Here is a 43,178-nt window from a genome sequence, read left to right on the forward strand (position 1 = left end):
CGCTGACCCACTTCGCTATCACGTATCACGGCGCTCTACCACCTTACTCTGAGCGGCGTCGTTCGTGGATCGCTTACGTTGAAAGAGCTTCAAGGCCACCGTCGCTTCTGACACAACCTCACCACCGAAGAGGAGGTCGAGGTCTGAGTAAGGTGAAAATTCAACCTGCTTGGGATCAACGAGCGCCAGTTGCAGGTCATTCTTGTGACGAAGCAAAAGTGACAGGATGACGGAATGTAGGCAAACGCTCTTTCCCATGCCGGTCGCTCCGCCAAGTAGCATATGTGGCGCTGCGCCTAGGTCAATTGAAACGCATTCGCCGTTCACATCAAGTCCCATAAAGACAGATAAGTCCCCAGGACTGGCGTTGTTATCACACCAACGCTTGAGATCGGACAAGTCAATGGGCGTCCATTGAGCCCGCGGTCTCGCGATATCAATCAGAACGCTCTTCGCCTCGCTCCCAAGCGACACCGCTGGGACGGAGTCCTTCATTCCAAGACTAAGCGCGAGTTGGTGAAGGCCTTTCCGCAACCGATCGAATTGGCTTACATCCAATAGACCGATGTCGTGACGCGTGAGTCGAGGACCAATGCAAACACCTCGGGCTTCGGCAAGAATGCCGAGTTCGGACAATGCGCCAACAACATCGGCATTCTGCGATTCGTCATTGCCTTTGGATGGTGGCGGTATTCGAACATCGGTACGGCTGGAAGCAATCCTCTCGGCCAGCGCGGCTCGGCGTGTAATTAGCACCTTGATAAAGCGGTCATAGTCTTGATTGCAGTCGGTCCAGTCAGCCATGAGAAGCTGCGCTCCTCGATGCCAATGAAAGCGAACGGCGCTCTTGAAATCGTCTAGGCTTTCAATTGAGTTGCCATAAAGCCGTCCATGCGTGACGATAAGTCCGATCCAGGCCGCGATGTCAGTCACGCTGAACAAAGTCTGGCCCTGCACCTCGATCCCTTTTGCATCGATAGAGGAATTCTCGTTCCCCTCAATGCACGTATTGGGAAGTGATAACGACCGCCCAATAGCGAGCCGTGCTGCAGCCGCTCGCGTCGACAGGAAGAGACCGTCCTTGATGGCCGTGTTGTGTTGGTCCGCCTCGGCGCTTGGTCGGTATCTTGCGCTGAGTACTTGTTCGATAGCAATATTGGTCACGCGTCCCCTCCTGGGAAGTAGGCGTCTTCCGTAGCCGTCGTTCGTCCAATGCCGTCTGCAACTTGCGTGTGCTCGAGCAGATACGACTTGCAAACACGATCGGCCAGTCGCATATAGAACGAATGATCAACTTCCTCGTCTTGAGAAAGGAGGATGACCTGACGCTTCGTGTCGCTTGTCCAGAAGTTCAGGATGTTTTGCCGATGTTTGCTGTCGAGTCGGCCCAGGGGCGTATCGACGACGAGCGGTGCGGAAATACGCGACACGCGGGCGAGCCCTGCGATAAGAGCCGTAGCAAATATCTGATTCTCACCGGCGGAGCGGTCGGCCATGATCTCCTTGCCGGACCTATCCAATAGCCGGGTACTGCCGTCATTGCGTATGTCAATCCTCTGGACGATGTCTTTGTGTGCAAGGGCACGATAGACTTTCGTCATTTCTCTAGCCAACTCCTGAACTTTCAAAGGAAACAAGTTGGGAATTACCTCGCTAATGACACGGCGCACGCGCTCGGACTTTTCGATTAGCGTTCGGGCTGGATTCGAATGATCAGCATTCTGCCGCTCTCTCTCGTAGGTAGCTCGCAGCGCGTGAGCACGATTTTCTAGCGCGCCCTGCTTGCGTTCATTATTGCGAATGGCATCTTGCAATCGATCCCACGGTGCCGTGAGTTCGTCGATGCTTTTCTTGAAGGTTGCAAGAGTGCCGTCGCGATCTAGACCTTCAAGCCGGCTAATCTGCCGCCCAAGGTCTTCTATGCGCCGGTTCAGTGATTCTTGCTTCTCTAGCAGATCGTCGATGTCTTGCTGGCTCAGATCGACCGAATCTAGGAACGCAAAAGTATCGTGCCGTGCCTCCTTGCTGAGGTATCGGTGCACGATTTCGGACGCAGCGTCGGGCGGTGGCGGGTGGAATAGGCTGGTCCAAGCACGGGTGATGCCCTCTTGGACCGCCTTGGTTTGTTCCTCGGTCAATGGGGGCTTGATATCCGTTGCCGTCGAATCGAAGAAGGCCTGCTCGAAAGCGGTGATTCGTGGCTCCAACGCTCGTCTATCCGCTTCCCAGTCGAACCACCTTAGCTCCCCGCCAATCTGTGAACGGAAGGCCGAGAGAATGGTGCTCCCGGCGAGGTGAAACGGGAGTTTTCCGGTCAAAACAGCTTCGAGTTGTTGGTGACACTTACCCAACTCGGTCCTGAATTGCTCTCTCTCCTCTATGAGGCTGCCCAATGACGAGACATCGGCACTCCCCGCTCCGGCCGCGGTCATGCGGCTAAGAAGGGTTTCTCGTTCTTGACGGATCCTATCGGCTTCAGCTTGCAGAGCCTGCCGTTCATGCTGAGCTTCTATCAACTCCGCTTCAACCCGGGAGAGTTCGACTCGTGTCGACTCCAATTTCTCGTGGTCGACGTTCACGACCCCGGTGCGTTGTGTCGATTCAAAGTTCTTTAGGCGCTCAGACAGGGTCCGGAGCAACACAACTCCAAGCAAGCCTTCAAGACCCTGCTTGACCTGTTCGACGCGGGACTGATCAGCGAGTTTCTTGACTTCTTCGCCATCAAAGAAGAAGAAGGGTGCAATGTGGGCCGGAACAAAGAAGTCGTCGAGCAGTTCTATCAAACTGAAGCCACTCTTTCCATCAATGCGCGGTGGCTTAGGCACGTTACGATCGACCAATCGCGCAATGGCTTCTTCTTCTGTCCATGTCCCGTTGGCTTTGAAGAACCATTTCCGCGTAACGTCCAAGGCGGATGTCTTGCTGCGGTTAACTCGTACCCGGACAGTCATAAACTCCGCTCCGGCGAGACGCGCCTCGCCATTGAAAGCTCGTTCAAGAAACGTTGGATAACCAGACATCTCGTCGGTCTTTAAACCCGCGCGCGCAAGATGGATCAGGGCATCCTTTCCATACAGGCAAAGGTATAGCGCTTCGAGGATGGTTGTCTTCCCAAACCCGTTGAGACCGCCGATCAGCACCAGGTTGCGTCCATCAGAGGGGCACGGGAGCTCGAAGACCTGACGGCGATAAGATTTGAAGTTGGTCAGTTCGATGCATGAAATCCACATACGGTCTAGCTCTGAATGTCGGCGACGCGGCCTAAGATTTCTTCTATGCGCGCGTTGATTCCGCGCGCGCGCTCTTGATGTTGTCGTTCCCGCTGAAGCAGCACCAACTCCGCAAGAACGTCTATGTCAATCCCGTGCTTGCTCGCGATGTCGTTCAACACTTGCTTCGCGTCGTCGTCAGCCCACAGCGGAAGATCCGAGAGGTTACGATCTACCGAACTAGTTTCCATCGACAATTCCTCGTTGCTGTTTTAATTCGTTGGCCCATATCTGATGAATCAGGTCAATCTCATCCTTGGAGATGAGCGTTTCGCCAAAGGCGCATTGCGTCTCTAACAGGCGTTCCAAGATCTGCATGCGAGCTTTCACTGTGAAAGGGCCTGGGATGTGTTTGCCGTCTACGCCGAACGTAAGCTGTCCGTTACGGCGCAAGACCTGCCGCCGTGCCGGGTCGTTCCTGATTGACTTCAGCCAGTCACGGAACTGAATCAGCGGCAGATATTGATGGTGACCCGAGTCGATGAAGCCTTGGAGGCTCCTGTCTTTCTCGACGACAGTGCAAGTCCAGCAACCAAACCGGCTATTAGGCGTGCCGCAGCCCGGAGCTTCGTCGCTACTTAGCACGACGGGGCATTCGCCACCTTCTGCTTCCCTATAAAGGGCGAACAATGCGGCGTGCGAGCCGCCCCACGGCGCGTCGAAAGAGCCAAGGACTTCCCAGACATCGTCTGTTGAAAGGTCGACGATCGGACGATAGATGTATGCGCCCCTCAATTCGCTGTGTTCGTGCAAGCGAGAATTCTCGTGATTCTTGTACCCATCGATTAGCCTTCGACGCGTGATGCTCTCACAGCGTCTTACACCTAGAACCACGATGGCGGCGCCGTACTCTGAGACGTTGTCCTTGATGTATTTGCTCGTCGGCATAACCTTCAATCTGTCCGTGCACCAGCGCATGCTCTGATTGGGACTTGGATAACCTTTGCCAATAAGTAAAGTCCAGAACGTTTTATCTAAGGATGGTTGCGTTCGTGCAACGAACAGCGGCAGGTCGAGTTCTTTCGCACTTGCTTCGATTTTGGCCGTGACACCGTTGAGATGCGCCATGACGAAGGGGCTCTCAACTAGGGTATCGTTGGACACGATATGTACCTTCCTCGTCCTTTGCGATGGGGGAATGGAGAGTAGCGCTTCAAAGGCTAGGTGCGCGACTAACGTCGAGTCTTTGCCTCCCGAAAAGCCTATGATCCAAGGATATTTTTGAGCGGGCGACAGATACTCTGAGCGAACGTCAGCTACCAGACTGTCCCAAAGCGTATCAATGGACAGATGATCGCTTTCTGAATGCAACAACTTGCTCATCTTCACCGTTTTTAGCTGTCGCGTAGATCGCCTGGATTATACGGTTTACTAAATAAGTCGAAGATTCGTGAGACGCAAAAAAGCCCGCTACAAATCGGAATGATCCGATTCACAGCGGGCCTTCTGTACTGGCGTCGTGATGATGTGAGCGTTACGTGTGAAGTGGTTGCCGGTTCGTACGTTCAACGCGCAAGGTCTTGCCTTACTGCCTCCCCAACCGCGCATTATCCGGCATCGGCAAATTAAAGTTCGTCCGAAACGGATTGATATCCAGCCCGCCGCGCCGCGTATACCGCGCATACACCGCGAGCCGCTCCGGTTTGCACTCGCGCATGATGTCCATGAAGATGCGCTCGACGCATTGCTCATGAAATCCGGTATGTTCGCGATAAGAAACGATATACCGCAGCAAACCCGCGTGATCGATCTGTCCGCCGTAATAGCGGATCTGCACGCTGCCCCAATCCGGCTGCCCGGTAACCGGACAATTCGACTTCAGCAGATTGGAAAACAGCGTCTCGTCGACAGGCGCTTCGTCATGCGATGCCGACAGCAGCGACGGGTCCGGCGCATAAATCTCGCAATCGAGGTCCAGCCGGTCCAGCGACAAGCCGTCGAATTCCTCCATCGTGAGCTTCCCGAAATCGGCGGTCGGGACGAGCTGCACCGACACCGTCGCGCCGCACGTCGCGGTCACATCGCGCTTGATGGCGGCGCGCACGTCGTCGATGGAATCGAATTGCGTCTGCGCGAACGATCCGAGGTACAGCTTGAACGACTTCGATTCGACGATGTTCGGCGACTCCGCCGGCACGAAGAACGTCGCAACCGCGATCTGCGGCTTGCCGCGCCTGTTCAGCCACGAAAGCTCGTATGCATTCCAGACGTCGGTGCCGAAGAACGGCAGGCGCGCCGGCACGCCGATTTCGTCGCGCGCGCGCTTGCGGTCGATCGGAAAGAGCAGCGAGGGATCGTACTGTTCGGTGTAGTTGACGGCTTTGCCGAGCGGAGATTGGTCGGGTGTCATGGTGCGTTCGCTATGCCGCTGAGAACGTGCCCCGTCGCAGTCACGACGCGAGCCGATTCGCAGTGGCGGATTTGGTCGTCGAAGAAAAAGTCGGGTTCGAATTCGCGCAGGAATTCGCCCTTGTCGAGGCCGCCTAAGAACATCGCTTCGTCGATTTCGATGTTCCACGCCATCAGCGTCCGGATCGCGCGTTCGTGCGCGGGAGCGGAGCGCGCCGTGACGAGCGCGGTGCGAATGTGCATCGGCGACTGGCTTTCGTTGTCGTCGGCAATGCGTTGCAGCTTGTTCAACGCCGCCAGAAGCGGCTTGAGCGGTCCGCCCGGAAGCGGCGAATCCTTCTTCTGCGTCTCGTGGCCGACGAACGCGCCCAAACCTTCGGTCTGAAACACGCGTTCGGCTTCGTCGGAGAACAGCACGGCGTCGCCGTCGAACGCGATGCGGATTTCATCAGCATACCGGCTCGCGGCGCGCGGCGTCTCGGGCAGCACGCGCGCGGCGGGAAAGCCTGCGGCGAGCGCGGCGCGCACGTCGTCCGGATTCGCCGACAGAAATAGCGACGCGCGCAGCGGTTTCAAGTACGCGAACGGCGAGCGCCCGCGCGTGAACACGCCGCGCTCGATCGCGAGTCCGTGTTCGCGGCACGAATGGAACGCGCGCAGGCCGCTGATCGGATCGCTGCGCGACAGAATCACCACTTCGACGCGCTGCTCGTGCGCGTTCAGCGCCAGCAGCTTGCGAATCAGCCCGAACGCGACGCCCGGTTTCGCGGGCGTGTCGAGCCGCGAGCGTTGCAGCGCCTCGTAGCGGGCGAGGTCGCCCGTTTCGTAGACGCGGTTTTCCTCTTCGAAGTCGAAAAGCGCGCGCGACGAAATCGCGACGACGAGCTTGTCTTCGAGCGTAAAGGCCATCGCTGCTCGGCCTTACGCGAGGAACAGCTTGTAGACCGGGTTCGCCTGCTCGTCCCACCACGGATAGCCGAGCGTCGCGAGGAAACGCTCGAACTCGGCGTTATCCGACTGCGGCACCTGAATGCCGACCAGAATCGAGCTATAGTCCGCGCCCTGATTCCGATAGTGGAAGAGGCTGATGTTCCAGTTCGGCGCCATCGACGAGAGGAACTTCATCAGCGCGCCCGGCCGTTCGGGGAATTCGAAGCGCAACAGGCGCTCGTCCTGCGCGAGCGGCGAATGGCCGCCGACCATGTAGCGAATGTGCTGCTTGGAAAGCTCGTCGTGCGACAGATCGACGGTGGCGAAGCCGTGCTCGATGAACGACGACATCATCTGCGCCGTCTCTTTGCGCGACTTGATCTGCACGCCGACGAAAATATGCGCGGCGCGCGCATCCGCGATGCGGTAGTTGAATTCAGTGACGCTGCGCGTGCCGACGAGTTCGCAGAAGCGCCGGAAGCTGCCGCGCTCCTCGGGAATCGTCACCGCGAACACCGCCTCGCGCGCCTCGCCCACTTCGGCGCGTTCCGCGACGAATCGCATGCGGTCGAAGTTCATGTTCGCGCCGGAAGTCACGGCGACGAGCGTTTTGCCTTCGATGCCCTCGCGTTCCGCATACAGCTTCGCGCCCGCTACGGCGAGCGAGCCCGCCGGTTCGAGCACGCTGCGCGTGTCCTGAAACACGTCCTTGATGGCGGCGCAAAGCGCGTCGGTATCGACGGTGAGCACTTCGTCGAGCAGTTCGCGGCACAGCCGGAACGTTTCCTCGCCGACGAGCTTCACCGCCGTGCCGTCCGAAAACAGGCCGACTTCGCCGAGCGTCACGCGCTCGCCCGCCGCGATCGAGCGCGCCATCGCGCACGAATCCTCGGTCTGCACGCCGATCACCTTGATCTCCGGCCGCACCGCCTTCACGTACGCGGCGACGCCCGCCGCCAGTCCGCCGCCGCCGATCGGCACGAAGATCGCGTGAATCGGGCCCTGATGCTGGCGCAGAATTTCCATCGCGACGGTGCCTTGCCCGGCAATGACGTCCGGATCGTCGAACGGATGCACGAAGGTGAGGCCGCGCTCTTCCTGAAGCTCGACGGCGCGCGCGTAGGCGTCGCTGTACGATTCGCCCGCCAGCACGATCTCGACCGTCGGCCCGCCGTGCGTGCGGATGGCGTCGATCTTGACTTGCGGCGTGGTGGTCGGCACCGCGATCACCGCGCGGCAGCCGAGCCGCGCAGCCGAGAGCGCCACGCCCTGCGCGTGATTGCCCGCCGACGCCGTGATGACGCCGCGCGAGAGCACGTCCGCCGGCAGGTTCGCCATCTTGTTGTACGCGCCGCGAATCTTGAACGAGAAGACCGGCTGATTGTCTTCGCGCTTCAAATACACGGAGTTGCGCAGGCGCGCCGACAGATTGCGCGCGGGTTCCAGCTCGCTTTCGCGTGCGACGTCGTAGACGCGCGCCGTCAGCACTTTCTTCAGGTAATCGGGATGGTTCATGCGGAGGACTCGTCAGGCAGGCCGGCTGCGCTTTTTCAGGGCGAAAACATCAATGATAGCCGCAAAGGACTGGGTTTCCGGCGCGGCGCAGCATTGACCGACCGGCCGGACGCCTAAAAGCGCGCAAAAACGCCAAACGGCGGCGAAAATGCGCGCGCAAAAGCCCCTTCGTCGTGCTAGCCGCCGCCAACGGCGATTTTCGCGATGAGTTAGAATTTCTTTTTGCAAATCAGCAATCAGGACCGGCAGATGCACTTGCAGCTTCGGATCGAATTTCTGGCGCATGTTCCCCGCGCGCATCACGCGGCGGCCGAGCGGCATGCGCGCCATGCGCGATCGTGGCGTTGATCTCGGGCACATCGAAGGCGGCGCCGTGAGGCTCGCGGCATCCGCGCAAGCCGGCGCTTTCGGGCGAATCGCCCGCCTTCGCAAACAAAAGTCTCATTCGAAAATCTGCGCCCCCACGCGCACCGTCGGCGTCTACGCTTTCCGAAGCCCGCGCGCCGAACCACCGAACCGTCGAACATGAACGCACCTCAAGCCTTCGATCCGAACGGCGCCCATGCCGCCTTGGCGCTCGATATCGAGCCGCGTCTCCGCGAAATTCCCTATAACTACACGTCGTTTTCGGACCGCGAAATCGTCATGCGGCTCTTGGGCGACGAAGCCTGGGCCGCGCTCGACGAACTGCGCGCCGAACGCCGCACCGGCCGCTCCGCGCGCATGCTGTACGAAGTGCTGGGCGACATCTGGGCCGTGCGCCGCAATCCGTATCTGCAAGACGACCTGCTCGACAACCCGAAGCGTCGCGCGATGCTGGTCGAGGCGCTGAACCATCGCCTGACCGAAATCGAGAAGCGCCGCAGCGCGGACTTGTCCGAGCACAGCGAAGAAGCGGGCAGCCGCGAGCGCGCTGAACGCGTGCAGCTGCTCATCGCCGCCGCGCGTCGCGCCGTGGACGACTTCGCCTCCGAATTCGGTCGCATGGCCGATCTGCGCCGCCGCGCGTCGCGCGTGCTCGGCAAGCAAACGCAGAAGGACAACATTCGCTTCGACGGCCTCGCGCGGGTTTCGCACGTCACGGACGCGACCGACTGGCGCGTCGAGTATCCGTTCGTCGTGCTGACGCCGGATACGGAAGCCGAGATCGCCGGTCTCATCAAGGCGTGTTTCGAGCTCGGCCTCACCGTGATTCCGCGCGGCGGCGGCACCGGCTACACCGGCGGCGCCATTCCGCTCACGCCGTTTTCGGCGGTCATCAACACAGAGAAGCTGGAACAGCTCGGGCCGGTCGAGATGACCGACCTGCCGGGCGTCGATCATAAAGTCGCGACGATTTTCTCCGGCGCGGGCGTCGTCACGCGCCGCGTCACCGAAGCGGCCGAGCAGGCGGGCTTCGTGTTCGCGGTCGATCCGACTTCGCTCGATGCATCGTGCGTCGGCGGCAATGTCGCCATGAACGCGGGCGGCAAGAAAGCGGTGCTGTGGGGCACGGCGCTGGATAATCTCGCGTGGTGGCGCATGGTCGATCCGGAAGGCAACTGGCTCGAAGTCACGCGTCTGGATCACAACTGCGGGAAGATTCACGACGTCGAAGTGGCGCGCTTCCGGCTCGACTGGTTCGACGGCAATCGCGCGCCCGGCGAAAAGCTGATCCGCAGCGAAAATCTCGACATTGCCGGCCGCACGTTCCGCAAGGAAGGGCTCGGCAAGGACGTGACCGACAAGTTCCTGTCCGGACTGCCGGGCGTGCAGAAAGAAGGCTGCGACGGCCTCATCACGTCCGCGCGCTGGATTCTGCACAAGATGCCGGCGCACACGCGCACCGTCTGCCTCGAATTCTTCGGGCAGGCGCGCGACGCCATTCCGAGCATCGTCGAAATCAAGGATTACCTCTTCGAAACGTCGAAGCAGGGCGGCGCGATTCTCGCGGGCCTCGAGCACCTCGACGAGCGTTATCTGCGCGCGGTCGGCTATGCGACCAAGAGCAAGCGCAACGCGTTTCCGAAGATGGTGCTGATCGGCGATATCGTCGGCAATGACGCCGATGCTGTCGCGCAGGCCACGTCCGAAGTCGTGCGCATGGCGAACGGCAAGAGCGGCGAAGGCTTCGTCGCGGTAAACGCGGAAGCGCGCAAGCGTTTCTGGCTCGACCGCTCGCGCACGGCCGCGATCGCCAAGCACACGAACGCGTTCAAGATCAACGAAGACGTCGTGATTCCGCTCAACCGCATGGGCGAGTACACCGACGGCATCGAGCGCATCAACATCGAACTGTCGATCAAGAACAAGCTGCAATTGCTCGATGCGCTCGAAGCGTTCTTCCGCAATGGCAAGCTGCCGCTCGGCAAGAGCGACGACGCCAACGAAATCCCGAGCGCCGAACTGCTCGAAGACCGCGTGCAGCAGGCGCTCGAACTGCTCAAGCGCGTGCGCGAACGCTGGACGTTCGTCGGCGAGAAGCTGGACTTGCCGCTGCGCGAGGCGCAGCACTATCTGGTGACGCTCGGCTACGAGGCGTTCGCCGAGAAGTTCGCGGATCGCGTGGACGTGCAGCCTGACGCCACGGTGTTCCATCTCGCGCAGGACCGCACGCTGCGTATTTCGTGGAAGCAGGAGATTCGCGCGGAGCTGCGCCAGATCTTCAACGGCGGCGAATTCAAGCCGATCCTCGACGAAGCGCAGGCCATCCACAAGCAGGTGCTGCGCGGCCGCGTGTTCGTCGCGCTGCACATGCACGCGGGCGACGGCAACGTGCACACGAACATTCCGGTCAACTCCGACAACTACGAGATGCTGCAGGACGCGCATCACGCGGTGGCGCGCATCATGAAGCTCGCGCGTTCGCTGGATGGCGTGATTTCCGGCGAGCACGGCATCGGCATTACGAAGCTCGAATTCCTGACGGACGAGGAAATCGGCGATTTCCGCGCGTACAAGAAGCGCGTGGACCCGCAAGGCCGCTTCAACGCGGGCAAGCTGCTGGAAGGCGCGGACTTGCGCAACGCGTACACGCCGTCGTTCGGGCTGATGGGCTACGAATCGCTCATCATGCAGCAGTCGGATATCGGCGCGATTTCTGATTCGATCAAGGACTGCCTGCGCTGCGGCAAGTGCAAGCCGGTCTGCGCGACGCACGTGCCGCGCGCGAATCTGCTGTACAGCCCGCGCAACAAGATTCTCGCCACTTCGCTGCTCGTCGAAGCGTTCCTGTACGAAGAGCAGACGCGTCGCGGCGTGTCGATCAAGCATTGGGACGAATTCAACGATGTCGCCGATCACTGCACCGTCTGCCACAAGTGCGCGACGCCGTGCCCGGTGAAGATCGACTTCGGCGACGTGTCGATGAACATGCGCAACCTCTTGCGCAAGATGGGCAAGAAGAAGTTCAACGCGGGCAACGCGGCGGGCATGTTCTTCCTCAACGCGACGAATCCGCAGACCATCAACATCGCGCGCACCGCGATGATGGGCGTCGGCTACAAGGCGCAGCGTCTCGGCACCGACGTGCTGAAGAAGATCGTCAAGAAGCAGACCGCGCATCCGCCGTCGACGACCGGCAAGCCGCCCGTCGTGCAGCAGGTGATCCACTTCGTCAACAAGAAGATGCCGGGCAATCTGCCGAAGAAGACGGCGCGCGCGCTGCTCGATATCGAGGACAACAAGATCGTCCCGATCATCCGCAATCCGAAGACGACGACTGTCGATTCGGAAGCGGTGTTCTACTTCCCCGGCTGCGGCTCGGAGCGGCTGTTCTCGCAGGTCGGCCTCGCCACCCAGGCGATGCTATGGGAAGCGGGCGTGCAGACCGTGCTGCCGCCGGGCTATCTGTGCTGCGGCTATCCGCAGCGCGGCGCCGGCCAGTTCGACAAGGCAGAGAAGATCGTCACGGACAACCGCGTGTTGTTCCATCGCGTGGCGAATACGCTGAACTATCTCGATATCAAGACCGTCGTGGTGTCGTGCGGCACCTGCTACGACCAGCTCGCGGGCTATGAATTCGAGAAGATCTTCCCCGGCTGCCGGATCATCGACATTCACGAGTTCCTGCTGGAGAAGAACATTCGGCTGGATGGCGTAAAGGGTACGCGCTACATGTATCACGATCCTTGCCACTCGCCGATCAAGACGGTCGATCCGGTGAAGCTCGTCAACGATCTGATGGGCTCGCAGAACGACGGCTACAAGATTCAGAAGAACGATCGCTGCTGCGGCGAGTCGGGCACGTTCGCGGTCACGCGCCCGGACATCGCGACGCAGGTGCGCTTCCGCAAGGAAGAGGAAGTGCGCAAAGGCGCGGCCAATCTGCGCGGCATTCCGCTGACGTCGGTTGCCGGCTCGAACGCGATCAATCCGATGAACGCATCGGCGGGAACGGCGGGCGCCGCGCCGGGCTCCGTGCTCTCGGCGGGCGACGGCGCGCAGACCGAAGGCACGGACGTGAAGATTCTCACGAGCTGCCCGTCGTGCCTGCAAGGACTCTCGCGCTACAACGAGGACGCCAACGTCGAGGCGGACTATATCGTCGTCGAAATGGCGCGCAAGGTGCTCGGCGAAAACTGGATGGAGCAGTACGTCGAACGCGCGAACAATGGCGGTATCGAGCGCGTGCTGGTGTAATAGCGAAATCGAGGTTTGATTCGCTAGAGGTTTGAGATGGACTGTGTGTTTTGCCGCGAAGACGGCGGCGAAGTGCTGTGGTCGGACGACGCGTTGCGCGTCGTCCTCGCCGACGAGCCGGATTGGCCCGGCTTTTGTCGCGTGATCTGGGGCGCGCATGTCGCCGAAATGTCGGACTTGGCCGATGCCGAGCGCGCGCGCGTGATGACCGCCGTCAACGGCGTCGAACGCGCGATGCGTCGCGTGCTCGTGCCCGAGAAAATCAATCTGGCGAGCCTCGGCAATCAGGTGCCGCATCTGCATTGGCACGTCATTCCACGTTTTTCCAACGATTCCCGTTTTCCGCTGCCCGTCTGGGCGCCGCGCCAGCGCACGGTGTCCGAGGCGCAGCTCGCCAAGCGCCGCGCGCAGGCGACGCTTCTGCGCGAAGCCGTTCGCCGCGAGCTGAATCAGGCGTTCGGCCAACACTAACTTAAGAGATAAGGCTCACCATGAGCGGACTGACATCGACGACGCCGATTCCCACCGGCGTCGTTCTGCATTCGAAATCCCGCGTGCTGGAGTTGCAATACGGCGAGAAGGAGTCGTATCGCGTGCCGTTCGAACTGTTGCGCGTCTATTCGCCGTCCGCCGAAGTGCAAGGCCACGGGCCGGGGCAGGAAACGCTGCAGACGGGCAAGCGCGAGGTCGCCATTACGGGCATCGAGCCGGTCGGACATTACGCGCTGCAGTTGAATTTTTCGGACGGGCACAATACCGGCATTTATTCGTGGGACATCCTTTACGATCTCGCGACGAAACAGGACGAACGCTGGCGCGACTATCTGACGAAGCTACAGGCAGCCGGCATCGACCGCGATGCGCCGATGGCCGCGAAGCCCGCCGGCGGCCACTGTCACTGAACGAACTATGCGCGGCATAACGCCGCGGGCCGGCGCGACGATTGCGCAGGCAGATACGAACAACATGCGAGGAAAGAGCGCAATGAGCAAGACCCACTTCGGATACGAAACGGTCGACGAGCAGGAGAAGGCGAGCAAGGTGGCGGGCGTGTTTCACTCCGTCGCGAGCAATTACGACCTGATGAACGACCTGATGTCCGGCGGGCTGCATCGCATCTGGAAGCACTTCACGATCGGGCAGGCGAAGGTGCGCTCGGGCTACAAGGTGCTGGACATCGCGGGCGGCACCGGCGACCTCGCGATGGCGTTCGCGAAGCAGGCCGGCGCGACGGGCGAAGTCTGGCACACGGACATCAACGAATCGATGCTGCGCGTGGGCCGCGATCGTCTGCTGGACAAAGGCGTCATCACGCCGACGCTCCTGTGCGACGCGGAAAAGATTCCGTTTCCCGACAACTACTTCGACGTGGTGACGGTGGCCTTCGGCCTGCGCAACATGACGCACAAGGAGCGCGCGCTGGCCGAGATGTACCGCGTGCTCAAGCCGGGCGGCCGTCTGCTCGTGCTCGAATTTTCGAAAGTGTGGGAACCGCTCAAAAAGCCGTACGACATTTACAGCTTCAAGATTCTGCCCTGGCTCGGCGAGAAGGTGGCAAAGGACGCGGACAGCTATCGGTATCTGGCCGAGTCCATCCGCATGCACCCGGACCAGGAAACATTGAAGACGATGATGGAACAAGCAGGACTGGATCGAGTCGAATATTACAATTTGTCAGGTGGCGTGGTAGCGTTACACGTCGGGACAAAATTTTGATGTTCCACTCTCTTGAGGATTCGATATGTCCGATTCGCGCACACCCCAATCCCGGGGTTTTCTGAACTCCATGTTCAGAAAGGCCGGTATCTTGGCGCTCGCTGGCGTTATCACGGCTGGCGCAATCTTCGCGGACGACGCCGAGGCGCGCCGCATGGGCGGTGGCCGCAGCATGGGCCGCCAGTCGGCCACGGCCACGCAGCAGCATCAGGCGACGCCGCCGTCGCAGTCCATGCAGCCGAGCCAGTCGATGCAGCCGCAGCGCGCGCAACCCGCGCCCGCCGCGCCGCCCGCCGCTCAACCGGCGCGTAACCGCTGGCTCGGGCCGATCGCCGGTCTCGCCGCTGGTCTGGGCATCGCGGCGCTGCTGTCGCACTTCGGGCTCGGCGGCGCGTTCGCCGGCGCGATGGCCAACATGATCATGATCGCGCTGATCGTGCTCGCGGCCGTCATGCTGTTCCGCTTCTTCATGCGCAAGCGGCAGGGCACGTCGACGCCGGCGTATGCAGGCGCGGGCGCGTCGCCGTATGGCGCGTCGGCGCGCACCGGCCTGAATCAGGAGCCGCCGCGCATGTCGCAGCCCGCGGGCTTCGGCGCGGACTATATCGATTCGCCCGCGACGCAGGCCGCGCCGGTCAACGTTCCGGCCGGCTTCGACACCGAAGCGTTCGTGCGTAACGCGAAGGTCTACTTCGTGCGCCTTCAGGACGCGTGGGACCGCGGCAACGTCAATGACATCCGCGAATTCACCACGCCGGAGATGTTCGCCGAAGTGAAACTTGACATCGATGCACGCGGCGGCGCGCCGAATCGCACGGACGTGGTCCAGCTCAACGCCGACGTGCTCGGCGTGGAAGATCGCGGGTCCGAGTATCTCGCGAGCGTGCGCTTCCACGGCCTGATCCGCGAATCGGAAGGGGCGGCGGCCGAGCCGTTCGTCGAGATCTGGAACCTGTCGAAGCAGAAATCCGGCAACGAAGGCTGGCTGCTGGCCGGCATTCAGCAGGTCAGTTGAGCGCGTCCCCGCACGCCGGCGCGGCGGCATGGCGCCGCACGTCGGCAGCGGGGCGCGCGTCGAGAAGCGGCTTCCGCGTTCGCGGAGTTTGCCTAGACCGTAGAATAGAACCCGCGCGAGCGACCGCTTGCGCGGGTTTTTTCATCTCAGAGCCGATGACGAACGCACACGAACCTTCCCGCTCCGTTGTAGATCCTGCCGTCAAGACCGCGTCCGGTGCGTTCGCGGCTGTCGTGAATCATCTTCTCGCCCGTGAGCCGTGGGCGCGCGAGCGCCTTCAGCCGTACGCCGGCAAGTCCGTACGGCTTTCGTGCGCGCCGTTCGTCGTGGCGCTCGTCGCGCAGGCGGACGGGCTTTTCGTCGCAACGAGCGAGACGCAAGCCGGCCATTTCGATGTCAGCATCGCCGTGCCGTTCGATGCGCTTCCCGCGTTCCTGCAAGGCGGTCAGGCGGCGGTGATGAAGCATGTGCGTATAGAAGGCGATGCGGAGTTCGCGCAGACGCTCGCGAAGCTCGCCGAGCATCTGCGCTGGGATCCGGAGGAAGACCTGTCGCGCGTGATCGGCGATGCACCCGCGCATCGCATCGGCATGATCGCGCGGACGATGCAGGCGCAGGCGCAGCGCACCGGCCGCAATCTTCTCGACTCCGTGGCCGAGTACTTGCTGGACGAGCGTCCGCAACTCGTGCGCAAGAGCGCGCTCGACGCGTTCAACGCCGAGTTGTCGCAGGCGCGCGATGCGCTCGCGCGCGTCGAAAAGCGCATCGAGCGGATCGAACAACGAGAGTCGGCTCGCGGCGCTTCAGCGCGGACCGGCGGTGAGTCCGGGCGCGACTCGCGCAAATAACGAGCTGAAGCGAACTCCGACCATGCGTTTTCTGCGTTTCCTCAAGATTTTCTTCACGATTGTCCGCTTCGGCCTGGACGAACTGGTCATGAGCGGCATCAACGACCGCCGCGTGCGCTACCTCATGCGCGTGACGACGTTCGGCCGCCGCTTCGATGTCGAGCGCGGCATCCGGTTGCGCCTGGCGCTGGAAAGCCTCGGACCGATCTTCGTCAAATTTGGTCAAGTGTTGTCGACGCGGCGCGATCTGTTGCCGGTCGATATCGCCAACGAACTCGCGAAGTTGCAGGATCGCGTGCCGCCGTTCGATTCGAACGTCGCGGTTTCGATCATCGAGAAAGCGCTCGGCGCGCCGATCGACGCACTCTTCGACGACTTCGAGCGCGTGCCGGTGGCGAGCGCGTCGATCGCGCAGGTGCATTTCGCGAAGATCCGGCATGGCGAGCACGCGGGCAAACCCGTCGCCGTGAAGGTGTTGCGGCCGGGCATGTTGCCCGTGATCGATTCGGACCTCGCGCTCCTGCGCGATATCGCCATCTGGGCCGAGCGTCTCTGGCCGGACGGCAGGCGGCTGAAGCCGCGCGAAGTCGTCGCTGAATTCGACAAATATCTGCACGACGAACTCGACCTCATGCGCGAGGCCGCCAACGGCAGCCAGTTGCGCCGCAATTTCCAGGGCCTCGATCTGCTGCTCGTGCCGGAGATGTACTGGGATCTGTCCGCGCCCACGGTGCTGGTGATGGAGCGCATGGTCGGCGTGCCGATCTCGCAAGTCGAAACGCTGCGCGCGGCCGGCGTCGATATTCCGAAGCTCGCGCGCGAAGGCGTCGAAATTTTCTTCACGCAGGTGTTTCGCGACGGCTTTTTTCACGCGGACATGCACCCCGGCAACATCCAGGTGAGCCTCGATCCGGCGACCTTCGGCCGCTACATCGCGCTCGACTTCGGGATCGTCGGGGCGCTTTCGGACTTCGATAAGAACTATCTCGCGCAGAACTTCCTCGCGTTCTTCAAGCGCGACTACCACCGCGTGGCGACGCTGCATCTCGAATCCGGCTGGGTGCCGCCGAGCACGCGCGTGGAGGAACTGGAGAGCGCGATTCGCGCCGTCTGCGAGCCGTATTTCGACCGCGCGCTGAAGGACATTTCGCTCGGACAGGTGCTGATGCGGCTCTTTTCGACCTCGCGCCGCTTCAACGTCGAGATTCAGCCGCAACTCGTGCTGCTGCAAAAGACGATGCTGAACGTGGAAGGGCTCGGCCGCTCGCTCGATCCGGAGCTCGATTTGTGGAAGACCGCGAAGCCGTACCTCGAACGCTGGATGAACGAGCAGATCGGCTGGCGCGGCTGGTACGAGCGTCTGCAAATGGAAGCGCCGCAGTGGAGCAAGACCATTCCGCAATTGCCGCGGCTAATTCATCACTTGCTGGCGGAGCGGCACGACGCGCCGCGCGGCAACAATGACGAAACCATGCGCCAACTGCTCCTTGAGCAAAAGCGCACGAACCGGCTGCTGACGACGCTGCTCGTCGTCGGGCTCGGCGTCATTGCGGGCGCGGGCGTGGTCATCGCGCAATTCTGGATGGGCCACCCTTGATCACGGCGAGCCGGCGCAGAGCCCGCGCCTCTTGCAGCCGGCGCGAGGAGATGGAGATTCGATGAGCAATTCCGGCAATGCCGACGTTCCGTCCTTCGAAAACCGCGACCCGAATTCGCCCGGTTTCTGGGACGAACGGTTCGATCGACGCTTCATGCCGTGGGATCAGGCAGGCGTGCCCGATGCGTTCCGCGCGTTCGTGTCCGCCTTGTCCGCGCCCGAAGCCTCGTGCGTGCTGATTCCCGGCTGCGGCAACGCTTACGAGGCGGCGTATCTGGCCGAGCGGGGCATGACCGTGCGCGCGATCGATTTTTCGCCGAGCGCGGTCGCGGCGGCGCGCGCTCAATTGGGCGCGCACGCGGGCGTCGTCGAAGAGGCCGATTTCTTCGCGTATCAGCCGCCGTTCGCGCCCGACTGGATCTACGAGCGCGCCTTTCTGTGCGCGCTGCCGAAACACCGCTGGATCGATTACGCAAAGCGCATGGCGGCGCTCGCGCGCCCCGGCGCGCTACTCGCGGGCTTCTTTTTCATCGGCGCGACGCCGAAAGGACCGCCGTTCGGCATCGAGCGCAACGAACTCGACGCGCTTCTCACTCCCCACTTCGAATTGGTCGACGATCACGAAGTCAGCGGCTCCATACCGGTCTTTGCCGGCCGCGAACGCTGGCTGACGTGGCGGCGCGCTTGAATTATTCGTCTTCGCCGCCATCTGGCGAGGAAGCCGCACGGCGCGGGGCCGGCCGAAAATGGCGGGCCGAAGCGGGTTTGCGGCTATAATTCAAGGCTTTGCAAGCGTCGACAGATCATTGTAGGAAGAGTGCCATGCCGATTTACGCATACCGCTGCGCATCCTGCGGCCACGAAAAAGACGTGCTTCAGAAGTTGAGCGACGCACCGCTCACGCAATGTCCCGCCTGCGGAAAGGACGCGTTTTCCAAGCAAGTGACGGCGGCAGGGTTCCAGTTGAAGGGCTCCGGCTGGTATGTCACCGATTTCCGCGGCGGCGGCAACGGTTCTGCTGCGCCGAAGTCGGGCGACAACGCGGGCAATTCGAATTCCGGCGATAGCGCGAAATCGGGCAGTGCGTCAACGTCCGATGCATCGCCGCCTGCTAGCGCAGCGCCCGCTGCAAGCGCTTCGACGCCCGCAGCGCCCGCGACGCCTTCGGGCGCAGCCTGAAAGCGCACACGTCACGCACGGCGCGAGCTTCGCGCCGGCTGCGCAATCCGTCCCGTACCGCCTGTCAGAGCGCGCGCCCTGAGCGCCCGCGGATCGCGGCCAACCCGACGCCCGTCACCCTAGCGACAACAACGTGACCACGAAAAAGACGACGCTGAAAACCGTGTTCCTCACCGGCCTGCTGGTGCTGGTGCCGCTCGCCATCACGCTGTGGGTGCTCGGCCTCGTGATCGGAACCATGGATCAGACGCTGCTCCTTTTGCCGGCCGCGTGGCAGCCGGAGCGTGTCTTCGGGTTCCATCTGCCGGGACTGGGCGCGCTGCTCACGCTCGCATTCATCTTCGTCGTCGGCCTCTTTACTCAGAACTTCGTCGGGCAGAAACTCGTCGGCTGGTGGGACGCCATTCTTCGCCACATTCCGGTCGTCGGCCCGCTCTACACGAGCGTGAAACAGGTTTCGGACACGCTGCTTTCGTCGAGCGGCAATGCATTTCGCAAGGCGCTGCTGGTCGAATATCCGCGCAAGGGCTCGTACACCATCGGGTTTCTGACCGGCATTCCCGGCGGCGACGTGTTGAATCATCTGAAGGAAGATCACGTGAGCGTCTACGTGCCGACCACGCCGAACCCCACGTCCGGCTTCTTCCTGATGATGCCGAAAAGCGAGGTCGTCGAACTGGATATGACCGTCGACGCCGCACTGAAGTACATCGTCTCGATGGGCGTGGTCGCCCCCGCGCCGAGCGCGCCGCTGTCGGTCGCGCCCGCCCGCCGCCCCACCGAGCCGCCGATGTAATGCCGGCGCGCGTGCCGCGAATCGAGCCGACGAAGAGCACGATCCGCACGCGAGCCGTTCATCAACGAACAACGAAAGACACAACATCATGTCGATGCGATCTGAATACTGCGGTCTGGTGACCGAAGCCCTGCTGGGCCAAACCGTCTCGCTGTGCGGCTGGGTGCATCGCCGCCGCGACCACGGGGGCGTTATCTTCATCGACTTGCGCGATCGCGAAGGGCTCGTCCAGGTCGTCTGCGATCCGGATCGCGCCGAGATGTTCAAGGTGGCCGAAGGCGTGCGCAACGAGTTCTGCGTGCAGGTGAAGGGCGTCGTGCGCAACCGTCCGGAAGGCACGGTCAACGCCAATCTGACGAGCGGCAAGATCGAAGTGCTGTGTCATGAACTGAACGTGCTGAACGCGTCGGTGACGCCGCCGTTCCAGCTCGACGACGACAACCTGTCCGAGACCACGCGCCTCACGCATCGCGTGCTGGATCTGCGCCGTCCGCAGATGCAAAAGAACCTGCGCCTGCGCTATCGCGTGGCGATCGAAGTGCGCAAATATCTGGACGCGCAAGGCTTCATCGACATCGAAACGCCGATGCTGACCAAGAGCACGCCCGAAGGCGCGCGCGACTATCTCGTGCCGTCGCGCGTGAACGCCGGACAGTTCTTCGCGCTGCCGCAATCGCCGCAATTGTTCAAGCAATTGCTGATGGTCGCGAACTTCGACCGTTACTACCAGATCACCAAGTGCTTCCGCGACGAAGACCTGCGCGCGGACCGTCAGCCGGAATTCACGCAGATCGACTGCGAAACGTCGTTCTTGAACGAGCAGGAAATCCGCGATCTGTTCGAAAACATGATCCGCCACGTCTTCAAGGAGACGATGGACGTCGCGCTGCCGGAGAAATTTCCGGTCATGCTGTATTCGGAAGCGATGCGCCGTTTCGGCTCGGACAAGCCCGACCTGCGCGTGAAGCTCGAATTCGCCGATCTGACCGACGCGGTCAGGGACGTCGACTTCAAGGTGTTCAGCATGCCGGCCAATTCGAAGGACGGCCGCGTCGCTGCGTTGCGCGTGCCGAAGGGCGGCGAGCTGTCGCGCGGCGATATCGACGGTTACACGGAATTCGTGCGTATTTACGGCGCGAAGGGCCTCGCGTGGATCAAGGTCAACGACAAGACCAAGGGCCGCGACGGTCTGCAAAGCCCGATCGTCAAGAATCTGCATGACGCGGCGCTCGCCGCCATCATGGAGCGCACGGGCGCGGAAGACGGCGACATCATTTTCTTTGCGGCGGATCGCACGAAGGTCGTGAACGACAGCCTCGGCGCGCTGCGCCTGAAAATCGGCCATTCCGAATTCGGCAAGGCGAACGGCCTGCTCGAATCCGGCTGGAAGCCGCTGTGGGTGATCGACTTCCCGATGTTCGAATACGACGAGGAAGAAAACCGCTACGTGGCCGCGCACCACCCGTTCACGAGCCCGAAGGACGAGCACCTCGAATACCTCGAAACCGATCCGGGCCGCTGCCTCGCGAAGGCGTACGACATGGTGCTGAACGGCTGGGAAATCGGCGGCGGTTCGGTGCGTATCTTCCAGGAAGACGTGCAGAGCAAGGTGTTCCGCGCGCTGAAGATCAGCGCGGAAGAAGCGCGCCTGAAGTTCGGCTTCCTGCTCGACGCGCTGCAATACGGCGCGCCGCCGCACGGCGGTATCGCGTTCGGTCTGGACCGCATCGTGACGCTGATGTCCGGCGCCGACTCGATCCGCGACGTGATCGCGTTCCCGAAGACGCAGCGCGCGCAGGACCTGCTCACGCAAGCGCCGAGCGAAGTCGACGAGCGCCAGTTGCGCGAGTTGCACATCCGTCTGCGGCAACCCGAACAAAAGACGCAATAAGCATTGTTAATGTTGTGACGAAAAAGGCGCCGAGTGCGCCTTTTTCGTTTTTTGCGCTACAGTCGTTGCCGGATACGAGACAACGCGCACGTCCACATCGTTATGCAAAAGCCACCGAAAATCCCCGAATCCGTGCTGGTCGTGATTCACACGCCCGACCTCGATGTGCTTATCATCGAGCGGGCGGATCATCCGGGCTTCTGGCAATCGGTGACGGGCTCCAAAGACCGCATCGACGAGCCGCTCGAAGAAACCGCCGCGCGCGAAGTGCAGGAGGAAACGGGCATCATCGTCGGCAGTCCGCTCGTGCCGCAGAATGCGCTGCTCAACTGGCATCACAGCATTCAGTACGACATCTATCCGCAATGGCGGCACCGTTACGCCGAAGGCATCACGCGCAATACCGAACATCAGTTCAGTCTGTGCGTGCCGCATTGCCTGGAAGTGACGCTCGCGCCGCGCGAACACACGTCGCATCTGTGGCTGCCCTTGCGTGAAGCCGCCGACCGCTGCTTCTCGTGGTCCAACCGCGAAGCCATTCTTCAACTGCCCGAGCGCCTCGCGGCGCATAGCCGATGATCGGTGTGCGGCCAAGGCGCAGCTTCAAGCGACTGCGCCAGGCGCTCTTCTCCGGGCGACGTCCGCCGCGTTTCTGCTTCACCGCGGGCAACCAGGTCCGCATTTTCAAAAGCGGCGCGCAGTTCTTTCCCGCGCTGATCGAGCGGATCGACGGCGCGCAGAACACGGTCTCGCTCGAGACCTACATCTTCGCGAACGACGACGCCGGCCGCACGGTCTCCGACGCGCTCTTGCGGGCCGCGGCGCGCGGCGTCGCGGTGCGCGTGATCACGGACGGCATCGGCACCGACGGCAATCTGCCGATGTTCGAGCAGTGGAAGGCGGGCGGCGTCGAGCATCGAATCTACAATCCGCATCTGCTGTTCGGGCCGCTCGGCTTTTCGCGCACGCACCGCAAGCTCGCGCTGGTCGACAACACGTACGCGTTTTGCGGCGGCATCAATGTCGTCGACGACTACGACCAGAACGGCACGCGCTTGCCGGAACCGCGCTGGGACTTCGCGATGGAGGCGCAAGGGCCGGTGGTCAAGGACGTGCGCGATGCGTTCGACCTTCAATGGGAGCGCATCCGCCTCGGCGTCAAGCCGCGCGAGCCGCGTTCGTCGTCCTGCGAGCCGCAGCCAGACCATAACCGCCGGACTTCCCGACGCGCGATGCGCGCCCGGCGCCGCGCGCAGCTCGGCGAAATTCATGCGGTCGATCAACCGTGCGTCGCATTCGTGGCGCGCGACAATCTGCTGAATCGCCGGGCCATCGAAAAGGCGTATCTGCGCGCCATCGCCCACGCGGAGCGCGAAGTCCTGCTCGCCAATCCGTATTTCATGCCGGGCCGCAAGCTGCGGCGCGCGCTCGTGCTCGCGGCGCGGCGCGGCGTGCGCGTGTCGCTCGTCATCGGGCGCAAGGAGTTCGTCGCGCTCGACTACGCCACGCCGTTCCTCTACGGCAATCTGCTGAAGAATGGCGTGCGCATTGCCGAGTACGAGAAGACGATCCTGCACGGCAAGGTCGCGGTCGTGGACGCCGACTGGGCGACCATCGGCTCGTCTAATCTCGACGCGCTCTCGCTCGTGCTGAACAACGAAGCCAACATGGTGCTCGTGAACCACGCGGAGATCGCGGGCTTGCACGACGCCATTCTCGAGGCGTTCGACGAAGGCAGCCGCATCGACGAAAAACACTACGCGTCGCGCCCGGTGGGCGAGCGAATCCTAAGCTGGCTCGCGTACAACACCTACCGCATGACGATGAAACTCATCACCATCGGTCAGTACGATTGACGGCCCAATTACTGCTGATCCGACGATGTAGCTGCCAAACGGCAATATGCTCCCAGCAAATGGGAAGTCGGGCAGTCACTTAGAGGCAGTCCGCACACAAAAAAGGACAATAGGGCGGGCAAAAATAGGACTTATCCTATTGATTGCTGCGGCAGTTAGAAACCGCTTTCTAAAATTTTGCTTGTTTCAGCAGCGAGCGGCCACAATAATAGAACGGCCGTTCGTTTTCAATGGGGTCACGAGAGGACGGTGGGATCATGCGAAAAGGCGAACAGACGCGGGCCGCGATTCTCGACGCAGCGTTGGATCTGGCGAGCAGGGACGGACTGGAAGGACTCACCATCGGTCTTTTGGCCGAGCGGATGCAGATGAGCAAGAGCGGAGTGTTCGCGCACTTCGGGTCGCGCGAGGATCTGCAGGTGGAAGTGGTGCGCGAGTACCACCGCCGGTTCGAAGACGAAGTGTTTTTCCCGAGCTTGCGCGAACCGCGCGGCTTGCCGCGACTGCGCGCGATGATGAGCCGCTGGATGGAAAAGCGCATCGAGGAAGTCACCACCGGCTGCATCTATATCAGCGGCGCGGTGGAATACGACGATCGCGCGGCGAGCGCGGTGCGCGAGCAGCTCGTCCACAGTGTGACGACGTGGCGCGAGGCGCTGTTGCGGGCCATTCGCCAGTCGAAGGAAGAAGGGCATCTGAAGCCGGAGACGGACCCGAAGCTGATGCTCTTCGAGTTGTACAGCTTCACGCTCGGCCTGCATCACGACGCGCGTTTCCTGCATCTGCCGGAAGCGGTGCAACTGACGCGGGACGCGCTGGAGAAGACGATCGTTTCATATCAGACGTCGCACTCGTCTGCCGATGGCGGCGGCCGCGAAACCAGCGAGCCGGCCGCCCACGCAGCTACGAGCGCGGCGACGAATCTAACTTCGCATCAAACGGACAGCCGTTAGCGGCGCCGATCGAATCGTCCCAAGGGTTCGGCGGCGCACGACGCAAGGTTCTAGAAACTGGAGAGACTCATGGGACAGTACGCCGCCCCCTTACGCGACATGCAGTTCGTGCTGCACGAACTGCTGAACGTGGAAGCCGAACTAAAGCGCATGCCGAAGCATGCCGACCTGGACGCGGACACCATCAACCAGGTGCTCGAAGAAGCCGGCAAGTTCTGCTCCGAAGTCGTGTTTCCGCTGAACCAGAGCGGCGACCGCGAAGGTTGCACCTACGAGGGCGACGGCGTCGTCACGACGCCTTCGGGCTTCAAGGAGGCGTATCGTCAGTACGTCGAGGCGGGCTGGCCCGCGCTCGGCTGCGATCCCGAATATGGCGGCCAGGGGCTGCCCGCGTTCGTCAACAACGCGCTTTACGAAATGCTCAACTCGGCGAATCAGGCGTGGACCATGTATCCGGGCCTTTCGCACGGCGCGTACGAATGCCTGCACGCGCACGGCACGCCGGAGCAGAAAGCGACGTATCTCTCGAAACTCGTCTCGGGCGAGTGGACCGGCACCATGTGCCTGACCGAACCGCATTGCGGCACCGACCTCGGCATCCTGCGCACGAAGGCCGAGCCGAATTCCGACGGTTCTTACGCGCTGACCGGCACGAAGATCTTCATTTCGAGCGGCGAACACGACATGGCCGAGAACATCGTCCATCTGGTGCTCGCGCGGCTGCCCGGCGCGCCGTCCGGCACGAAAGGCATTTCGCTGTTCATCGTGCCGAAGTTCATCCCGGACGCGAGCGGCGCGCCGGGCGAACGCAACGGCATCAAGTGCGGCTCGATCGAGCACAAGATGGGCATTCACGGCAACGCGACCTGCGTGATGAATCTCGACGGCGCGAAGGGCTGGCTCGTCGGCGAAGCGAACAAGGGCTTGAACGCCATGTTCGTGATGATGAACGCGGCGCGTCTGGGCGTCGGCATGCAGGGCTTGGGACTGACGGAAGTCGCGTATCAGAACTCGCTCGTCTACGCGAAAGAGCGCCTGCAAATGCGCTCGCTCACCGGCCCGAAGGCGCCCGAGAAGCCGGCTGATCCGATCATCGTCCATCCGGATGTGCGCCGCATGCTGCTCACGCAGAAGGCGTATGCCGAAGCGGGCCGCGCGTTCGCGTACTGGGCCGCGCTCAACATCGACAAGGAACTCTCGCACGAAGACGAAGCCGCGCGCCGCGAAGCCGCCGATTTCGTCGCGCTGCTCACGCCGGTCATCAAGGCGTTCCTGACCGACAACGCGTTCGAAGGCACGAACCTCGCCATGCAGATTTACGGCGGCCACGGCTTCATCTCCGAGTGGGGCATGGAGCAGTACGTGCGCGACGCGCGCATCAACATGATCTACGAGGGCACGAACTCCATTCAGGCGCTCGACCTGCTCGGCCGCAAGATTCTCGGCGACATGGGCGCGAAGCTGAAGCGTTTCGGCAAGCTCGTGACGGATTTCGTCGAAGAGGAAGGCGTGAAGCCGGAGATGCAGGAGTTCATCAACCCGCTCGCGGATATCGGCGAGAAGGTGCAGAAGCTCACGATGGAAATCGGCATGAAGGCGATGCAGAACCCGGACGAAGTCGGCGCCGCAGCCGTGCCGTATCTGCGCACGGTGGGCCATCTGGTGTTCTCGTACTTCTGGGCGCGCATGGCGCGCGTCGCGCTCGACAACGCCGCATCAGGCGATGCGTTCTACAAGGCCAAGCTCGCCACCGCGCGCTTCTACTTCGCGAAGCTCCTGCCCGAAACGGCTTCGACCATCCGCGCCGCGCGCGCGGGCGCGAAGCCGATGATGGACTACGACGAAGCCTTGTTTTAAACACAAGCGCAACGCAACGGTTCGACTCTTCGAACCGCGACATCCCAATCAAACGGCTCGTGGCGCAATCGACTTCGACTGCGCCGCGGGCAAAAAAGCAAACCCCATACGGAGGCTTTCCCGTGAGCACCCTGAACATCCGCAAAGTCGCTGTGCTCGGCGCAGGCGTGATGGGCGCGCAGATCGCCGCGCATCTCATCAACGCGCGCGTGCCCGTGCTGCTTTTCGATCTTCCCGCGAAGGAAGGTCCGAAGAACGGCATCGCGCTCAAGGCCATCGAGAATCTAAAGAAGCTCTCGCCCGCGCCGCTCGGCATGAAGGACGACGCGCAGTACATCGAGCCCGCGAACTACGAAGACGACATCGCGCGCCTTGCAGAGTGCGATCTCGTGATCGAAGCGATCGCCGAGCGCATGGACTGGAAGCACGACCTCTACAAGAAGGTCTCGCCGCACATCGCGCCGCACGCCATCTTCGCGAGCAATACGTCGGGCTTGTCGATCACCGAGCTCTCGCACGGCTTCTCCGATGAACTCAAGGCGCGTTTCTGCGGCGTGCACTTCTTCAATCCGCCGCGCTACATGCATCTGGTCGAACTGATTCCGACCGAATCGACCAAGCCCGAGATTCTCGACCAGCTCGAAACGTTCCTGACGAGCGCCATCGGCAAGGGCGTCGTGCGCGCGAAGGACACGCCGAACTTCATCGCGAATCGCGTGGGCGTGTTCTCGATTCTCGCCGTGATCGCCGAGAGCCAGAAGTTCGGCCTGCGTTTCGACGAAGTGGACGACCTGACCGGCGCGCGCCTCGGCCGCGCGAAGTCCGCGACGTTCCGCACGGCGGATGTCGTCGGCCTCGACACGATGGCGCACGTCATCAAGACGATGCAGGACAACTTGCCGGACGATCCGTTCTTCCCGGTCTACGCCACGCCGCCCGTGCTCGCCGAACTGGTGAAGAACGGCGCGCTCGGGCAGAAGACAGGCGCGGGCTTTTATCGCAAGGAAGGCAAGGCGATCAAGGTGCTCGACCCGCAGACGGCGCAATACGTCGAAGCGGGCGCGAAGGCGGACGAACTCGTCGGCCGCATTCTGAAGCGCCCGCCCGCCGAGCGCCTCAAGCTGCTGCGCGAAACCGACAACAAGCAGGCGCAGTTCCTCTGGGCCATTTTCCGCGACGTGTTCCATTACATCGCGGTGCATCTGGAATCGATCGCGGATAACGCGCGCGATGTCGATCTCGCAATCCGCTGGGGCTTCGGCTGGAACCAGGGCCCGTTCGAAAGCTGGCAGGCGGCGGGCTGGCAGCAAGTCGCGCAATGGGTGCAGGAAGACATCGACGCGGGCAAGGCGCTCTCTAAAGCGCCGCTGCCCGCCTGGGTGCTCGACGGCCCGGTCGCCGAGAAGGGCGGCGTGCACACGAACGAAGGCTCGTGGTCGCCGCAGGCTCGCCGTTTCGTCGCGCGCTCGACGCTTCCGGTCTACCAGAAGCAAGTGTTCCGCGCGCCGCTCGTCGGTGAAAGCGGCGCCGATCCGAAGACGTATGGCAAGACGCTCTTCGAAACCGACAGCGTGCGCGCCTGGCTCGATCGCGACGACGGCGACGTGGTCATCGTCTCGTTCAAGACGAAGATGAACACCATCGGTCCGGGCGTGCTCGACGGCCTCACGCAAGCCATCGAACTCGCGGAGAAGGAGTATCGCGGCGTGGTGATCTGGCAACCGACTTCGCTCACGCTCGGCGCGCCGGGCGGTCCGTTCTCGGCGGGCGCGAACCTTGAAGAAGCGATGCCCGCGTTCATGATGGGCGGCGCGAAAGGCATCGAGCCATTCGTCAAGAAGTTTCAGGACAGCATGATGCGCGTGAAGTACGCGAACGTGCCGGTGGTCTGCGCCGTGTCGGGCATTGCGCTCGGCGGCGGCTGCGAACTGATGCTGCATTCGGCGAAGCGCGTCGCGCATATCGAAAGCTATATCGGACTGGTGGAAGTGGGCGTGGGTCTCGTGCCGGCGGGCGGCGGGCTGAAGGAAGCCGCGTTGCGCGCGGCCGAAGCCGCGAGCGCCGTCAACGCAACGAGCGATCTGCTCAAGTTCCTGCAGAAGCCGTTCGAAGACGCGGCGATGGCGAAGGTCTCCGGCTCCGCGCTCGAAGCACGCGCGATGGGCTATCTGAAGCCGTCGGACACGATCGTCTTCAACGTGCACGAGTTGCTCGACATCGCGAAGAAGGAAGCGCGCGCGCTTGCGGATTCCGGCTACCGCGCGCCGCTGCGCGCAAAGCAGATTCCGGTCGCGGGCCGCTCGGTGCTGTCGACCATCAAGGCGTCGCTCGTCAACATGCGCGACGGCCGCTTCATCAGCGATCACGACTTCCTGATTGCGAGCCGTATCGCGGAAGTGGTGTGCGGCGGCGACGTGGACGGCGGCAGTCTCGTCGACGAGGAATGGCTGCTTGGACTGGAGCGCCGCGCGTTCATCGAACTGCTCGGCACGCAAAAGACGCAGGAACGGATCATGGGCATGTTGCAGACCGGCAAGCCGGTTCGCAACTGAGCGCGCGGACTATCGGAGCTGGTTATGAGCAAACAATTGCAGGAAGCATATATCGTTGCCGCGAGCCGCACGCCGATCGGCAAGGCGCCGCGCGGCGTGTTCAAGAACACGCGCCCGGACGAGCTGCTCGTCCACGCGATCAAATCTGCGGTCGCGCAGGTGCCGGGGCTGGATACCGGCGTGATCGAAGACGCCATCGTCGGCTGCGCGATACCCGAAGCCGAGCAGGGCCTGAACGTCGCGCGCATGGGCGCGCTGCTCGCCGGACTGCCGCAGACGGTCGGCGGCGTCACGGTGAACCGCTTCTGCGCGTCGGGTCTCACCGCGCTCGCGATGGCGGCGGACCGCATTCGCGTCGGCGAGGCCGATGCGATTCTCGCAGGCGGTTGCGAGTCGATGAGCATGGTGCCGATGATGGGCAACAAGCCGTCGCTGTCGCCGCATATCTTCGAGCGCAGCGAGGACATCGGCATTGCGTACGGCATGGGCCTGACCGCCGAGCGCGTCGCGGAACGCTGGAAGGTGAGCCGCGAGGCGCAGGACGCGTTCGCGGTGGAGTCGCATCGCAAGGCGCTGGCGGCGCAGCAGTCGGGCGAATTCGCCGATGAGATCGCCGCCTACACGCTCGACGAACGCTTCCCGGATCTCGCATCGGGCGAAGTGCGCGTGAATGCGCGCGAGATCGCGTTCGACGAAGGCCCGCGCGCGGACACGTCGCTCGACACGCTCGCGAAACTGCGCCCGGTGTTCGCCAACAAGGGATCGGTGACGGCGGGCAACAGCTCGCAGACGTCGGACGGCGCGGGCGCGCTGATCGTGGTCTCCGAGAAGATCCTGAAGCAGTTCGATCTGACGCCGCTTGCGCGCTTCGTGAGCTTCGCAGTGCGGGGCGTGCCGCCGGAAATCATGGGCATCGGGCCGAAGGAAGCGATTCCGGCCGCGCTCAGGAACGCGGGTCTGACGCAGGACGACCTCGACTGGATCGAACTGAACGAAGCGTTCGCGGCGCAATCGCTCGCGGTGATCAACGACCTCGGCCTCGACACGTCGAAGCTGAACCCGCTCGGCGGCGCGATCGCGCTCGGGCATCCGCTCGGCGCGACGGGCGCGATCCGTTCCGCGACGGTGATCCACGGCCTGCGCCGCCGCAATCTGAAGTACGGCATGGTGACGATGTGCGTCGGCACCGGCATGGGCGCGGCGGGCATTTTCGAGCGGATGTAATCGGGCGGCCCGCGGGCGGCTTCGCTCGCGGGCCAACAACAGGAGGAGACGCCGCATGGATATCGTCATCGAACGAGCGCAAGGCGTGCTGAGCATCGTTTTGAATCGCGCCGAGAAGAAGAACGCCATCACGGCGGCCATGTATCAGGAAATGGCCGACGGCCTGTACGAAGCGGAGAACGACCCGACGGTACGCGCGGTGCTGCTGCGTGGTAACGGCGGCGCGTTCAGCGCGGGCAACGATCTCGAGGACTTCCTGAACGATCCGCCGAAGAATCTCGACGCGCCCGTGTTCCAGTTCCTGCGACGCCTGAGCGGCATGCCGAAGCCTATCGTCGCGGCGGTGGCGGGCGTGGCGGTCGGCATCGGCACGACGATGCTTTTGCATTGCGATATCGTCTACGCCGCGAAGAACGCGAAGTTCTCGCTGCCGTTCGTGCAACTCGGGCTGTGTCCGGAGGCGGCGTCGAGTTTGCTGCTGCCACGCATCGCGGGGTATCAGCGCGCGGCGGAAAAGCTGCTGCTGGGCGAGGCGTTCGACGTGAACGAAGCGATCAGCATGGGCTTCGTCAACGGCGCGATGGATGCCGCCGAACTCGATGCGTATGCGTTCGAGCGAGCGAGACGGTTGGCGGCGCTGCCGGCGTCATCGCTCAAAACGGCGAAGGCGCTGATGAAGGGCGAGCAACGCAACGAAGTGGCCGCGCGCATGGAAGAAGAGGCGGCGCATTTTTCGCGGATGCTTGCAGGGCCGGAGGCGCGGGAGGCGTTTGCCGCGTTTTTGGAGAAGCGGAAGGCGGATTTCAGCCGGTTTCAGTGATGCCGTGCCGCTGACGAAGCGGCCCGCAGCCGATGCCGTTCAAGCGGAGACACGTTCCATGCGACTCGTACCGCTCCTTCTCGCAACGCTTGTCTGCGCGACCGTGCCCGCGTGGGCGGACTCGTCGGCGTGCATGGACAACGCGAGCACGCAAATGGCGATGGACGAGTGCGTGGTCCGCGAATTGAAAGCCGCGGACCAAAGGCTCAACGACACCTACCGCACGCTGCTGTCGAAGGTGAGCAAAGAAGGCGCGGAGCAATTGCGCAAGGCGCAGCGCGCGTGGCTCGCATGGCGCGACGCGCAATGCGCGTTCGACACCATGGGCACGCGCGGCGGCAGCATCAATTCGATGCAAACCGCGATGTGCGTCGAAACGCTGACGCAAGCGCAAACCGCGCATCTCGCCGCGCAGTTGCACTGCAAGGAAGGCGACGTGTCGTGCGGCGGTCAGTGAGCGCCGCCTTCGCTCCACCTTCTACTCCACCTCATACTCCACGAACCCCGCCTCCCGCGCAAAACTCACGAGCCGCAACCCCGCCTGCTTCGCGATGGCAATAGCGAGCGACGTCGGCGCGGAGATGGTCGCGACCATCGGCACGCCGACGCGCGCCGACTTGCGCACGAGTTCATAGCTCGCGCGACTCGACAGAAACACGAAGCCCTGCGTCGTGTTCTCGCGCCGGAGCACGAGTTCTCCGATGAGCTTGTCCAGCGCGTTATGACGGCCGACATCTTCGAACGCATACCGCACCGCGCCGGTTTCATCGCACCAGGCGGCGGCATGCAGGCCGCCGGTGAGCTTCGTCAAGCGCTGATGCGCCGGGAGCTCGCGAGCCGCCCGCTCGATGGCATCCGACGCGACGCGCGCCAGAAAGCCGGTATCCGGCACGCGCTCCGGCTGAAGATCGAGCAAGTCGATGCTCTCGATGCCGCACACGCCGCAGCCCGTGCGCCCCGCGAGCGCGCGACGCTTGTCCTTCAGCGACGCGAATGCCTGCTGCACGACTTGCAGATGCACTTCGGCATGCGGCAGCGCGTGACCGTCGTCGCGGTAATAGACTTCGATGTCGTGAATATCGCTGCCACGCTCGACAATGCCTTCGGTCAGCGAAAAGCCCACGGCGAACGCTTCGAGATCGCGCGGCGTGCACATCATCACCGCGTGCGAGATGCCGTTATAGACGAGCGCGACGGGCCATTCCTGACCGACGTTATCGTTTGCGACGGCGCTTTGTCCGCCGCGATGTCTTCGCACGCGCCGTTCGACATAGCCCGGCTGTTCCTCAGTTTCCAGTGGGTCCACCTTGTTCTCCCTACACTGCGTGGTCCGGGTATGAGCATTGCTAATCAAACCTGCTGCTTGCACGGTTTCAGCCCAGTACCAAGCCCTACAATAACTTAAGCGGGCGATGGGCGCCGGCGCCCGCCCCTCACTCCAATGAGGCTACGCCATGGGACTTTACGATACCGCTCGTCTCTTCGGGTTCGAGGTCGAATCCTCGGACAATCTGCGCTTCATTCCGCTCTCGGTACGCTTCAATCTCGACCGCTTCGGCATGCGCATCACGCTCGATCAGTGGCAGATGCTTCCGTATGACGATCGCGTGCTGCTCGCGCGCTTTCCGGTCGAAGACGATATCGAACTGGAGAAGAACTTCGACCTCGCGCTCGAAGAAATGCTGAAGACGCACGCGAATGCCGCGCCGGAAAAAATCGAGCGCGACGCCGATCCGGTCTGGGCGCATGCCGACGCCGTGCCCGAAGCCGTCATCCGCCAGAGCAGCCTCGCGGGCCTGAGCGCGCCGAGCCTCTCGCGCTGGGCCGCGCTCGACCGCTTTCAGCGTTACGCGCTCGCCAAGCTCTCGCGCAATACCGACAAACTTAATCACGACTTCCTGCCCGCCATGCGCGAATTCGGTCTCGCCGAATGAGCGTATGCGCATCATGAGCGGCTGATTTTCGCGGGCAGCCCTCAAGCCCGCGCGAAAGCTGCCGTTATCCGCGTTATCCATCAATCGCGGTGCGAGCCTGCCGGTTCGCGCCGCGCTTTTGCGTGGGCGCGCGCCGGGCATGACGCTCGCGGCGCGGCCACCGCAGCAAAGGAACCGCTTGCCGCTCATGACTCGTTTCCTCTCCGGGCGTTTCCTCGTGAACGTCGCCGTCGTGCTGGCCGCGCTCGGCGCGAACGCATTCGTCGCGTGTCAGCGAATCGTCGATCTGCGCGCGACCAACGCGAGCACGCTCCGCTCGATGAGTCTGCTGCGCGACCTCGCCGCGTATCGCGGGGCGCTCGGCGAGGCGCTCACGCAACTGAGCCGCTTCGAGGCGACGGGCATCGCCGAGCCGGCCGCGCAGCACGAAGCGCGCGAGAAGCATCTCGACGCGCTGGAAAGCGGGCTGCGCGCGCAGTTTGCGATGCAACCCGGCGCAGGCGACGCGTTCGATGCGCTCGCCGCGCGCGCGGCCGCCATGCGCTCCGACGCGAATCTGGCCGACGAGCGCACGCGCCGCGCAAGCGCCGATGAATCGCGCGCCTGGGCCGACACCGCGTTCGTGCTGCTCTCCGAAGACCAGCAGGCGCTCGACGATGCGCTCGCGGCGCTGCGAGACCGCATCGACACCGCGACCACGGCGGCGCTCGACCGCTCCGCGCAGGCATCGGGCGGCGCCATGCTGCTGCTCGCGTTCACGATGCTGCTCGGCAGCGGCGCGCTCATCACGCTTTTCGTGACTCACGAGCGTTCGGCGCGCGAGAAGATCGGGCTCGCGCGGGCGAAGCATCGCAGCAACGAGCGCTTTCGCAGCATGTTCGAGGCGCATCCGGTGCCGATGTGGATCGTCGATCGCGAGACCATGCGCTTCGTCGCCGTGAACCCGGCGGCGCGCGAGCATTTCGGCTACTCGGAAGCCGAGTTCATGGAGATGACGCTGCGGGATCTGCACGTCGCCGACGACTTCGACCGTTTCGCCGCGCGGCTCGCGCGCAGCGAAGGCGAGACGGGCGAAGCGGGAGAGCGCGCGACGCACGGCCAGCGTTCGGGTGGCGTGTGGCGTTACCGGCATCGCGATGGCGCGACCATCAGCGCGGACGTCTCGCATCACGCGCTCACGTATTCGAACCGGCCGGGCCTCTTCATGCTGGCGAACGACGTGACCGACCGCATCAACGCTGAAGCCGAGGCGCGCCGCTCGAACGAGATGCTCGAAACGATCATCGACAACATTCCGCAGCGCGTGTTCTGGAAGGACCGCGATCTGCGCTATCTCGGCTGTAACAACGCGTTCGCCCGCGACGCGGGGCTCGCGTACAACGAGCAGATCGTCGGCAAGACGGATTACGAACTGCCGTGGAGCGCCGCGGCCGACATGATCCGCGCCGACGATCAGGAGGTGGTTCTGACCACCGTGCCGAAGATGCACCACGAGCACGACGTGCTCGTCGGCGACACGCTGCATACGGTCGTCATCAGCAAGCTGCCGCTGATGGACGGCGAAGGCGAGACCATCGGCGTGCTCGGCTCCTATCACGACGTGACCGACCGCAAGCGCGCCGAACTCGCGCTGCGTCTGCAAAGCCGCGCGCTGGATGCGAGCGTGAACGCCATTCTGATCACCGGCGTCGTGAACGGCGCGCATGTGATCGAGTATGCGAATCCCGCGTTCAAGCGCATCACGGGCTACGACCCGAGCGAAGTCATCGGCCGCGATTGCAGCTTTCTGCATGGCCCGGACGGCGAGCAGGAAGGGCTCACCTCAATTCGCCGCGCGCTCGCCGTCAACGCGGAAGCGAGCGTCGTGCTGCGCAACTATCGCAAGGACGGCGGGCTTTTCTGGAATCAGTTGTTCGTCGCGCCCGTGCCCAACGCGCAAGGGCACACGACGCATCACATCGGCATCATCAACGACGTGACCGACCTGATGAACTATCAGGAGCAGCTCGAATATCAGGCGAATTACGACACGCTCACGCGCCTGCCCAACCGCAACCTGCTGCGCGACCGCCTGCAACGTGCGATCGATGAGGCGCGGCGGCGCAACTCGCAGATCGCGGTCGTGTTCATGGACCTCGACGGCTTCAAGAACGTGAACGACAGCCTGGGACATAGCGTCGGTGACAGGCTGCTCGCGGTGATCGGCGAGCGGCTCGCGCGCTCGGCGCGTTCCGGCGATACGGTGGCGCGTCATGGCGGCGACGAGTTCGTGATCGTGCTGCCGGATCTGGCCGACGAAGCCGCGCTTACCGCGTGGATGGAGCGCACGCGCGCGACGATCTCCGAGCCCATCTGGCTCGACGAAACCGAGCTTTACGTCGGTTGCAGCATGGGCGCGAGCGTCTTCCCACAGGACGGCGACGACGCCGAAACCGTGCTGAAGAAAGCCGATCTCGCGATGTATCGCGCGAAGGACATGGGCCGCAACACGTATCAGTTCTATCAGCCGGAGATGAACGCGAGCGTCGGCGCGCGGCTCGATATGGAGCGGCGACTGCGGCGCGGGCTGCGCGACGGCGAATTCCTGCTGCATTATCAGCCGCAAGTCGATATGGCGACGGGCGCGATCGTCGGTATCGAGGCGCTGGTGCGCTGGCGCGATCCGGAGCAAGGGCTCGTGTCGCCGGCCGCGTTCATTCCGGTGGCGGAAGAGTGCGGGCTGATCGGGCCGCTCTCGGAATGGGTGTTGCGCGAGGCGTGCCGTCAGAACAAGGCGTGGCAGGACGCGGGGCTGCCGCCCGCGCGCGTGTCGGTGAATCTGTCCGCGCGACATTTCCAGCAGCGCGATATCGCGACGCTCGTCACGTCCGTGCTCGCGGAAACCGGGCTCGCGCCGCATTATCTGGAGCTCGAACTGACCGAAAGCGCGATCATGCGCAACGCCGAAGACGCCGTGATGATGCTCTCCGAGCTATCGGCGCTCGGCATCGGCATTGCGATCGACGACTTCGGCACCGGCTATTCGAGCCTGTCGTATCTCAAGCGGTTTCCGGTGCATCGGCTGAAAATCGACCGGTCTTTCGTCGCGGATATCGGCTCGTCGGGCGACGACGAAACGATCACCTCCGCGATCATTGCGCTCGCGCATTCGCTGGAACTTCAGGTGATCGCGGAAGGCGTCGAGACGCCCGCGCAGCACGAATTCCTGCGCGAGCGTGATTGCGACGAGATGCAGGGCTTTCTGTTCTCACGCCCGATGCCGCAGGAAGCCATTCCCGGCTTGCTGCGGCACGGCGTGCTGGCGAACTGAGCGCGCTCAGTCGAGCGGAGGCAGGGCGCGCGGGCGGCGGTCGTGGTCGGTGGCGACGTAGGTGAGCGTCGCTTCCGTCACCTTGACGACCTCCTCCGCGAGACTCATGCGCTGCGCGAAGACTTCGACGGAAACGGTGATCGACGTATTGCCGGTCTTCACGATATCCGCGTAGAAGCTCAACAGATCGCCGACGAATACCGGCTGCTTGAAGAGAAACGAATTGACCGCGATGGTCGCGACGCGGCCGTTCGCGCGGCGGCTCGCCGGGATGGAGCCCGCGATGTCGACTTGCGCCATGATCCAGCCGCCGAAGACGTCGCCGTGCACGTTCGCGTCGGCAGGTTGCGGCACCACGCGCAGCGCGACGGGTTTCTGAGGTAGCTTGGAATCTTGCGGCATGAGAGGGTCCCGGTTGACGTCGTCGTTCCGTGCAGAAGGTGGCCGCGAGCGTGGCCGTGATCCTTCTGCGACAATGCATGAGTTATAAGGATAGGCCCCGCCTTCGGCGGCCGGCCTTCGGCAAATTGTACGGGAAGCACGCGCCCGCGTGCGCCCGCTTGAAGACAAGCAAAAGGCGTCCCCGCGCCGCGCGCGACGCGCCTTCTCCACTCGAACACATGCGCCGCTATTCCAACACCGAGCCCGGTCCGGTCGCACAAGGTCCGCGCAACGACTGGCAGACGATCCGCTCGCTGCTGCCTTATCTCACCACTTACAAATGGCGCGTCGCGTTCGCGCTGACGTGCCTGATCGGCGCGAAGGTCGCCAATCTCGGCGTGCCGATCGTGATGAAGCGCATCGTCGATAGCCTCGCCTCGATGCAGCATCTCACCGCGCTCGGCCGCGCGCATGATGCGCCGGGCATCGTGCTGATCGGCGGCATCGGGCTGCTCGTGATCGCCTATGCGGGCGTGCGGCTGTCGACTTCGCTCTTCACCGAACTGCGCGAACTGCTCTTCGCCAAAGTGACCGAAAGCGCCGTGCGGCAACTCGCGCTGAAGGTGTTCCGCCATCTGCATTCGCTGTCGCTGCGGTTTCATCTGGAGCGGCAGACGGGCGGCATGTCGCGCGACATCGAGCGCGGCACGCGTGGCATTCAGCAACTCGTCTCGTATTCGCTGTACAGCATCTTGCCGACGCTCGTCGAGGTCGGGCTCGTGCTCGCGTTTTTCGTGACGAAGTACGAGGCCTATTACGCGATCGTCACGTTCATCGCGCTCTGCACGTATATCGCGTTTACGGTGAAAGTGACGGAGTGGCGCACGCACTATCGACGCACGATGAACGAGCTAGATTCGAAGGCCAATTCGCGCGCCATCGATTCCCTGCTCAACTACGAGACGGTGAAGTACTTCGGCAACGAAGAATGGGAAACGCGCCGCTACGACGAAAATCTGCAGCGTTACCGCGCGGCGGCGATCAAATCGCAGCGGTCGCTTTCGATGCTGAACTTCGGGCAGCAGACGATTATCGGCCTCGGGCTCGTGTTCATTCTCTGGCGTGCGACGCAGGGCGTGATGGCGGGGCGGCTCACGCTCGGCGATCTCGTGCTCATCAACACGTTCATGCTGCAGCTCTATATTCCGCTGAATTTTCTCGGCGTGGTGTATCGCGAGTTGAAGCAGGCGCTGACCGACATGGACCGCATGTTCACGCTGCTCGGCGCGGGCCGCGAAGTGCCGGATGCGCCGAACGCGCCGCCGCTCGACGTGACAGGCGGCGAGGTGCGTTTCGAGAACGTGAGCTTCGCGTATGAACCCGCTCGGCAGATTCTGCATAACGTCGATTTCACCATCGCGGCGGGCACGACGACCGCGGTCGTCGGCCATAGCGGCTCGGGGAAATCCACGCTCGGGCGGCTGCTTTTTCGCTTCTACGATCTGGACCGCACGACGGGCGGGCGCATCGTCATCGACGGGCAGGACATTCGCGATGTGACGCAGGATTCGCTGCGCGCGTCCATCGGCATCGTGCCGCAGGACACCGTGCTCTTCAACGATTCGATCTACTACAACATCGCGTACGGACGGCCTTCCGCGAGCCGCGAGGAAGTGATGGCGGCGGCGCGCGCAGCGCATATTCACGACTTCATCGAAGCGTTGCCGGCGGGTTACGACACGACCGTCGGCGAGCGCGGTTTGAAGCTGTCGGGCGGCGAGAAGCAGCGCGTGGCGATTGCGCGCACGCTGTTGAAGAACCCGCCGATCCTTATCTTCGACGAAGCGACATCCGCGCTGGATTCGAAGTCCGAGCGCGCCATTCAGCGCGAACTCGATTCCATCGCCCGCGAGCGGACGACGCTCATCATCGCGCACCGGCTCTCGACGGTCGTGCATGCCGAGCAGATCATCGTGATGGATCATGGGCGCGTGGTCGAGCGCGGCACGCATGCGGAGTTGCTCCGGGCGGGCGGACTCTTTGCGCAGATGTGGGCGTTGCAGCAGCAGCGGACGGTCGAGCCTGTGGTCGAACAGGACGATGCAGCGAAGGTTTGAAGGAAAAATCTGAAAGTCGCGGTCGCACGGCCGCGGCTAGCCGAAGCTGGTATATGTTCTCGCGGGATTGTTTAGTCGTACTGTGGAAAAGGCATCGCACTGATTTATCGTTATCGTCTTCTGCGTGCTGATTATCTATCGGTAAATGCGTATTCCGGCTGGTGGCTAGCCACCGAACTGCTGCCCATCGTGAACTTCATCATGCTGTGGGTCTTCGCCTTCGCGCGCTGGCCGGCAATCGAGAGCGATCGCCGGCCCATGAATTGCCGCATCATTCCATCGCGTGCGCGCCGTTGATCGCGACGGCGTCGTGTCCTTGCGCTGATGTTGCCGACCACCGCAGCCATTGCGAACGCAGCAGGAATAGCGCGCCGAACGCGCCCGTCGCGAGCACGCCGAACGTCGCGAATCCCATCTGATAGCTGCCGGTGCTTTCCTTCGCGATGCCCATGATGACCGGCAGATAGAAGCCGCCGATGCCGCCCGCCGCGCCGACGATGCCGGACAGCAGCCCGGTCTTTCCCTTCCAGCGATGCGGCACGAGCTGGAACGTCGAGCCGTTGCCGAGCCCGAACGCGAGATACAGGCACACGAGCAAGCCGAGGCCGCCCGCGACCGGCGGCATCCAGATGGCGAACGCGAAATCGGCGGCGGCGATGACCGCGAGCAGCACGAGCAACGCGCGCACGCCGGTCACGCGATCCGCGACATAGCCGCCGAACGGCCGCACGATCGCGCCGAGAAACGCGAGCAGCGACATGAAGAGCCCGGCTTCGAGCTTCGGCATCTGATAGAGCGAAGTCAGCAGCAGCGTCACATACGAGGACATGCCGACGAACCCGCCGAACGTGATGCTGTAGATGAGCATGATGACCCACGTATCGCGTTCGCCCAGCACCGAACGATAGCGGCGCGGCAGCACCGCAATGGCGATGAGCGCGCCGAGCACCGGCAGCAGCAGGACGCCCGTGCGTCCCGCGCCGAACACGCCGCCGTGTACCACGAGCACGAGCACGACGAGACTCACGAGCGTCACGGCGAAGCTGGCGAGCGCGCGCATCGTGCTGCCGGTTTTTTCGCCCGCATCCGACGCCCATGCGAACAGCGCGGCAGCCGTGATCGCGAGCAGCGGCAGCGCGGCGGCGGTCGATAGCTTCCAGCCGAAGGCATCGGCCAGATGCGGGAACAGGAAGCCGTCGAGCACCGCGCCGATGTTGCCGGCGGCGGCGAGGCCCAAGACGAGCCCCTGCACCTTCGGCGGATAGTTGCTGCCGGCCATCGGCAACGCGACGGCGAAGCTCGCGCCGCCCATGCCGAGAAACACGCCGAGCACGAGCAAGAGCGCATACGACGGCACGCCGGGAACGAGCGGCAGCACGACCGACGGGATCGACGAGAGCAGCACGCCCATGAGCGCGACGCGGCGGCCATCGGTCGATTGATACAGATTGCCGAGCGTCACGCGCAGGATCGCGGCGGCCAGCACCGGCACCGCGACGAGAAAGCCCTGTTGCGCCGCCGACATCGCGATGTCGCGCCCGATGAACGGCGCGAGCGGCCCGTACAACACCCAGACGGTGAAGCCCGTATCGAAGTAGAGGAAGCAGGCGAGAAGCGAGCGCCAGTTGCCGCTCTTGAGCGATGCAATGAGATTGGACATGAGGGTTCCGGGTGGGCGCTGTCGCGCTTATGGCGTGGTGTTCACGGCGGCCCGGATTTTTGCAAGCATCATGCCAATTTGCGCCGATGCGGCGCGCCTCAATGCGGGCGGCTCGGCACGCGCAGAACGAGCGAACGCGCCAAGACAGAAGCCGCACCTCGCCCGTGCGGCATGCGTGCGCGTGGTGCGGGCAGGCCTCGGCTTGAATCATCGGACGCGGCCGCGCCCGCTAAAATGCCTGCTTCCCGCATCCGGCGCGGCACGGCGCGACTCCAGCATGGAACTCAAATGGCTCGAAGACTTCGTTTCGCTCGCGGAGACGCGCAGCTTCAGCCGCTCGGCCGAGCTTCGCCATATCACGCAGCCTGCGTTCTCGCGGCGCATCCAGGCGCTCGAAGCATGGCTTGGCACTGAACTGATCGACCGTTCCGTCTATCCGACGCGGCTCACGCAAGCCGGACAGGTGTTCTACGAGCAGGCGCTCGCGATGCTCTCGCAGTTCCACGAAGCGCGCACGCTGTTGCGCGGGCAGGGCGGCGCGCCGGCGGCGACCATCGAATTCGCGGTGCCGCACACGCTCTCCCTCACCTACTTTCCGCGCTGGTTGCAGCATATCGAGGCGCGGCTCGGACGCATTCGCACGCGGCTGCGGGCGCTCAACGTGCACGACGCGGTGCTCTCGCTGGTCGAAGGCGGCTGCGATCTCGTGATGGGTTATCACCATCCGAGTCATCCGGTCGCGCTCGATCCCGCGCGCTACGACATGCTGACGCTCGGCCTAGAACCGATCAGCCCGTTCTCCGCGCCGAACAAGGCGGGACGCGCGCGCTACACGCTGCCCGCCAGCGCCGATGCGCCCGTGCCGTATCTCTCGTACACACCCAACGCTTACCTCGGCCGCATGACCGAAGTGATCATCGCGACGGCGCCCGCGCGCCTGCACCTCGACAAAGTGTATGAAACGGATATGGCGGAAGGTCTCAAGGCGATGGCGCTCGCGGGCCACGGCGTCGCGTTCCTGCCGCATAGCGCAGTGGAAGATGCGGTCGAGGAAGGGCGGCTCATCCGGCTCGACCGGGGAACGCGTGGAACGCCCGCCGGTCAGTTCACATTGACGATGGAGATTCGCCTCTATCGCGACAAGATGGCTTCGCAAGGCGACGATCCGCGTCAGGCGCTCGTCCGTGCGCTATGGGACGCAGTCGGTGACGAACTGCTGAAGGCATCGATGGAAACGCCCGCCGCGTAAGGCTTTCGGAGGTTATGCAAGAAACGCATGATCGGATAAGGAAACGGCATTGGATTTGGAAACGCCGTTTTTCGACAATTGACGTATTCCACAAACCGCTGGAGCATCAATGTCCTCTCCGAAGCTTGACCATGCCATTCCCTCGTATCTGCACGCCGACGATCTCGGCCCGTGGGGGAACTATCTGCGGCAGGTCGATCGCGTGGCGCCGTACCTCGGCTCTCTCTCGCGCTGGCTCGAAACCCTCAAGCGTCCGAAGCGCATCCTGATCGTCGATTGCCCGATCGAGCTGGATAACGGCACGGTCGCGCACTTCGAAGGCTATCGCGTGCAGCACAACACGTCGCGCGGTCCCGGCAAGGGCGGCGTGCGGTATCACCAGGACGTGACGCTTTCGGAAGTCATGGCGCTGTCCGCGTGGATGTCGGTGAAGAACGCGGCGGTGAACGTGCCGTACGGCGGCGCGAAGGGCGGCATCCGCGTCGATCCGCGCACGCTCTCGCGCGGCGAACTGGAGCGCGTGACGCGCCGCTACACGAGTGAAATCGGCATCATCATCGGGCCGAACACGGACATTCCCGCGCCGGACGTGAACACGAACGAGCAGATCATGGCGTGGATGATGGACACCTACTCCATGAACCAGGGCCAGACGGCAACGGGCGTCGTGACCGGCAAGCCGATCTCGCTCGGCGGCTCGCTCGGCCGCAAGGAAGCGACGGGGCGGGGCGTGTTCGTCGTCGGCACGGAAGCGGCGCGGCGCGTCGGGCTGGAGATCGAAGGCGCGCGCATCGCGGTGCAGGGCTTCGGCAACGTCGGCGGCATCGCGGCGCGTCTCTTCGAAGAAGCGGGCGCGCGCGTGATCGCGGTGCAGGATCACACCGGCACGCTCTATAACTCGAAAGGCATCAACACGGTGGCGCTCGCCGAGCACGTCGCGCAAAGCGGCGGCGTCGGCGGTTTCGCGGGCGCGGACCCGGTGTCGAAGGACGAGTTCTGGACCATCGAAAGCGACATCCTGATCCCGGCCGCGCTCGAAGGGCAGATTACCGAGCAGAACGCGCCGAAGATCAAGACGAAGATCATCGTCGAAGGCGCTAACGGTCCGACCACGACCGCAGCCGACGACATCCTGCACGACAAGGGCGTGCTCGTGATCCCGGACGTCGTGGCGAACGCGGGCGGCGTGACGGTTTCCTACTTCGAGTGGGTGCAGGACTTCTCCAGCTTCTTCTGGACCGAAGACGAGATCAACCAGCGCCTCGAGCGCGTCATGCGCGAAGCGTTCGCCGCAGTGTGGCAAGTGGCGAGCGAGCAGCAGGTTTCGGTGCGCACGGCGGCGTTTATCGTCGCGTGTACGCGCATTTTGATGGCGCGCGAGATGCGCGGCCTGTACCCCTGATCGCATGCAAAAGCGCGTTCATCGTAAGCGCGGCGAGGGGGGGGGGGGGGGGGGGGGCCCCCCCCCCCCAAAAAACTGGGGGGGGGGGGGGCCGCCGCCCCCCCCCCTTTTTATATAAAATTACTAAAAATAACGACT

General features: G+C 63.2%; 35 protein-coding genes. 24 read left to right on the forward strand and 11 right to left on the reverse strand.

Annotated features, from left to right (window positions below; translation table 11 throughout):
* Positions 1-18: 18 nt before the first annotated feature.
* From NCR34_RS28165 to NCR34_RS02315, 8 genes are all read right to left on the reverse strand, one after another.
* Positions 19-1,164 carry an FtsK/SpoIIIE domain-containing protein gene (locus NCR34_RS28165; RefSeq protein WP_250499008.1) on the reverse strand — a complete coding sequence of 382 codons (1,146 nt, stop codon included), beginning with the start codon at positions 1,162-1,164 and terminating at the stop codon, positions 19-21.
* The gene (gene dndD, locus NCR34_RS02285; RefSeq protein WP_250499009.1) at positions 1,161-3,230 is read right to left on the reverse strand and encodes a DNA sulfur modification protein DndD; all 2,070 of its coding nucleotides are present in this window, start codon (positions 3,228-3,230) and stop codon (positions 1,161-1,163) included. Before dndD ends, NCR34_RS28165 begins: the two co-directional genes overlap by 4 nt.
* Positions 3,231-3,235: 5 nt before the next feature.
* Positions 3,236-3,460 (reverse strand): DNA modification system-associated small protein, encoded by a 225-nt coding sequence (locus tag NCR34_RS02290; protein ID WP_250499010.1) that lies wholly within the window; start codon positions 3,458-3,460, stop codon positions 3,236-3,238.
* The gene (gene dndC / locus NCR34_RS02295; protein ID WP_250499011.1) at positions 3,450-4,592 is read right to left on the reverse strand and encodes a DNA phosphorothioation system sulfurtransferase DndC; all 1,143 of its coding nucleotides are present in this window, start codon (positions 4,590-4,592) and stop codon (positions 3,450-3,452) included. The genes NCR34_RS02290 and dndC overlap by 11 nt, the downstream gene beginning before the upstream one ends.
* A gap of 202 nt (positions 4,593-4,794) precedes the next feature.
* Positions 4,795-5,619, reverse strand: a complete 825-nt coding sequence (queF, locus tag NCR34_RS02300; protein ID WP_250499012.1) for an NADPH-dependent 7-cyano-7-deazaguanine reductase QueF — start codon at positions 5,617-5,619, stop codon at positions 4,795-4,797.
* Complete coding sequence (locus NCR34_RS02305) at positions 5,616-6,527, reverse strand: 5'-nucleotidase (RefSeq protein ID WP_244847846.1); 912 nt, start codon at positions 6,525-6,527, stop codon at positions 5,616-5,618. The genes queF and NCR34_RS02305 overlap by 4 nt, the downstream gene beginning before the upstream one ends.
* Before the next feature lie 12 nt (positions 6,528-6,539).
* Positions 6,540-8,063, reverse strand: coding sequence for a threonine ammonia-lyase, biosynthetic (gene ilvA / locus NCR34_RS02310; RefSeq protein WP_244847847.1), 1,524 nt, complete (start codon positions 8,061-8,063; stop codon positions 6,540-6,542).
* Positions 8,064-8,075: 12 nt separating this feature from the next.
* Complete coding sequence (locus NCR34_RS02315) at positions 8,076-8,393, reverse strand: hypothetical protein (RefSeq protein WP_250499013.1); 318 nt, start codon at positions 8,391-8,393, stop codon at positions 8,076-8,078.
* A gap of 195 nt (positions 8,394-8,588) precedes the next feature.
* On the opposite strand from NCR34_RS02315, the gene NCR34_RS02320 reads away from it, so the two are divergent.
* The 19 genes from NCR34_RS02320 (at position 8,589) to NCR34_RS02410 (ending at position 31,444) form a co-directional block, all read left to right on the forward strand.
* Positions 8,589-12,683, forward strand: coding sequence for a DUF3683 domain-containing protein (locus tag NCR34_RS02320; RefSeq protein WP_250499014.1), 4,095 nt, complete (start codon positions 8,589-8,591; stop codon positions 12,681-12,683).
* 36 nt (positions 12,684-12,719) lie between these two features.
* A complete protein-coding gene (locus NCR34_RS02325) occupies positions 12,720-13,154 on the forward strand; it encodes an HIT family protein (protein ID WP_250499015.1) in 435 nt (144 codons plus the stop codon).
* Positions 13,155-13,174: 20 nt separating this feature from the next.
* Positions 13,175-13,585 (forward strand): gamma-butyrobetaine hydroxylase family protein, encoded by a 411-nt coding sequence (locus NCR34_RS02330; RefSeq protein ID WP_175939401.1) that lies wholly within the window; start codon positions 13,175-13,177, stop codon positions 13,583-13,585.
* A gap of 82 nt (positions 13,586-13,667) precedes the next feature.
* A complete protein-coding gene (gene ubiE, locus NCR34_RS02335; protein ID WP_250499016.1) occupies positions 13,668-14,399 on the forward strand; it encodes a bifunctional demethylmenaquinone methyltransferase/2-methoxy-6-polyprenyl-1,4-benzoquinol methylase UbiE in 732 nt (243 codons plus the stop codon).
* Between the two features lie 25 nt (positions 14,400-14,424).
* Positions 14,425-15,414, forward strand: coding sequence for a Tim44 domain-containing protein (locus NCR34_RS02340; protein WP_248321130.1), 990 nt, complete (start codon positions 14,425-14,427; stop codon positions 15,412-15,414).
* A gap of 155 nt (positions 15,415-15,569) precedes the next feature.
* Positions 15,570-16,262, forward strand: a complete 693-nt coding sequence (locus NCR34_RS02345; protein ID WP_248321132.1) for a ubiquinone biosynthesis accessory factor UbiJ — start codon at positions 15,570-15,572, stop codon at positions 16,260-16,262.
* 22 nt (positions 16,263-16,284) lie between these two features.
* Positions 16,285-17,859, forward strand: a complete 1,575-nt coding sequence (ubiB, locus tag NCR34_RS02350) for a ubiquinone biosynthesis regulatory protein kinase UbiB (protein ID WP_250499017.1) — start codon at positions 16,285-16,287, stop codon at positions 17,857-17,859.
* Between the two features lie 61 nt (positions 17,860-17,920).
* Positions 17,921-18,547, forward strand: a complete 627-nt coding sequence (locus tag NCR34_RS02355; RefSeq protein ID WP_250499018.1) for a methyltransferase domain-containing protein — start codon at positions 17,921-17,923, stop codon at positions 18,545-18,547.
* A 134-nt stretch (positions 18,548-18,681) separates the two neighbouring features.
* The gene (locus NCR34_RS02360; protein WP_250499019.1) at positions 18,682-19,038 is read left to right on the forward strand and encodes an FmdB family zinc ribbon protein; all 357 of its coding nucleotides are present in this window, start codon (positions 18,682-18,684) and stop codon (positions 19,036-19,038) included.
* A 133-nt stretch (positions 19,039-19,171) separates the two neighbouring features.
* On the forward strand, positions 19,172-19,834 hold the full coding sequence (locus tag NCR34_RS02365) for a DUF502 domain-containing protein (protein ID WP_175939420.1): 663 nt from the start codon (positions 19,172-19,174) through the stop codon (positions 19,832-19,834).
* 88 nt (positions 19,835-19,922) lie between these two features.
* A complete protein-coding gene (gene aspS / locus NCR34_RS02370) occupies positions 19,923-21,725 on the forward strand; it encodes an aspartate--tRNA ligase (RefSeq protein WP_248321139.1) in 1,803 nt (600 codons plus the stop codon).
* Positions 21,726-21,827: 102 nt separating this feature from the next.
* Positions 21,828-22,304 (forward strand): dihydroneopterin triphosphate diphosphatase, encoded by a 477-nt coding sequence (nudB, locus tag NCR34_RS02375; RefSeq protein ID WP_175940585.1) that lies wholly within the window; start codon positions 21,828-21,830, stop codon positions 22,302-22,304.
* The gene (locus tag NCR34_RS02380; protein ID WP_502800036.1) at positions 22,304-23,581 is read left to right on the forward strand and encodes a phospholipase D-like domain-containing protein; all 1,278 of its coding nucleotides are present in this window, start codon (positions 22,304-22,306) and stop codon (positions 23,579-23,581) included. The genes nudB and NCR34_RS02380 overlap by 1 nt, the downstream gene beginning before the upstream one ends.
* Before the next feature lie 257 nt (positions 23,582-23,838).
* Positions 23,839-24,534, forward strand: a complete 696-nt coding sequence (locus NCR34_RS02385) for a TetR/AcrR family transcriptional regulator (RefSeq protein WP_206467484.1) — start codon at positions 23,839-23,841, stop codon at positions 24,532-24,534.
* A gap of 69 nt (positions 24,535-24,603) precedes the next feature.
* Positions 24,604-26,391 carry an acyl-CoA dehydrogenase C-terminal domain-containing protein gene (locus NCR34_RS02390; RefSeq protein ID WP_248321141.1) on the forward strand — a complete coding sequence of 596 codons (1,788 nt, stop codon included), beginning with the start codon at positions 24,604-24,606 and terminating at the stop codon, positions 26,389-26,391.
* A 122-nt stretch (positions 26,392-26,513) separates the two neighbouring features.
* Positions 26,514-28,943: a 3-hydroxyacyl-CoA dehydrogenase/enoyl-CoA hydratase family protein gene (locus NCR34_RS02395; RefSeq protein ID WP_250499021.1), complete on the forward strand. Its 2,430-nt coding sequence runs from the start codon at positions 26,514-26,516 to the stop codon at positions 28,941-28,943.
* 24 nt (positions 28,944-28,967) lie between these two features.
* A complete protein-coding gene (locus NCR34_RS02400) occupies positions 28,968-30,167 on the forward strand; it encodes an acetyl-CoA C-acyltransferase (protein WP_248321145.1) in 1,200 nt (399 codons plus the stop codon).
* Between the two features lie 55 nt (positions 30,168-30,222).
* The gene (locus NCR34_RS02405; RefSeq protein ID WP_248321146.1) at positions 30,223-30,987 is read left to right on the forward strand and encodes an enoyl-CoA hydratase; all 765 of its coding nucleotides are present in this window, start codon (positions 30,223-30,225) and stop codon (positions 30,985-30,987) included.
* A gap of 58 nt (positions 30,988-31,045) precedes the next feature.
* Positions 31,046-31,444, forward strand: coding sequence for a lysozyme inhibitor LprI family protein (locus NCR34_RS02410; protein ID WP_248321148.1), 399 nt, complete (start codon positions 31,046-31,048; stop codon positions 31,442-31,444).
* Positions 31,445-31,465: 21 nt separating this feature from the next.
* Here NCR34_RS02410 and fdhD read toward each other — a convergent pair whose 3' ends face one another.
* The gene (gene fdhD / locus NCR34_RS02415) at positions 31,466-32,293 is read right to left on the reverse strand and encodes a formate dehydrogenase accessory sulfurtransferase FdhD (RefSeq protein ID WP_248321150.1); all 828 of its coding nucleotides are present in this window, start codon (positions 32,291-32,293) and stop codon (positions 31,466-31,468) included.
* Between the two features lie 148 nt (positions 32,294-32,441).
* Here fdhD and NCR34_RS02420 point away from each other — a divergent pair, with 148 nt between their 5' ends.
* Both NCR34_RS02420 and NCR34_RS02425 read left to right on the forward strand, forming a co-directional pair.
* A complete protein-coding gene (locus NCR34_RS02420) occupies positions 32,442-32,921 on the forward strand; it encodes a nitrate reductase associated protein (protein WP_206467491.1) in 480 nt (159 codons plus the stop codon).
* A gap of 187 nt (positions 32,922-33,108) precedes the next feature.
* Complete coding sequence (locus tag NCR34_RS02425) at positions 33,109-36,231, forward strand: sensor domain-containing protein (protein WP_248321152.1); 3,123 nt, start codon at positions 33,109-33,111, stop codon at positions 36,229-36,231.
* 6 nt (positions 36,232-36,237) lie between these two features.
* On the opposite strand, the gene NCR34_RS02430 is transcribed toward NCR34_RS02425, so the two are convergent.
* Positions 36,238-36,633: an acyl-CoA thioesterase gene (locus tag NCR34_RS02430; RefSeq protein ID WP_248321154.1), complete on the reverse strand. Its 396-nt coding sequence runs from the start codon at positions 36,631-36,633 to the stop codon at positions 36,238-36,240.
* Between the two features lie 218 nt (positions 36,634-36,851).
* On the opposite strand from NCR34_RS02430, the gene NCR34_RS02435 reads away from it, so the two are divergent.
* Positions 36,852-38,729, forward strand: a complete 1,878-nt coding sequence (locus tag NCR34_RS02435; RefSeq protein WP_248321155.1) for an ABCB family ABC transporter ATP-binding protein/permease — start codon at positions 36,852-36,854, stop codon at positions 38,727-38,729.
* Positions 38,730-39,000: 271 nt separating this feature from the next.
* Here the strand turns inward: NCR34_RS02435 and NCR34_RS02440 are convergent, their stop codons facing one another.
* Positions 39,001-40,389: an MFS transporter gene (locus NCR34_RS02440; RefSeq protein ID WP_248321157.1), complete on the reverse strand. Its 1,389-nt coding sequence runs from the start codon at positions 40,387-40,389 to the stop codon at positions 39,001-39,003.
* A gap of 277 nt (positions 40,390-40,666) precedes the next feature.
* Here NCR34_RS02440 and NCR34_RS02445 point away from each other — a divergent pair, with 277 nt between their 5' ends.
* Together NCR34_RS02445 and NCR34_RS02450 are read left to right on the forward strand one after the other, a co-directional pair.
* A complete protein-coding gene (locus tag NCR34_RS02445; RefSeq protein WP_248321159.1) occupies positions 40,667-41,638 on the forward strand; it encodes a LysR substrate-binding domain-containing protein in 972 nt (323 codons plus the stop codon).
* 109 nt (positions 41,639-41,747) lie between these two features.
* Positions 41,748-43,040, forward strand: coding sequence for a Glu/Leu/Phe/Val family dehydrogenase (locus NCR34_RS02450; RefSeq protein ID WP_248321161.1), 1,293 nt, complete (start codon positions 41,748-41,750; stop codon positions 43,038-43,040).
* Positions 43,041-43,178 lie beyond the last annotated feature (138 nt).

The sequence above is a fragment of the Caballeronia sp. GAWG1-5s-s genome, assembly GCF_023631445.1.
Taxonomy (GTDB): Bacteria; Pseudomonadota; Gammaproteobacteria; order Burkholderiales; family Burkholderiaceae; genus Caballeronia.

Coding starts and splice junctions, on each gene's coding strand:
- NCR34_RS02435 (WP_248321155.1), top strand. CDS start 36,852: ATGCGCCGCTATTCCAACACCGAGCCCGGTCCGGTCGCACAAGGTCCG.
- NCR34_RS02345 (WP_248321132.1), top strand. CDS start 15,570: ATGACGAACGCACACGAACCTTCCCGCTCCGTTGTAGATCCTGCCGTC.
- NCR34_RS02305 (WP_244847846.1), bottom strand. CDS start 6,527: ATGGCCTTTACGCTCGAAGACAAGCTCGTCGTCGCGATTTCGTCGCGC.
- NCR34_RS02390 (WP_248321141.1), top strand. CDS start 24,604: ATGGGACAGTACGCCGCCCCCTTACGCGACATGCAGTTCGTGCTGCAC.
- NCR34_RS02445 (WP_248321159.1), top strand. CDS start 40,667: ATGGAACTCAAATGGCTCGAAGACTTCGTTTCGCTCGCGGAGACGCGC.
- NCR34_RS02330 (WP_175939401.1), top strand. CDS start 13,175: ATGAGCGGACTGACATCGACGACGCCGATTCCCACCGGCGTCGTTCTG.
- aspS (WP_248321139.1), top strand. CDS start 19,923: ATGTCGATGCGATCTGAATACTGCGGTCTGGTGACCGAAGCCCTGCTG.
- NCR34_RS02430 (WP_248321154.1), bottom strand. CDS start 36,633: ATGCCGCAAGATTCCAAGCTACCTCAGAAACCCGTCGCGCTGCGCGTG.
- NCR34_RS02420 (WP_206467491.1), top strand. CDS start 32,442: ATGGGACTTTACGATACCGCTCGTCTCTTCGGGTTCGAGGTCGAATCC.
- ubiE (WP_250499016.1), top strand. CDS start 13,668: ATGAGCAAGACCCACTTCGGATACGAAACGGTCGACGAGCAGGAGAAG.
- NCR34_RS02410 (WP_248321148.1), top strand. CDS start 31,046: ATGCGACTCGTACCGCTCCTTCTCGCAACGCTTGTCTGCGCGACCGTG.
- ubiB (WP_250499017.1), top strand. CDS start 16,285: ATGCGTTTTCTGCGTTTCCTCAAGATTTTCTTCACGATTGTCCGCTTC.
- NCR34_RS02405 (WP_248321146.1), top strand. CDS start 30,223: ATGGATATCGTCATCGAACGAGCGCAAGGCGTGCTGAGCATCGTTTTG.
- queF (WP_250499012.1), bottom strand. CDS start 5,619: ATGACACCCGACCAATCTCCGCTCGGCAAAGCCGTCAACTACACCGAA.
- NCR34_RS02290 (WP_250499010.1), bottom strand. CDS start 3,460: ATGGAAACTAGTTCGGTAGATCGTAACCTCTCGGATCTTCCGCTGTGG.
- NCR34_RS02425 (WP_248321152.1), top strand. CDS start 33,109: ATGACTCGTTTCCTCTCCGGGCGTTTCCTCGTGAACGTCGCCGTCGTG.
- NCR34_RS02340 (WP_248321130.1), top strand. CDS start 14,425: ATGTCCGATTCGCGCACACCCCAATCCCGGGGTTTTCTGAACTCCATG.
- nudB (WP_175940585.1), top strand. CDS start 21,828: ATGCAAAAGCCACCGAAAATCCCCGAATCCGTGCTGGTCGTGATTCAC.
- ilvA (WP_244847847.1), bottom strand. CDS start 8,063: ATGAACCATCCCGATTACCTGAAGAAAGTGCTGACGGCGCGCGTCTAC.
- NCR34_RS02450 (WP_248321161.1), top strand. CDS start 41,748: ATGTCCTCTCCGAAGCTTGACCATGCCATTCCCTCGTATCTGCACGCC.
- NCR34_RS02440 (WP_248321157.1), bottom strand. CDS start 40,389: ATGTCCAATCTCATTGCATCGCTCAAGAGCGGCAACTGGCGCTCGCTT.
- dndD (WP_250499009.1), bottom strand. CDS start 3,230: ATGTGGATTTCATGCATCGAACTGACCAACTTCAAATCTTATCGCCGT.
- dndC (WP_250499011.1), bottom strand. CDS start 4,592: ATGAGCAAGTTGTTGCATTCAGAAAGCGATCATCTGTCCATTGATACG.
- NCR34_RS02400 (WP_248321145.1), top strand. CDS start 28,968: ATGAGCAAACAATTGCAGGAAGCATATATCGTTGCCGCGAGCCGCACG.
- NCR34_RS02320 (WP_250499014.1), top strand. CDS start 8,589: ATGAACGCACCTCAAGCCTTCGATCCGAACGGCGCCCATGCCGCCTTG.
- NCR34_RS02360 (WP_250499019.1), top strand. CDS start 18,682: ATGCCGATTTACGCATACCGCTGCGCATCCTGCGGCCACGAAAAAGAC.
- NCR34_RS02315 (WP_250499013.1), bottom strand. CDS start 8,393: ATGGCGCGCATGCCGCTCGGCCGCCGCGTGATGCGCGCGGGGAACATG.
- NCR34_RS02355 (WP_250499018.1), top strand. CDS start 17,921: ATGAGCAATTCCGGCAATGCCGACGTTCCGTCCTTCGAAAACCGCGAC.
- NCR34_RS02325 (WP_250499015.1), top strand. CDS start 12,720: ATGGACTGTGTGTTTTGCCGCGAAGACGGCGGCGAAGTGCTGTGGTCG.
- NCR34_RS02385 (WP_206467484.1), top strand. CDS start 23,839: ATGCGAAAAGGCGAACAGACGCGGGCCGCGATTCTCGACGCAGCGTTG.